The sequence below is a fragment of the Blautia caecimuris genome (genome assembly GCF_024622975.1).
In the GTDB taxonomy this organism is placed as follows: domain Bacteria; phylum Bacillota; class Clostridia; order Lachnospirales; family Lachnospiraceae; genus Blautia_A; species Blautia_A caecimuris.
On record NZ_JANJZT010000007.1, the window covers coordinates 1 to 57671 of the forward strand.

Below are 57671 nucleotides of genomic sequence, written 5' to 3' on the forward strand. Positions count from 1 at the left end.
TATGTTTCATCTTTGAGGAGTTTAATGCTTGTTGTAAGTACTGGATTTCCAGCTTCATCTACATAGTTTACAACAACATCTTTTGTGTATTCTTTTTCTCTTACTACCACATAAGCTACATTACCTGCCACTGGTACGTCACCTAATGTAGCAAGTTCCCAACCATATGGTACATCTTTCAGAATACTTGTGTTGAAATATGTTTCATCTTTGAGGAGTTTAATGCTTGTTGTAAGTACTGGATTTCCAGCTTCATCTACATAGTTTACAACAACATCTTTTGTGTATTCTTTTTCTCTTACTACTACAGTTACTGCACCATCTTTGATAGGCATGTCGCCCGCCTCTGCAACTTCCCATCCATATGGGATATTCAAATCCCCTGTGTTGATATATTCAGTACCTTTGTAAACTTTAATACTTTCGGAAAGTACTAAATTTCCGTCTTCATCTACATAATTTACAAAAACACTCTGATTGTAATCTTTCTCTCTTACAACGATGTTAACAGAGTTGCCACCTTCATTAAGGTTGATATCACCTGTGCTGGCAAGTTCATAGCCATATGGCACATCTTTCAGCGCGCTTGTATTGATGTGATTTGCACCAGCTTCAACTACTGCATTTCCTGTTCCTACATTGCTGCCGTCTTCCAGAATGTAGTTAACCATGATAGTCTTTTCTTTAAGTCTTACCAGAACATCAACAGAATCAGAATCTGGTACTAATGCAACATCACCTGTAGCAGCAAGTGCGTATTTTTCTGGCACATTCTTCAACAGACTTGCATTGAAATTACCGGCATTTTGCGGAACTTCTACTGTTTCAGTTCCAATAATATTTCCACTTTCATCAACATAATTAACATTAATAGATCTTGTCTCTGCTGCTTTCTCTCTTACATATACTGTAATAGTAGTTTCGCTAGCTGAACCACTGATATCTCCCGACTCACAAAGCTCATAGCCTCCCGGAACCTGAGTCAAATCACTTGCTTTGAAAGCAAAACAATCGTACTTATTTACTCCTGCACTTACTGTTTCTGTACCAACAACGTCGTCAGTTCCTTCAAGCGTGTATTGTATTGTAACATCTACAGAATATGTTGGTTCTTCCTGTTTTTCTGTATCTTCTGTTGTTTCCTCTTCTGCCACTTCTTCGCCAGTCTCTTCTGTTGTTTCTTCTTCTGCCACTTCTTCGCTGGTCTCTTCTGTTACTGCTTCTTCTCCTTCAACAGGTGTGAGAACCTCATCTTCTGCTGCGTTTTCAACAACAACATCAGTAGTAGTTGCATCCATAGATGCAGCTGTTACGCCTACTGTGCTTGTGAGAACTACAGAGGAGCTGAGGCCAACCATGAGAAGTTTTCTTACTACTTTGTTTTTCATAGCTTCTTTTTCCTCCATCTCTGATTTTAGGGATTTCTCCTAATCCTATGTATCGTTCTTATTATACCCCCCCCCCGTATTATTAAGTCAACCCAAATTCTCCTATTTTTACCTGTTCTTCAATATTTTAACACCCAATATCTTTACAGATTCCAACAGCTTTTTCCTGTAAACGGCAAACAAAAAAAGACACTGTCTTCAATTATTGACAGTGTCCATAAATTATCAGATTTTTCAGATCAATTCACCCATGATGGTTGTATAAATATCCTGGCATTTCTGAGGCCAGCTTTTGCATATGGCCCGCGCAGCCGCTTTATTTGGCGCTGCCATTGTCAGATCCATGATCGCTGTATCTTTTTCGATCAGCTGGCATCTGACTGCATAGGTTCCCTGAGGGGTTGTATAATAATCAGCCGGCGTAAGAATCCTTTCCGGCATTTCATATCCATAATCCTTCAAAAATTCTTCGATTTCATTTCTGATATCCTGAGAGAGATCATTTTCAAAGTAGGAGAGTGTCTTACTTCCCTCATCTGTCAGCTCGTAATGAGAACTGTTGGAAACGGTTCTCCGTCTCAGAAGTCCTGTCTCCACCAGCTCTGACAGCACCTGCTGAAGATGAAAATAATCCGTATAATCCCTGTCCAGCACAAATTCTGATATCTGAGAATTTGTCAGCTCCTTCCTGGAATGCTGGGCCATATAAAGTACCATCAGTTTATAAATTGTAAATGGTTCTGCCATTCTACCACCTCTTTCTCATTTACATCCGGAACATGTCTGTTCCTTCTGTTCTTTCACAATCAGAAACTTTCAAACTTTTTCCCTGGTAACTGTTCTGTTCTTTCATCTGATGGTGAAGCAGATTCAGAACCTCCCGTTTTCTCGATGCCCACAAAGGAGCGATCAGAAGATCTTTTGGCCCGTCTCCTGTAATCCTGTGGATGACGATTTCCGGATCAAGATTTTCCAGACATTCGATCAGTAAATCCAGATATTCTTCTCTCTCATAAACCTGAAATCTTCCTGCAAGATAATCATATGCCAGGTCTGTCCCTTTCAGAACATGAAGAAGCTGAAGTTTGATCCCCTGGATATCTTTTTTATTCAAATATCTCATTGTCTCAAGAATCTCTTCCCTGCTCTCTCCCGGAAGCCCCAGAATCGTATGAACGATCACCTCAATATTCCGTTTGCGGAGATTTTCCACAGCCTGATCGAAGCAGGAAAGCCGATATCCCCTTCTGATGTACTGAGCTGTTTTTTCATGGATCGTCTGAAGCCCCAGCTCGATCCATACCGGCTTGATCCGGTTCAGCTCTTCCAGAAGATCCAGTACCTCCTCTCCCAGACAGTCCGGTCTGGTTCCTACAGACAGAGCTACGATCCTGGGATGAGACATTGCCTCTTTAAAAATCTTCCTCAGGTATTCCACCGGCGCATAGGTGTTTGTATACGCCTGAAAATACGCAATATATTTTTGAATAGGCCGCTTGCCGGAAAGAAGCGCGATCTGACTTTCAATCTGCTCTGTAACAGACAGCGATACGTCTGCCGCAAAATCTCCGCTTCCTCCCTCGCTGCAGAAAATACAGCCTCTTGTCCCAAGAGTTCCGTCCCTGTTTGGACAGGACATCCCCCCGTTTAAGGTTACTTTATATACTTTTTCACCAAAACGCTCCCTGAGCATATAGTCCAGGGAGCAATAAGGTTTTCCGTTCCAGCTCTTACGCTGTTCCCGGCATTCTTTATTCAGTTCATTCATCAGAACATTACCTCTGTTTCTTCCGAAACACTCTCCTCAGGAATATACTTGTCAAAAATTCTCACAAAAAAGTGTGAATTCCCATATGCAATTACTGCCGGGCCAAACAGAATCACCAGCATAATCAGCGACATCTGTATCTGAAATGACGGAATAAATAAAATCAGGATCGGACAGGCACAGATCAGCAGCATCAAAATTGTATACGGCAAATGACGGATTGCCATTAAAATTGCATTCTTAAAAGTATTTTTTACAGAATTATAAAACTTTGCAAGAAGCGGATACACGTATAAAAGAATCATCACATACAAAAGGGTAAATGCCGCAAAAATCATTCCCAGAATCTTTCCTGCGGGCTGCCCCATCTTTCCTGCAATATTGGTATCTATATAAAGAAGAGCTGCGGCTGCAAGCATGATTATATTTATAACAGTCGCCTGCTTAAAGTTCTGCTTAAAAGACCGGAAAAAGCTTCTGAATATATATGCCTCTTCATTTCTTACCATCTTCATTGTCACATAATACAAAGCCGTCAGAGATGCTCCTGCCGTAACAATCGGTATACAACAGATAATACAGAGAAGATTCAGCATGCAGAGATCTGCAATTTTCCCCATAAATACAAAAAACTTGTTATCCATATTAAAAAAACGACCCATATCTTACTGCTCCTTTGTTCTTAAATGTGAATCATTGTCTAACAGTATAACGAAAAAAGACAGAAAAAGCAAGCTTCACGGAAGAATCAGACGGTCAACTGTCACAAATTCCCATCCCTGCTCTGTAAACTCGTCAACCAGAGCAAGCGCAGCCTCCACAGTTGTTTCGTACTCGTCGTGCATCAGAATAACAGAACCGTTTTTTATATTTTTACGGGCTCTTTGAAGCACATCCTGTACATTTTGGGTTTTCCAGTCCAGAGTGTCTATGGTCCAGAATACAGGAATCATCTCTACACAAAACTCTGTGTCCTTTTTCCAGGCGCCATAGGGAGGGCGCATGTATACAGGATACTCTCCTGTAATCTCATAAATTCTGTTGTTTGTTTTCAGTATTTCCTCCCTGGCTCTGGTCTCTGAAATTTTGTCAAGCTGTACGTGATTATAGGTATGATTTCCGATCAGATGTCCTTCTCTGTGCATTCTTTTTACAATATGCTCATTTCCCTCTATTGATTTTCCCAGAAGAAAAAAGGATGCTTTGATTCCCCGCTCCTTTAATCCGTCCAGAAGCTTTTCTGTATATTTCTCATCAGGTCCGTCATCAAAGGTCAGGGCAATCTGAGGTCTGTCCTGATCTTCCCTTACAAGTCTCTGCATTCCTTCTCCTGCAATTATTTTTGCGGCAGAAATACCTGCTTCCTGAATTATAGCATTATCGGTCCGGCTGAGAACTGTAAACGCCGCAAACAGAATTCCTGCGAAAATCATACAACTTTCAAACTTTCTTTTCCTTTTTTTCAATTGCTGCCGCTCCTGTTCTCTTGCTTCCATAAAAGATTCTATGCAGGACAAAGCAGCATCCATGACTGTACAGACAACGTTTGAAAGATAATTTTCCTGTAAATTGGGGAAAAGAAAAAGAAAAAACAAGAGCTGATTTCTGTCTTTATACAAAAATCAGCTCCTGCTGAATGCTCAGTCACAACTCTATGTTCTGCTTTTTCATAAGTCTTTTCAAAAAGGATTCCGGAATCTATCCTATTTATTAAGCATGATCTTTAACTGTGCTTCAATAGCCTCCGCGCATCTTTCAAACCCAAGCTTCCCGCTGTTCAGACAAAGATCATAGTTGGTGGCATCATTCCACACTCCGCCTGTAAACTTACGGTAATACTCCTGTTTTCTCTTGTCATCTTTTAAAAGGAATTTCTCAATTTCTTCCCTGGAACCGGAAATCTTTTCGGATGCCTGTTCCACGCGGAAATCCCAGGGCGCGTGTACAAACACACGCAGGGTATTGGGACGGTCCTTCAGCACATAGTTCACGCAGCGCCCTACGATCACATAGGATTCTTTTTCTGCAAGATCTTTCACAACCTTCGCCTGATAGCTAAAAATATTTTCATCAGAAATAAATTCCTTACTGTCCGGCTGAACCAGCTTTCCCCTGTAAAGTGAGGACTTATTAAACAGGGATGGCTTTATTTTGTTTCCGCCCTCAACCTTTCCAAAAAGTCCCAGATCGATCCCGCTTTCATCAGAAGCCATCCGGATGATCTCTTTGTCATAGAATGAAATTCCCAGCTTTTCTGCAAGCATCTTTCCTACGGTACGTCCGCCGCTTCCATACTGTCTTGCAATTGAAATTACTATATGCTCATCCATTCTTATTCCTCCTTGCAACATTCCCACAGCTTTCAAAGCTGTTTTATTCTCCCAGATAAGCCTTCTGTACTGCCTCGTTGTGAAGCAGGTCGTCCGCCTTTCCTTCCAGAGTAATACTTCCTGTTTCCAGTACATAAGCTCTGTCTGCAATGGAAAGAGCTTTTTTTGCATTCTGTTCTACCAGAAGAACTGTAGTTCCACTTTCGCTTACTTCTTTGATAATATCAAAGATCTCATTTACAAAAATCGGTGACAGTCCCATAGACGGCTCATCCATCAGAATGATCCTTGGTTTGCTCATAAGAGCCCGTCCCATGGCCAGCATCTGCTGCTCTCCTCCTGATAAGGTTCCGGAACGCTGTCCCTGACGCTCTTTCAGACGTGGAAATCTTTTGTACACCATTTCAAGGCTCTGCGCGATCTCGTTTTTATCTTTGCGGGTATACGCGCCCATAAGAAGATTCTCATAAACAGTCATATCCGCAAATACTCGTCTTCCCTCCGGAACATGAGCCATTCCCATTTGTACGATCTTATGCGCCGGAACTTTCAGAAGATCCGTTCCCTCAAACATAATGCTTCCTGCTTTGGCCGGAAGAATTCCTGTCAGTGTCTGAAGGGTTGTAGTCTTTCCTGCACCATTGGCGCCGATCAGAGCAATTACCTCCCCCTGATTTACCTCAAAAGAAATTCCCTTCAGAGCCTGGATCACCCCATAATAAACCTGAAGATCCTTTACTTCCAACATTGCCATGATTATGTTCCTCCTATTCTCCCAGATATGCCGTAATAACAGTCGGATCATTCAGTACCTCTGAGGTCTCACCCTCAGTAAGCACCTGTCCGAAATTCAGCACGGTCAGCTTTTCACAGATGCCGCCCACCAGCTTCATATCATGCTCGATGAGAAGGGTAGTCATATGGAAATGTTCCTGTACAAAACGAATGGTATCCATCAGCTCCTGAGTCTCATTGGGGTTCATTCCGGCTGCCGGTTCATCCAGAAGCAGAAGCTTTGGGTCCGTAGCAAGAGCGCGGGCAATCTCCAGCTTACGCTGTTTACCATAAGGAAGGTTTCCTGCAAGGATCTCAGCCTCTTTGTCCAGATCAAACACCTTCAGAATCTCCATTGCCTTTTCGTTCATTTCTTTTTCTACTTTGAAATACTTCGGCAGTCTCAGGATTCCTGTGAGAGTAGAATACTGATAATGGTTGTGAAGTCCAACTTTTACATTATCCAGAACTGACATCTCTTTAAACAGACGGATATTCTGGAATGTACGGGCAATTCCGGCCTTGTTAATCTCTATTGTACTTTTCCCTGTAATATCCTGTCCATCCAGTCTGATAATTCCCTCAGTTGGCTTGTATACACCTGTCAAAAGGTTAAAAACTGTTGTTTTTCCGGCTCCGTTTGGACCAATCAGTCCATAAAGCTGGCCTTTTTCTATATTGATATGAAAACCGTCGACTGCACGAAGACCGCCAAACTGAATTGACAAATGATTTACTTCCAGCATTGCCATAATCAAGCTGCCTCCTTTTTCGTTTTTCCGCCCCGGATTTTTTCTGCTATACGGCTTCTCCATGTTCTTGCTGCCGGAGCCCAGTTAAAGAGCATCATAACAATCAGAACAATGGCATAGATCAGCATACGGTAATTTGCAAAACCGCGGAGAAGCTCTGGAAGAGCGTAAAGGATAATCGCCGCGATCATGGAACCACGGAGATTTCCAATACCGCCCAGAACCACATATACCAGGATCAGAATTGACATATTGTAATCAAATACTGATACCTTGAGCATGGAAATATTATGGGCATAAAGCACGCCTGCCACACCTGCAAGGGCTGCAGAAACCGTAAACGCCAGAAGCTTATATTTTGTCACATTGATTCCCACTGACTCTGCCGCAATACGGTTGTCTCTTGTAGACATAACTGCACGGCCGCTTCTGGAATGAACCAGGTTCTGTACAATAAACAGAGTAAGCAGAACAAGGAGTACTCCGATCAGGAAAAAATATGGCTTGATCTCTTTATAAAGAGTGGCTGTTCCGGAAATACCCAGAGCGCCTTTCATAATCTTTTTGCCGCCTGCCGCAAGCTCAAGACCTGAGGAAGTTGTTGCTGCGTGAATACCGTTTTTATCTGCGCCAACATAGAGAATATTGATAAGATTCTTGATAATTTCTCCAAAAGCAAGGGTGACAATCGCAAGATAATCGCCTCGGAGTCTCAGTACCGGAATACCGATCAGAATACCGAACACGCCTGCCACTGCCGCGCCGATCAGTATCGCCAGAATAAATCTCGGAACCGGAGGAAGAGCGTCTGCTGCCAGATGCGAAAAGAGAGCGCTGGAATATGCGCCCACGCACATAAAGCCTGCATGGCCCAGACTCAGCTCGCCGGAAAATCCAACTACAAGGTTCAGAGAAATGGCTGCGATCGTATAAACGCACAGAGGAACCAGAAGACCTGTCAGAAGTCTGGAAAGATTTCCTGTGGAGGAAAGAATCTGGACTACCGCAAACAGAACGATCACAATTCCATAAGTTATAAAATTACTTCTTGTTGTCTTATTCATATTTTTTTTCATATCGGCCACCTTACACTTTCTCCTGAATGTTTTTACCAAACAGTCCGGTAGGTTTCACAAGGAGCACGACAATCAGTACTGCAAATACAATCGCGTCCGCAACCTGGGATGAAATGTAGGCTTTTCCGAAAATCTCAATGATTCCCAGAAGGATACCGCCCACCATGGCTCCCGGGATTGAACCGATACCGCCGAAAACTGCAGCCACAAAGGCTTTGATTCCAGGCATTGCACCTGTGTACGGAGTCAGTGTGGGATAAGCGGAACAGAGAAGAAGGCCTGCAATAGCAGCAAGTCCTGAACCAATGGCAAAGGTCAGGGAAATTGTTGCATTTACATTCACACCCATTAACTGAGCGGCATCTCTGTCCTCAGACACAGCCTGCATGGCGCGTCCGGGTTTGGTTTTACGTACAAACCAGGTCAGAGCCACCATAATAACAACGCTGACAACAATAGTTACAATGGTAATTCCCTTAATAACAAGCTGTCCGCCAAACAACGTTACTGACGGAACATCAATCACAGTGACAAAACTCTTGGCATCTGCTCCAAAGATCAGAAGTGCCAGATTCTGCAGAAGATAACTAACGCCAATGGCAGTGATCAGAACTGCCAGATTGGAGGACGCCTTTCTGAGAGGACGATATGCAACCTTTTCGATCACAACGCCCAATACCGTACACACCACAACAGAAAGTATCACTGCCGGAACCGGACCCATTCCTCCTCTGGTGACTGCGGTGAGAATCACAAAAGCGCCGACCATGATTACGTCACCATGGGCAAAGTTCAGCATCTTCGCAATTCCATACACCATTGTGTAGCCCAGCGCAATGATCGCATAGATACTTCCCAGGCTGATTCCATCTTTTAAATAAGATATAAAACTCATAGTGCACCTCATATAGAAATTTTATTGTTGCATAAAAAGAAACAGAGGACAGTCCTTATGCACAGGCACCATCCCCCGTCCCTTAAATTTTCAGTGTATATTTATTCACTGATCATTCCATTTCTTTGTATTCTCCGTTTTCGATTACAAAGGCCTTTGGCTCTTTGTCGCACTCGCCATCTTCTGTCCATGTAGCTTTTCCGGTAAGTCCGTCCAGTTCTACCTCAAGCATAGCCTCAGACATTGCCGCGCTGATATCCTCATTTGCCATATCGGGTGTGATCTCTGCTGCGTCTGCTGCTGCTTTCATTGCATAGATCACATCATAAGTATCTGCTGCGAACTGGTTAGGAGTCTCGCCGTTATTAGCATCGCCGTAAGCCTTTACAAACGCCTGGCTTGCCTCATCCTCTGCAGTTGCAGAGAAAGGAGTCAGAAGCATAACGCCCTCTGCAAGAGAAGTATCAAAGTTCTCAACGCCAAGGATTCCGTCCATGCCGTCAACGCCGAAGAATTTAATATCCATGCCTGCTTCAGATGCCTGCTGAAGAATCAGGGCATTGTCTGAATAGTAGTTTGGAAGGAAAAGAAGCTCTGCACCGCTGTCGGCAATCTTTTTCAGCTGTACGGAATAGTCTGTATTGTTATCTGTTGTGTACGCCTCGTCAGCTACAACCTCCAGACCGTTTTCTTCTGCCGCTTCCACAAAGGAATCATGTACGCCGGAGTTATAGTCTGCCATGGAGTCATAAAGAACAGCAACCTTTGTTGCAAGTCCATGCTCACCGATATACTGTGCGGATTTTGCTCCCTGAGCCGGATCTGTAAAGCACATACGGAATTCATTGCTTCCTGCTGTAATAGAATCAATAGCTGTTGCAGACGGTGTAAACAGGAAAGTGCTCTCTGCCGCCTCTGCTCCTACTGCAATACAGGAACCGGAGGTCACTGCCCCACAAAGCATCTGCATTCCCTTGTCAAGAAGATCGTTATAAGCATTTACCGCCTTCTCCGGATCGCCCATATCATCGCCTGCATCAAGTACCTCGACCTGGTATCCGTTAAATCCGCCGTCTTCGTTGATCTCGTCTACTGCAATTTTAGCTGCATTGTATACGTTTGTGCCATACTGTGCATAATCGCCTGTCATCGGTCCGATCACACCGATTTTAAAGGATTCGTCACCTTCTGCAAATACTGCTGTGGGCATTGCTGCTGTTGCTGCCACAGCTGCTGCCGCAGTTACACTTAATACCTTTTTCCAGTTTCTCATAACAATTCTCCTCCTTAAATTTGTAACGATTATCAGAATCCTGTTCCTATGTGAACAGATAAGGTTAAAAAAGCCCACTGGATCACCAGCCGGCTTTGGCTTCCCCTCTGACTTTCGCTCGCTAATACTTTAATGTTTTGATTATAGCATCTGATATATTTGATTTCAAGTATAAATTAATAAAATATTTATATTTAAAAAACCGGTATCCTATACAGAATACCGGTTCCGGAAGGAGATATCTCTCCTGTAATTCATTATTTACTTATGCGATCGCTTTTTTAGCAATCTCTGCAAGTGCTTTGAAGCCTTCTGCATCGTTTACTGCAAGCTCAGCAAGCATCTTTCTGTTGATGTCGATGTTTGCAACTTTCAGTCCGTGCATCATCTTGCTGTAGGAAAGTCCGTTCATTCTTGCAGCAGCGTTGATACGTGCGATCCAGAGCTGTCTGAACTGACGTTTTTTCTGCTTTCTTCCTGCGTAGGAGCTTGCAAGAGCTCTCATTACAGACTGTTTTGCAATTCTATACTGTTTGGAACGGGCTCCTCTGTAACCCTTTGCCAGCTTTAATGTACGATTATGTTTTTTCTTTGCGTTTAATCCGCCTTTAATTCTTGCCATTTCTTAATTTCCTCCTGTTCGTCTTCTCTTCTTACTTCTTATAAATAAGGCAGTGCTTTCTTGATATTCTTCAGGTTTGTGGAATCAACAACAGTGGCCTTTCTGAGATTTCTCTTTCTTTTCTGAGATTTCTTTGTTAAGATATGGCTCTTATAAGCTTTGTTTCTCATGATCTTTCCGGTACCAGTTTTTTTGAAGCGTTTTGCTGCTGCTCTACATGTTTTAATCTTAGGCATTTTTATTTCCTCCTTGATTCGTGGTTCTGTTTTATATTTCACATTACTGCTGTGTCCGTAACCGGACACGGAAACAGTAATTGCTTAACGTTTTTCGCTGAGAAACATTGTCATGCTTCTTCCCTCGATCTTGGGAGCTTTTTCCACTACAGCGATATCTTTCAGAAGCTCCGCAAAATCATCCAGCACGTGTCTGCTGCTTGCCATATGAGCCATTTCTCTTCCACGGAAACGCAGAGTGACTTTTACGCGGTCACCTTTTGTAAGGAATTTCCTTGCAGCGTTTACCTTTGTCTTTAAGTCATTCGTATCAATATTAGGAGAGAGACGTACCTCTTTAATGTCAATCGTTTTCTGTTTCTTTTTGGCTTCTTTTTCCTTACGGGAAAGTTCGTAACGGTATTTTCCGTAATCAATGATCTTACATACCGGCGGCTTTGCCTGCGGTGCGATCTTTACAAGGTCAAGTCCTGCCTCCTGCGCCTTAAACATGGCCTCTTTTGCAGACATGATACCAAGCTGGGCTCCGTCTGCTCCGATCAGACGTACTTCTTTGTCTCTGATTTGTTCGTTAATCATTAAATTGCTAATTGTTGTACACCTCCATACCTGTAAATGATATACCCTGACTTTTGCACGTTTCTGTGAAACAAAAAAAGCATGGACGAATCCACACTCTGCTCATATTCCCACTGCACGGCTCTCTGGTATCAACAGACAGCTTCTGCGCTGTGCATTTATCCGAAAGGAACATCCCTTCTTACAAATGCTGAGACATATAAACCCGAGACGCATCCTGTGCGCTAAGGTGAGAGTGAACTCTGCTTTGTTTTCTTCACGTACTGTAACAGGATATCATGACTTTCATGTAAAGTCAAGAACTTTTATGTGTTTTTTTAAACCATTTTCAATGACAGTCTCCTGTCCGGTACCTTTTCCTGTTCTGCCGGAATTCCGTATTTTATTTCCTGTGAAGATCCGTACAGAATTACTGCTTTTCCGGCAAACAGCAAAACGGAACGTTTTTGTCTGCTGGGACGGGTGGTATAAATTGTCCTGCTTTCCTGATAAATAAAAAAAGAACTCTTTCCGACAGAAACCCTGTCATCATCAGTTCTCCGTGTTTATTCCGTTACGACAACCTGCCGTTATCGGTACTGCAGTTTTTATTTTATACGGGAGCAATTGTATTAAAGAGTAATGACCTCAATCTTACATAGGATGGAGATGGTGGCGATAAACATTTTAAAAGGCTGTCTTAAAAATATTTATCCTTTCACTGATAACTTGCTTACAGAAATGTCGCTTACAGATCTTGTTCGCTGAAAAGCGGCATTTTACACTTATTTTTGCGAGCTCACCCCTTTGTGGGCGATTGCTCCCTGTATGTAGCTAATATAACATATTCTATAATGATACACAATAAAAATATTGCGTTATTTCAAAAAATTTAAAATTTTTTGACCACAACCACTGCCCTCTTTTTTACTGTATACTACATTTTTCTGTGATAATTTTGCTGTGATAATCTTTACCCTGTTAATCTGCAGAATAAAATCCGAAAATACGGAAATATTACATAAGGCAATGATTTATTTAAGGAGGACACAACCATGACAATACTCAACTGCAGTGCAGTAACCTGTATTTATAACAAAGATCAGCTGTGCTCCCGCGGAGAGATCGAAGTAATGGGGCATGATGCCCGGGTTTCTGATGAAACCAGCTGCGGAAGTTTCCGTGACCGGAACAGCGCCTCAGTAACAAACAGTGAAAAAGAATCCTGCGGCTGCGAAAAAATCCGTATTGACTGCAAAGCTCATGAGTGCACTTACAACGAGCACTGTAAATGTACGGCCTCTGCCATTGACATCAACGGTCAGAATGCCGGCACAAGCAAAGAAACAAAGTGCAAAACTTTTGCATGTAAATGCTGACACCTTTTGCCGGAAGCAAACATATACAGTCCGGTCTGTATATGCTGTTTCATATGTCAGTATAAAGCTGTTTAAAAAAGGACATTGCCCGCAGGCAATGTCCTTTTTGCATTGGTTTCAGTTTTATCTGTTTTTCAGGAAATCCGGAATCTGGATATCCTTTTTCTGAACTGTACTTGTAGGCATCTTTGTACCATAAGATGAATTCATGTTCGGAAGAGAAAAGCTCGGCATATTGATACCGCCAGCCTGCTTTGCCGCTCCTGTCTGTGCAGCCGGTTTTCTTACAGAAAACGGTGAAGATGCATTGCTTCTTCCGCCAAAGGAAGAACCTGCTTTCGGAGCTGCATCGGTAAGTCCTGTAGCGATAACTGTGATTCTTGCATAATCAGCAACAGAATCATCATACATCGCACCAAAGATGATATTTGCTTCCTCTCCTGTCAGCTCCTGTACATAGCTTGCCGCATCATTTGCATCCATAAGAGAAATATCACCTGAAATATTAATGATTACATGAGTTGCGCCTTTAATGGTCGTCTCAAGAAGCGGGGAGGATACTGCCTGCTGAACAGCTTCCATAGCCTTGTCGTCTCCTCTTGCCTCTCCAATACCGATATGAGCGATGCCCTTGTCTGTCATAACAGTCTGAACATCTGCAAAGTCAAGGTTGATCAGTGCCGGCAGATTGATCAAATCGGTGATTCCCTGAACCGCCTGCTGAAGAACTTCGTCAGCCTTGCGGAGTGCCTCCGGCATGGTTGTCCGGCGGTCAACGATCTCGAGAAGCTTGTCATTCGGAATAACGATCAGTGTATCCACTGCCTTTTTCAGATTCTCGATTCCTGCAAGAGCATTGTTCATACGTGTCTTTGCTTCAAAACGGAAAGGTTTTGTTACCACACCAACAGTAAGGATTCCCATTTCCTTTGCTGCTGCTGCGATTACCGGTGCCGCACCTGTTCCGGTGCCGCCGCCCATACCACAGGTAACAAATACCATATCAGCGCCTTCTATTAACTGTTTTACTTCTTCTATACTTTCCTCAGCGGCCTTCTGACCAACTTCCGGCTGTGCTCCAGCACCAAGACCTTTCGTTATCTTTTCACCAATCTGAAGTACTGTTGGAGCTTTACAGAGGGTTAAGGCCTGTTTGTCAGTGTTGACACCTACAAACTCAACTCCTCCGATGGTCTCTTCCACCATTCTGTTTACAGCATTATTTCCAGCTCCGCCCACACCAATGACTATAATCTTGGCAGAGGACTCAGCTTCATTTGACATAATCTCTAACAATGTACTTCCTCCTTTTATTTCCCCGATATTTATCGTAATCTACCTGCATATAGTATATCATATATTTTTTTCTAAAATTAATCAACTACTATTTTTGTTTTTTTATACTTTTTTCATGTATTTTCGTCATTTCCAGCTTAATATCCATCGCCGTAATAAGCGTCTTCCCCGCTTTCATCATAGGCTCCTGTTTCCTCTGAACCATCCGAATACTCACCGGATTCCTCGCTGTAACCGTCCTCATATCCCGAATCAGAATACTCTCCTTCTGACCCGTAAGAGCTGTCTTCAGAGCTTCCGTCCTCACTGTTTCCGTCAGCTTCTTCCGTATTTTCCGGCATTGGGCCTACATAATTTCCCTCTCTGTCGTACTCTCCGGTTCCGGTGAATCCGCCCTCTTCATTATATCCTCCTGTCCAGTCTCCCATTGCGTCAATGGTTTCCTGTGTAGGAGCAGGACCTACATAATTCCAGTTGGCATCATACTCGCCCTCTCCGGTGTAATCGCCTTCCTCATCATAGCCGCCAACCCATTTTTCAAGAGCATAGTCAAGAGCTGTCATAGGCTTCGCTCCCACATATTTTCCGCTTTCATCATACTCGCCGTCTCCGGTATATTCACCGTTTTCATCGTATCCGCCGGTCCAGTTTTCTGCTGTCACTTCCTCTATTTCCGCCTCAAAGGTAATGGTCTTTACAGAATCCGTTACATTTTCCGCATGCAGGATGCCTTTCTGACCTGCAAGCTGGGGAAGAATCGCGATCACCCTGGTCATTTTATCTTCAAGGTTCACATCTTTGCCCAGACTGACTGTAATATCTCCGTAAAGAAGACTGATCTCGTAGCTTTCGTCAAATTGAATATGATCCGGCAGACTGTCATTTTTGGCAAAAATAGTAGAAAGAGCAACCGCGGTATTCAGAACGGTTTCTTTTATGGGTAGCTTCTCTCCTTTTACTACCCGTTTCACAGCTATCCCGTCAAAAAAAGGAACTTTTTTATCCTGTGTTTTTTCGCTTTCAATAAACATGCCGTTCCGGTCAAAATAAATATAGCTGTCCAGATAGGGAATACAGCCCACAGCCTTCTTTTCCTTTACACTGACCACGATGGTGTTTCTGTTTGACCGTGTCACCTTAAAGCCTTCCACAAAGGGAATATCCCCTGTGTCGTCTGTGGTATAAAGGATGGGGGCAAGAACAGAGTTTTCTGCCATTGGTCCCCGAAGGACCATGGCCTTTATCTCTTTTTCCGTATAATGACCGCTTCCCATAATCTCCACATTTTCTACCTTAAAATAAAGAAAGAAAAAAAGCACACCTGCCAGAAGACAGGCTCCTATTCCCCCAAGTACTATTTTTTTCTGCTTATCCGATATGTTCAGTTTTTTTCTGTATTTTGATGTTCTCATAAAAATGCAGTTCCTGTATCCTCTTCTATCTGCGCGCCCAAAGACGCCAGATCCTCACATATATGCTCATATCCCCGGTAAATAAAGGAACATCCTTCGATGACAGTCTCCCCCTGCGCCGCAAGAGCTGCCACAAGCAACGCCGCTCCCCCTCGCAGTTCTCTGGCTCTCACTGTACATCCCCTGAGACAGGTTCCTCCCTGTATACTGGCCTCTCTGCCGGAAACAGCAACAGAGGCACCCATTTTATTCAGTTCCTTTGCAATCCTGAACCGGTTTTCAAAGATATTTTCCCGTATGCGGCTTTTCCCCGGAATGGTTGTCAGTACTGCCATGAGAGGAGACTGAAGATCTGTGGGAAAACCCGGATACGTATCCGTTTCCAGAAACGGTACCGGAAATGCCGTTCCGCTTCCGTCAGCTATTAGTTTACCACTCCTGCGGTTATATTGTCCACCCATTTTCCCATACACTTCAAGAAATGCATCCAGCTCTCCCTCAGGCGGATTGGAAATCGTGATCTTCCCTCTTGTTGCCGCTGCAGCACATAAATATGTTCCCGCCACAATACGGTCAGGAGGAATCTGCATATTTCCGGCTTTTAATTCTTTTACGCCTGTGATTCTGATACAGTGAGTTCCTTCTCCCTGAATTTCAGCTCCCATGCTGCGAAGATATCTGCACAGCCACACGATTTCCGGCTCTCTGGCACAGTTTCTGAGAACCGTATGCCCCTCTGCCAGGACAGCGGCCAGAATCCCCTGCTCTGTAGCGCCTACGCTGATTTTTCCAAAAACAATCTCTGCCCCTTTCAGACATCCGGCCTCAGCTTCCAGACTGTTTTCTTTTTCTTCCACCCAGGCTCCCAGACAGCGCAGCACATACAAATGCTGATCAACCGGACGTTTTCCTATTACGCAGCCTCCGGGATATCCCATGGAGCCTTTTTTGTTCCTTGCCAGAAGCGCACCCAGAAGAATTACCGATGATCGCATTTTTCCGGTACTGTCTCCGGAAACTTCTGTTCCGTCCGCTCTGCTGCAGTCAAGATAAAGGGTATTTTTTTCCCACCAGGTAAGAGCACCCAGGGATCTGAGAATGTCCTCCATACAATACACATCAGCTATGGCAGGACATCCCTTCAGCACGCTGACTCCTCTGTGAAGCAAAGAAGCTGCCATCATGGGCAGCGCAGAATTTTTGGAGCCCTGTATGGATATGGTACCCTGAAGCGGCTTTCCTCCTGTAATGCGAATTTTATCCAAACCGTCACTCCCCAAAAGCCCTCTTCCTTTTATCCTATGCTGTTTTTTCTTTTCTGTGACTGCTCACACTGAGCGCCAGCCCCATCTCTGCCAGAAGAAATACCACGGAGGTTCCTCCGTAGCTGATAAAAGGAAGGGTGATTCCCGTATTAGGGATCGTGTTGGTAACAACAGAAATATTAAGAATCACCTGAATTGCCATATGCCCCATAATACCGGCGCTGATCAGAGTTCCCTGAAGATCTCTGCTGTGCATGGCTGTCACGCAGAGCCGCCATAAAAGAAGGGCAAATATTATGATCAGAATCCCGGCTCCCACAAGCCCCAGCTCTTCACATATAATAGAAAAGATCATGTCATTCTGAGCTTCCGGAACAAAGCCCAGCTTCTGGAGACTGCTGCCCAGCCCCCGCCCGAACAGCCCGCCGCTTCCTATGGCGTACAGTCCCTGAATGGTCTGAAAGCCTTTTTCATATTTTTCCGGATTTCTCCAGATAGCCAGACGTTCCAGACGATAGCTTTCTGCAGCAAGAAACACTGTAATAAATGCAACTCCCGCACTTCCCATACCGACGAACTGCACATATCCCGGACTTGACACAAAAATAAGGATCACTCCGATTCCCAGAATAATGATAGCCGTACTGAGATTGTTGGAACCCACCAGTCCCACAATAGGAAGAAGTGTTGCCATAGTACGGCACATAAACCATATGCCGGATGTTTTTTTGCGGCTTCTGTCAATCTGCCATGCAAGAAAAAGAATTACTGCCACTTTTGCAAATTCTGAAGGCTGAAAAGACAGAGGTCCCAGGCTCAGCCATCTTTTGGATCCATTGATCTCCTGTCCCACCAGAAGAACAGCCGTAGACAGAACAACAGACATCAAATAAACAACCGGAGCAAGCGAAACCCAGAAATGATAATCCGTTTCCGATACCACATACATGGCTGCCAGTCCCAGGGCTGTTGCAAACAGCTGTTTTTTGAAATAATAAAAGGAATCATGAAATCTCACTCTCCCATTGTAAGAACTGGCGCTGTACAGAAACACCAGACCGAATACTGCAAGAAAAATCACAAGGATCAACAGAAGGGCATCGGGTCTTCCCTTTTTTCTCTGTGGCTGCTGTGACATAAGAGCCTCCCTGCTGCCGCGTTATTAATAAATATGAAGTTTTTCATAAAAAATGACCGGTTCGTACATTTGCGTACTTCCGGTCGTTTTTACCCTCATATCCATCAGAGATTTTTTACATATTCCTTAAAACAGTCTCCGCGCTGCTCATAATTGTCAAACTGTCCCCAGCTTGCGCAGGCAGGAGAAAGAAGAACCGCCTCACCCGGCTGAGCCTTTTCTGCGCAGATCTTTACTGCTTCCTGAAGATCTTCACAGAGAATGCAGGAACAAACACCCAGCCGCTCTGCAGCCTCTCTGATTTTTTCTTTTGTCTGTCCGATGAGAACCAGACTTCTTACCTTGCCGTCAAAGCTGTTCAGCCATTCATCATAGCTGGAGCCTTTGTCGTAACCGCCTCCGATCAGCCAGGTAGGACGGTTCATTGCCTGGATTCCCTTGATTGCCGCATCCGGATTAGTTCCTTTGGAATCATTGTAATAGACAACTCCGTTCTTTTCAGTCACATACTCGATCCTGTGCTCTACTGCTGTAAATTCACAGATACTTTTTCGGATACTTTCAACAGATACGCCTGCATAATAAGCCATAGCCGCTGCAGCCATTACATTTTCAAAGTTATGTTTGCCCAGCAGCTTCAGATCGTCTGTTTTTACAAGAGAAATCTCCTGATCCTCTGTTTTCAGAATGATCTGTCCGTCCTCCAGGAAAATTCCTTTTTCCAGTCTTCTTTCACTGGAAAAATATACGGTCTGCGGCACAATATTTTTTCCGAATTCTCTGAGAACCGGATCCTCATAGTTCAGAACACACACATCCTCCGGCTTCTGATTCTTTACGATCAGTTCCTTCACACGGATATATTCTTCCATAGTATGATGACGGTTCAGATGATCCTCTGTTATATTCAGAATCGCGCTGACACAAGGAGCGAACTTTTCAATGGTTTCAAGCTGAAAGCTGGAGATCTCAGCCACTGTCACAGAATCCTCGGTCATTTCCAGAGCTTTGGAAGTATAAGGAGTTCCGATATTTCCAACTACAAATACAGAATCCTCGGCATCCTCCATGATCTTTCCAAGAAGGGCTGTTGTTGTTGTTTTTCCGTTTGTTCCGGTAATTGCAAGAACTCGCCCTTTCCCTGTACGGAAAGCAAGTTCAACCTCTCCCCATACCGGAAGGCCCTGCTCATAAAAGCTTTTTACCAGAGGAAGGTCCGTCGGTACCCCGGGGCTTAACACTGCCAGATCAAGGCTTTTCTGCACCTCTTCCGGAAGCCCGCCTGCGTAGATATCCGTTTCTTTTATGCTGGCAGTCTTATGTAATACTGCTTCTTTGTCCAGATCCGGGTTTCCGTCATACAGAACCGGGCAGGCTCCAACCTGTCCCAGAAGCTCTGCTGCTCCGATTCCGCTTTTTCCGGAACCAAATACCAGAACCCGTTTTCCTTTTAAGTCCATCACTGTTTTCCTCCTTCAATTAAAGCGCCAGAAATGCGATCAGGCACATCACAGCAGTTACCACTGAGAACACTGCCACGATCCTTGTCTCTGACCAGCCGCAAAGCTCAAAATGATGATGGATAGGGGCCATTTTGAAGATTCGTTTTCCGTGAGTAGCTTTAAAGTATGTTACCTGGATCATAACAGAAAGAACCTCAACAAAATAGATCAGTCCCACCAGGAGAAGGAACAAAGGCATCTGAAGCACATAGGCTGTTCCGGCCACAAAGCCGCCCAGAGCCAGAGATCCTGTATCTCCCATAAAAATTCTGGCAGGGTATACATTAAAAAGAAGGAAGCCCATGAGGCCGCCTACAACTGCGCAGGTAACAGGCTCAATCCCGCTTTTTGTTCCGATGGACATCACAGTAAAGAAAACTGCAACGATCAGCGTCACGCTGGATGCAAGACCGTCAAGACCGTCTGTAAAGTTGACGCCGTTTACCGTACCGATCACAGCGATAAACAGAAGAGGAACTGCCAGCACACCAAGATTCAGATAGTGTTCCGGCCAGAACGGAATTTTCATGGTCAGAGAAATATCTGTATAGTTAAGGATATAAAAGGCAAAAATACCAGTAACTACCACCTGAAGCAGAAATTTCTGCCATGCAAGAAGACCGTCGGAACGCTTCAGCACAACCTTCAGGTAGTCGTCAAGAAATCCGATGATTCCAAATCCCAGTGTCAGAAACAGGATCGGAATGATAGCCGGATAATCCTTTACATAAAACAGAGACGTTACAACTGCCGCAATCAGAAATATAATGCCTCCCATGGTAGGAGTTCCTGCTTTTTTCAGATGGGACTGCACGCCCTCCACCCGTTCTGTCTGGCCCATTTTCAGTTTTCTGAGAAACGGGATAATCACAGGTCCCAGAATCAGGCTGATTGCAAAAGAAACCAGAACCGGTATTACAACTTGATAATTCATCCTCACACCTCTTATCATTCTTTTGTTTTTATATCATAATCAGTATAAGGCTTTTCCGGGAAATTATCAACCCTCAGTAATGGCACTGTTACTGTCAGTTAATAATGACGCGTTTTTTTACTGCTCCTCTTGTCCGGACAGGCTCCGCTCATCCTCCTCTGATTTTTCTGACTTTGTTTTTTCAATTCCCAGATACGGAAGCACATTGTCAAAAATGCTGCGCACTACAGGAGCCGCAATGGTTCCTCCGTAATAAATCCCCTGAGGATCATGGATAATACAAAGAGCCAGTACCTTCGGTTCCTCTGCCGGAGCAAATCCCAGAAAAGAAGAAATATAACGGTTTGCACTTCTGGGAAGAGTCTGGGAGGTGGCTGTTTTTCCACCAATGGAATAGCCTTCAATGGCGGCATTCTTTCCGGAGCCTTCAGACACTACCGTTTCCAGGATTTTTCTCACTGTTTCTGAAGTCTCAGAAGAAACGATCCCGGTTTCCACCGGGTATTCCAGTTCTTTTACCTGAGTTCCGTCTGCGCTCTGAACCGCCACTCCGAAATGGGGAGTGATCCTGTTTCCGCCATTGATAAGTGAGCTTACAGTAGTGGCAAGCTGTACCGGCGTGATCTGGAAAGACTGTCCAAAGGAAACTGTAGCCAGTTCTACATTTCCCATGTTTTCCATTTTGTGCATAATGGTTCCTGCCTCTCCCGGAAGATCGATCCCGGTCTGTTTCATAAGCCCAAACCGCCTGAAATATTTATAATAATTTTCCACGCCAAGGCGCAGCCCCACTTCAATAAATACAGGGTTGCAGGAATTCTGGGCTCCCTCCACAAAATTCTGAGATCCGTGTCCTCTTCTGTTTGCACAGTGGATCCTTCTGTCGTCCACCAGCTTATATCCCGGGCAGTAGAATCTGTCATTTAATGACACCACCCCTTCCTGAAGCCCCGCCGCCATGGTAATGATCTTAAAGGTAGAGCCCGGTTCATAGGTATCATTCAAACAGGGATTCCTCCACATCTGATTCAGAAGATCCTGAATCTTCTTCTGATCCATGGATGCTGTATCCTGTCCGATATTCAGAACAAAGGGTTCATTCAGATTAAATTCCGGAACATTGACACAGGCATAAATTTCTCCGTTTTGGGGATTCATCAGAAGAATGGACACCCTTTCGGCCTGCTTCTCTTCCATAACCTTCAGAGCAGCCTGCTGCACGAACTCCTGGATACTGATATCAAGACTCAGTCTCAGCGTATTTCCCTTAACAGGCTCTGCTCTCCGTTCTCCAAGACCGTCGATCTCCACACCTCTGGCATCTGTAGTGGTCAGGATCTTTCCCTGAATCCCTTTCAGAACCTCTTCGTATTCTACTTCCAGTCCAATGATCCCCTGATTATCTCCCCCTGTAAAGCCAAGGACTTTGGATGCCAGAGAGTCATAGGGATAGTATCTTTTATAATCCTCATCCACCTTTACCCCGTCCAGTCCTGCCTTTCGAATGGCATCTCCTGTTTCTTTTTCCACATTGGTGCGGATCCGTTCTATGGATGAATTTTTTTCCACCTTTTTTCTCACTGTTTCTTCTGACAGACCAAGCTCCGACACCAGAAGACGAATCACCTTTTCCGGGTCTTTGATCTGGCTGTGAATCACAGAAACCGTGCACACGGTTTTATTTGCTGCAAGAACCTTTCCTTTTGCATCCAGTATTTCGCCCCTGGCTGCTTTGATATCCCTTTCCCTTTCATGAAGCTCTTCCGCCTTTTCATAATAATAATCAGACCGGAAGCCCATCAGCCACACAAGCCTTCCCAGAAGCCCCAGCATCATTGCTCCGCAGCACAAAAAAACAACCCATACCTTTTTCTTATGAAAGGTTCTGTTTTTTTTCATAAAAATGCCCCACAGAGATCATCACAAAAATATATGATTTCTCTCTGCGGGGTATGTTTTTATCTTTCTTTTAATCCAGTCCGGCTTCTTCGTTTGTCAGACCGTCACTTTCCATATCATTTCCCACAATGGGATCTTCCTGATTTTCCGGCGGCGCCGGCGCTGCCGGGTTGGAAACTGCATCTCCCACTGCTTCTCCGCTTTCTGAAGCCGGAAGCGTTTCTCCGGAAAAGCTTTCCAGGTTTTCTGATTTGATATACTCTCCGTTTTCGTTCAGCTTTCTCTCTCCGTTTTCATTAAGAAGATAGCCCTGCTCGTCTACCCGGTTTCCTTCCATATCAATCAGATTTCCCTCTGCATCTACCATATTTCCTTCTTCATCCACATCGCTGCCGGAAACATCTTCCAGCACACCGTCAAAGCCTTCCCAGAGCTCTGTTTCAGGAACTACGCCTTCCTCCGCCTCATCCGGCTCAACATTCAGATACGGAAGAAGCTCAGAAAGAATTCCCTGGGCAATGTACTGGGGATATTTACTGTCAGCCTGCTCCTCTGCGTTTGGCTCGTCAACAACCACATATACGATCACCTGCGGTTCTTCTACCGGGGCAAAGGTAATAAAGGAAACCAGATACTTTTTGTTTCCACGGGGGAATTTTTCCGCTGTACCGGTCTTACCGCCTGAACTATATCCCTGTACCTTGGAATGGCGGCTGGTTCCCTCAATGACACTGTCTTCCATATAAGAACGGATAGCTGCGGAAATTTCAGAGGAAATAGTCTGTTTCAAAAGAACAGGTTCCACTGTTTTTACAGTGCTTCCATTGCTGTCCTGTATTTCTTTTACAAGATGAGGCTGATAATAGTAGCCTCCGTTAATAACAGAACTCATGGCATTGATCTCCTGGAGCATGGTACAGGTATATCCCTGTCCAAAAGCAGAGCAGGCAAGCTCTGTCTCTCCCATGGTATCCATGGTATGGATAATTCCCGATCCCTCATTCGGAAGATCGATTCCGGTTCTGCTTCCGAAATTAAAAAGACTCTGCGCTTTAATAAACTGTTCTGCTCCCATTTTTTCCGCAATCTGCATCATTCCGTCATTGCAGGAATTGGCGATCACATGCATCAGATCCTCTGTTCCATGAGCATCCGGATAAACCGCACATTTGATAAATGTATTATTATTGGATCCAAACGCCTGTCCGCCGTCACAGACAAAATTATCTCCCTCTGCTATGCTGCCTTTTTCCAGAGCGCCTGCCATAACAATAGGCTTTACAACAGATCCGGGCTCAAAGGCATCTGTCACACAGAAATTATTCCACATGGCATTCAGTGCAGTTACGGTTTCCTCATCATTCATGGCCTTGATCTCTTCCTCAGAATAAAGGCTGGAAAGATCTCTGGGATCATTGAGATCATAGCGGTCCCCGGCATCCATGGCAAGAATTTCTCCTGTATTGGGATCCTGGACTACAACGCCTATGTTCTTGGCTCCCATTTTTTTCTTAAAGCCGTTTACATATTTTTCTACAATCTGCTGTATGCCTACATCCAGAGTGGTAACAATATTTTTTCCGTCCACAGGCTCAATGATCGTCTGCTCCACATCGGACTGACTGTTAAAATATCCGTACTGTCTGCCGTCAGCGCCCATCAGGGTACTGTTGTAGTAGCTCTCAATTCCCACATCCGCCACATCCCTGGCAAGAGTAAAGCCAATGGTATCACAGGCCAGACTCTTAAATGGATAACTTCTCAGATAATCCTCCTCAAACCATACACCTTTGACGTTTCCGCGCTCTTTTTTTTCTGTATCAGACAGAGGGCTGTCCTCCTCCACAGTGGTATATGCTTCAAATTCCTTTTTCTTATCCATGGAAAGCTGTTTCAGAAGAATCTGATACTGGCTTTGACTTGTACGGCTGTCTGAAAGAAGAGAACGGACTTTTTCTTCGTCAATTCCCAGTATTTCCTTCAGAGCGCGAATAGTAGGCTCCACATAATCTGGATCTGAATTTACCGTCTTACAGTCAAGGATTACATTGTAAACCTTGTTGCTGGTAGCCAGAATATTTCCATTTCTGTCATAGATATTTCCCCTTTTTGCAGGAAGCACATCATTCTCAAACTTCTGCTGCGCCTGGGTCAGAACCTGTTTTTTGTATTTGTCTCCGCTGGTTGCATTAATATAGGTAATTCTTCCCAACAAACAAACTAAAGCCAGCAGCACTGCTCCAAACAGTCCTGCCAGCTTTCCTTTCATCTGATGATTTATTTTTTTCCGGGGTTTCCTTCTTCTGGTCCTCCTGTCGTTTCCCAAATTCTCACCTCTTATTTGTCAGGTACATCCTGATACTGTCTCACATAACTGTTATTTGACATGCTGTATGTCTTTTTCTGTTCCTCTCCGGGATAGTTCATTCCCAGCCGTCCAATGGCTATTTTTTTGATCCTGTTCAGATCCACGCTGGAATTCACCTGACTTTCATAGGCATTGTTTTCTTCCCTCAGTTCACTGAGTTCCGATTCCAGCACTGCCACATTTTTGATACGGCCTGTAATATCCGCTCTGAGCTGCAGATAATTCACACAGCAGAACAGAACTGCCACAGAGATCACTACCAGAAAAAAAACAAATCCCCGCCCCATGCTCATGGCTTTCTGACGGTTTCTCATTGTTTCTCTGCTGACTGCATGTGCACGGCGCGCCGTTTTTGCCGAAGAAGCTTTTGTAGTCTTCCTCTGCCGTCTGTCCTGTGTTCCCCGTACAGCCGGTATGTTTCTTTCAGGTACTTCCTGCAGACGTCTTACTGTATTTCCATCCACATACATTCCCCGGGCGTTTCTGACATTTTCTCTGCTTCTTCTGGCTGTCACCGCTCTGTTTGTCCTGTCCATTTTCTATCACTAACTTTCCTTAACATTCACTAAATCTTCCTGCTGCTCCACTCTGCGTTCAAATATACGCAGCTTGGCGCTCTTTGACCGGGAATTATCCTCCAGTTCCGCTGCTCCGGGCAAGATCGGTTTCCTGGTGATCACTTTTCCCATGGACTTCCTGCCGCACACACATACCGGAAAATCCGGAGGGCAGGTACAGGGATTTTCATTTTTGCGGAAAATAGTCTTGACGATCCTGTCTTCAAGAGAATGGAATGTAATAATACAGATCCTTCCTCCATCTCCCAGCATCCCGATCATTCCGTCCAAAGACTCCCTGAGTACATCCAGTTCTCTGTTCAGCTCGATACGGACAGCCTGAAAGGTTCTCTTTGCAGGATGTCCTCCCGCTGCCTGAATCTTCATGGGAATCGCACGGCGGATAATTTCCGTCAGTTCTCCCGTAGTCTGTATTGGCTTTTCCTGTCTGGCAGCCACAATATGTTTTGCAATATTCTTCGCAAATTTATCTTCACCGTAATCACGAATGATCCGGTACAACTCTTTTTCTTCGTAACCATTGATAATATCAGCTGCTGTACGGGTCTGTCTCTGATCCATACGCATGTCAAGAGGCGCGTCTACCCTGTAAGTGAATCCGCGCTCCTCATTGTCAAGCTGGTAGGAAGATACTCCCAGATCCAGCAATATTCCGTCTACCTGATGAATACCAAGGTTTCTAAGCTCGTTTACCATGTAACAATAATTGCTGCGAATGATCGTCACTCTGTCTTCATAGGCAGCCAGCCTTTCACTCGCAGCAATTATTGCATCCTGGTCCTGATCTATTCCAATAAATCTCCCCTTGGCAGAAAGTCTGCTGCACACCTCTACGGCATGCCCTGCACCTCCCAGAGTTCCATCCACGTAGATTCCGTCAGGCTTTACATTCAAACCTTCAATGGTTTCTTCCAGTAATACAGATTTGTGTCTGAATTCCATATACGTCTCCTGTGTTGGATTTACTTCCGGCGTAATACTTAAATGATGATACCCATGTCCTGCATACCCTCTGCAATACTGTCCATATCATCATAATTACAGTTCTCGCTCCACTTTTCTCTGCTCCAGACTTCAATCCTGTTCAGATTTCCCGTTAAAACCACGTCCTTTTCCAGACCAGCAAACTCCCGAAGCGTCTGAGGCACGAGAATTCTCCCCTGCTTGTCCAGCTCACACATTGTGGCTCCTGCAACAAAGAATCGTGAGAAGGTTCTTGCATTCTTATTTGTAAGTGGTAAGGCTCTGAGTTTTTCTTCAAAGGCTTTCCATTCATCCATAGGATAAATTGAAAGACAACCATCCAGTCCCTTGGTCAGAACGAACTCTTCTCCCAAAAGCTCTCTGAACTTCGCCGGGATGATCAGACGCCCCTTCGCGTCTATTGTATGGTTGTATTCTCCCATGAACATGTAACTCACCTACTCTCGCAAAGTACGATTCTCCCCTTCGTACTTTCCAGCAGAAACGGATGGGTCTGCCATATTCCCTCCATTCACTACCACTATTCACCACTTTCTACCACTTATGAACCCATTCTACCCCATTTACTTTGAAATTACAAGTGGGAATATCAGGTTTTTTATTTTTTCCCTTTAAAAAAATCCGGTCTTTTCCGGCTTTTTCCATCATAAAAAGGATTCTCCGGCAAACCTGCCACAGAATCCTTTTTCGTTGTTATATGCTTTGAAATTTCTCAATCAGCCTGTCAAGCTTCCGGCTTTCCCTCAGACATTTTGGAAGGTCTTCCCTGTTCTGGATCATCCCGTTCAGCTTTCTGCGGCAGTTCTGTATCTTCCGTTTCAGTTTTTTCTGATTCAACTTCTTCAGTTCTGCTGCCTGATCCGGCAGAGACTCTCTGATCCGTTTTTTCCTCCACTTCTGCATCTTCAGGAACCTCTTTTTCTTCAGTCTCTTTAATTTCGTCTGTGATATCTGTTCCCATAAATTCATGAGATACGTCCTCGTAAGTCTGAATATCATCATAATTCAGAACAGCTCTTTTTTCCTCTCTCCTGCGGGCTCTGTGCCTTCCCCGTTTTTTTGTCAGACTTCTGCGAACAGAAGCCATAATTCCAAACATAACAGCCAGAACAAGCAGAACACACGAGAACACCGGAATCTCTGTTCCCGGAACAGTCACGGGCTCCGGCAGAAGAAATTCTATCCCTGCCCGTCCAAGACTGTATCCTGCCAGATATCTTAAAAAAATCTCTCCCGGATATTTTCTGTGTTTTGTGTACAGCAGAAGGATCAGAAAAAGCGCCAGGCACCAGATACTCTCGTACAGAAACAGAGGATGTACCTGTATCCAGGAAATACCGTCTGCTTCTGTCAGATGACCGGCCATCAGCCGGGAAATCTGAGCCTTATTTACTGCATCTGCAGGAATCTGCATAGCCAGAAGGCTGTCCGTATATTCTCCGAAGCCTTCCCGGTTAAAAAAGTTTCCCCACACTGCTATTATCTGCGCTGTCAGAAATCCCATACTGGCAGTATCTGCCACCTGTGCAAAGGAGATTTTCCGGATTTTACAGTAAATTGCTCCAATCAGGATTCCGCCTAAAACACCGCCGTATATAGACATTCCGCCATTCCTGATATCCGCAATCTCTATTATTGATTTTCCCGCAAACATCTCCCGGTTCAGAGCCACGTACATTAGCCGCGCCCCCAACACACCGCCTGCAAAAGCCGGAATCATTGCTTCCAGGCTAAGGTTTGGATCCTCTTTTTGTTTTTTTGCCACAAAAATCATTACGGCAAGTCCAAGAAGCATGCCTGCTGCTGTCAGAAGCCCGAAAAAAGTAAGCTCAAATCCGAAAACAGAAACCGATCTTCCCACAAAGCTAAAATCAATATCCAGATTTGGGAATCGTACTGATGTATTCATACACGCACCTGCTTATACATTGAAACGGAACAGGATCACATCTCCGTCCTGAACCACATATTCCTTTCCTTCCATACGAACCAGGCCTTTTTCTCTGGCTCCTGCATAAGAGCCGCAGTCCAGAAGATCCTGATAATTTACAACCTCTGCCTTGATAAATCCACGCTCAAAATCTGTGTGGATCTTTCCTGCTGCCTGAGGCGCTTTTGTTCCGATCTTAATGGTCCATGCTCTTGTTTCATCCTCTCCTGAGGTCAGGAAGCTCATCAGACCCAGAAGGCGATAGCTTGCGCGAACCAGCTTTTCAAGACCGGACTCTGTCAGCCCGAGATCCTCCAGGAACATTTTTCTCTCATCATCATCCAGCTCGGAAATTTCTTCCTCAATTCCTGCACAGATCACAAAAACTTCACTGTTCTGCTGAACCGCATAATCCTTCACTGCCTTTACATGAGGATTGGACGCTCCGTCGTCTGCCAGCTCGTCCTCAGCCACATTTGCCGCATAGATCACCGGCTTCCAGGTCAGAAGATTATAAGTTCCCATCCAGGCTTCCTCATCTTCTGTTTCCAGTTCCATAGTGATTGCCAGTTTTCCGTCTTCCAGATGAGCCTTTATTTTCTGAAGAAAGTCAAGCTCTTTGGCTGCTTCCTTATCCATTCTAGCTGTTTTTGTAACCTTTGCGATTCTTCTTTCCAGAATTTCAAGGTCAGAGAATACAAGCTCCAGATTAATAGTCTCAATATCACGGATCGGATCAATACTTCCATCTACATGGATCACATTCGGATCCTCAAAACAGCGCACCACATGGACAATAGCGTCTACTTCACGGATGTTTGCCAGAAACTGATTTCCCAGACCCTCGCCCTTGGACGCTCCTTTTACAAGTCCTGCAATATCCACAAATTCGATCACTGCCGGGGTTACTTTTTTGGAATGGTAAAAATCTCCCAGAAGCTTCAGTCTCTCATCCGGAACTGTAACCACGCCTACATTGGGATCAATGGTGCAGAAGGGATAGTTGGCTGACTCCGCTCCTGCTTTTGTTAAAGAATTAAAAAGTGTACTTTTGCCTACGTTAGGAAGGCCGACGATTCCAAGCTTCATGTTTTATATTTCCTCCTACAAATCTTTTGACTGTTTTTCAGCATAATAACCGCTTTCTTTTCAGGAAGCCTTAATACATTGCCTTATATTTTACCATACCATAATATCTTTGTGAATATTCAGTTTAAAATTCCGCCACATTTCTTATCTCTCTTATATTTGGTTATATCAAAATACACCCAAGCAGCAATTTTCAACTACCTGGGTGCAATTCACTTTTTATTAAATTTTCATCTTGAGTTGGCGCATCATATGATATAAAGTATGCACTTCTACATTAAAGTGTTTCGCAACATCCGGTATCTTCACACGTCCACATTTATTCTTAACATTTAATGGTCCTGCGGACTGTTCAAAGGTAATCAATTTATATCCTTTCGCAGCAGCTGCTGCAATCAACCATGGATCGGCAACCTCATTTCTAGCCCAATCATTCAAACCCTTTTCATTGTAAAAACCACATTCTTGAATATATTGAATTACTTCTGCATATTTAGGGATTATTTCTGAATCAACATGATTACAAACCTGAAATTCATGTTTTCTTTCAGATACCCACTGTTTTAACTCATCCTGCCCCTTATCAATTTCAGCTTTTACCATATCAAGCAGAACTATATTACCTGCTTTTATCTTTTCTTCAAAAATTCCCCAAAATGAAGGAATCAAATCATAAGCATAAAAGAACCTTGACGCTGTCATCAATGTATTTGCATCAATCAAAAATTTTTCTGATGAATTTACCATAAAACACATCCAAGTCCACTTGCAACTTCAGAAAATGTTTTGCTAGTAGTATTCGTTAATCGGTAAGCTTCCGTAAAAGAAGTTCTACCACTATTTACACTTTCACATAATGCACGTACAAAAACACTATCTAATTTGCTACGAGCAACTCTGTAATAATCACCACCAGAACTTCCCTCTTTTTTTGCTTGAATGTACGCTTCAATAGCATCTGCTATCACCCGATCATATACGCTCTTATCAATCGTCTTATTATCTAAAGCTCTACGAGCAATGACACTGCCACTACAACGGAACATTCTGGCAAGTACCTTAATCCTTTCATGTATATCGTCATTTGTATTACTATTCCATTTTTGAAGAAACACATTTTCCGGTACCATTAACTCTCCCGCTACCGCATTGCAAATAAACTCAATCGGCTTTGTTTCATTTATAGAATATCTTCTGTCATTATATAAATCGTTTTCTCCAATCCAAAGATGTACCGTCTCATGAAACAAGGAAAATAATTTTCCACCTGCAGAATCTGCACCATTTATAAAAATCAACGGTGCCCATTCATTTACCATTGCAAACGCTCTAAATTCATTTACATCTAATACTCGATGGGTATTTTTACCAACAATACCATTCATCATCACAACAATTCCACAATCTTCCAAAAGCTTTCTTACCTTATTGAATGCTTCAGAAGAATCAGCACATGTCCCATACCATTCAACAGTAAGTCCTAAATCGTTACGAATTGTATCTGCGATTATCTTTATGTCTGTGAAATCTTTTAAGCTTCCAACAACATTAATTACATCATAATTCCATTCTTTTCGATAATCAATCATCCATTCCTGAACTGCTTCCATCTCACGAATAGTGTCAATTAAATTCCGACTTGGATTTGTTAGTTCTATACTATCAAGCGTTCTATATTCTAATAAACTAATCTGTTCAACTGGCGGTGTCTGCAAAAAGAAATATCCTAGCGGAATGTGAGATTTTTTACTGAAATCTTCTATCTGATTAAAAGTCGGACGTTTTGTGCCATCAAGCCATTGCTTGATATTTTCCATAAGCTTTGTACCCAACTTTTCTTCGCTAGTTTGACTAAGTGCCCAGCTAATGATCGCCGGCTGTACATTCGCATTTACTGTTGGCATAATACCTCCTCCTTCCACCTATACTTAATTATAGTATATCAAGAGTTTGTCAGAAACACTACTTTTTTATAAACTTTTAAAATTTTATATTGTTACATTCAATCCCCTGTCATCAGCATAAGAAGGGTTCCTTCTTCAAATTCGACCACAGCCTCCTCTTCGGCAATCTCATTGCTGACCGTAAGGCCGCTGTCAGATGCTGTCAGATAATGACGGTTCAGAGGATATTTAAAGCCTTTAAGAGTAAGTCCGGGTACGTCTCCTCCAATGGAAAAAAAGGACACATATTTTCCAAACTGTTCCGACCGTTTCAGCACAGTTCCGCTTTCAATAAGTTTCATATAATTCCAGGGATCCGCAAGGATGATCTCACAGCCCCTCTCCCTTCCCAGAACAAGAAGCCCGAAATTTGCAAGAAGATGATCCACTCTGTTTCCTGTGGCGGCCAGGATGATCATTTGCTTCACGCCTCTGTCCATAGCCAGGCAGGCTGCCGACTGAGTATCCGAATCATCCTTTTCCGGGCGAAGCCTGATGATCTCCGTATTGCTAAGTGTTTCCAGAAATTTTCTTCCGCTTTCCGAAAGGCTGTCAAAATCTCCTACTGCAATATGCGGAACAAGCCCTGTTTTTTCAAAGAATTCCAATCCTCTGTCTGCTGCGATCAGGAAAGTATTTTCATCTGTATTTTTTTTCAAAAAATCGAGGGCAAAATCTGTATTGATATTGCCCCCGCTTACAATGACTGCGTTTTTCATGATATGTCTCATTCAATCTCTTCTTTAATATGCTGCATTCTTTTTGTAATATGTTTTACATTGGAAGCAAGATCCCCATTAAATACATAGGAACCTGCCACAAGGAGATTGGCACCGGCCTTCATAACTGTTTCCATTGTTTCATCATTGATTCCGCCGTCAACCTGAATATCAACATCCGCATGCTCTCTGTCAATCAGTTCACGAAGCTCTTCAATCTTTTCTGTGCACTCGTTCAGATATTTCTGTCCGCCAAAGCCCGGCTGTACTGTCATGACAAGAACCATATCCACATCATCAAGCAGATGGCTGATATCATTTACCGGAGTTGCCGGCTTGATGGAAACGCCAACCTTTACTCCTGCATCACGGATCAGCTCAATGGCACGTTCCAGATCTTCACATGCCTCGGCATGTACAGTAATAGAATCTGCTCCACAGTCTACAAAGTCCTGAATGTAACGTTCCGGAGCAGATACCATCAGATGTACGTCAAAAAACATCTTTGACTCTTTTCGGATAGAACGGATCACCGGCATTCCAAAAGAGATACTTGGAACAAAATCTCCATCCATAACATCAATGTGAAGCCATTTTACGCCTTCCTCTTCCAGAGTCTGTATCTGCTGACCCAGACGGTTAAAATCTGCTGATAAAATTGAGGGACACAAATGATAGTCCATGTAATCAATATCTCCTTTTCTCTTTTAATTCTTCATATAATCCTAAATAGTCCTCATATCTGAGACGGCTGATCTCTCCTGCCTCAAGGGCTTCCTTTACACGGCAGCCCGGCTCATGGATATGTCTGCATCCCAGAAAGCGACACTGATCATCGTATTTTCGGAACTCAGGAAAATAATCCTTCAGTTCCTGTTCTTCCATATCTGTAAGATACAGGGACGAGAATCCCGGCGTATCCATAAGATAGGTGTTTTCTCCTGCAGGAATCACCTGGGAATGACGGGTAGTATGTTTGCCCCTCTTCAGCTTCCTGCTGATTTCTCCTGTCTCCATCTGAACTTCCTTCTGAAGAAGATTTGTCAGAGAAGATTTTCCTACTCCCGAGGGGCCTGCCACAACTGTGGTCTTTCCTTTCAGGATTTTATATATTTCCTCAAGCCCTTCTTCCTTAAGAGCACTGGATAAAAGAACCTGATATCCGCAGCCGGTATAGGTATCATAAAGCTTTCGGATCTCTGTTTCCTCTGCCAGGTCTTTTTTATTGAAGCAGATCACTGCCGGAACACCGGCCTGCTCCATCATAATCAGGAATCTGTCAAGAAGCATAAAATTCGGTTTTGGATCATCCATGGCAAAAATCACAAATGCCTGATCCACATTTGCCACTGCGGGACGGATCAGAGAATTTTTGCGGGGGAGGATCTTTACCAGATTCCCCTCTGCTTTTTCCTGATCCAGCACAGTAATTTCCACATTGTCACCTACCAAAGGCTTCTGATTGTCCTTGCGGAAAATCCCCCTTGCCCTGCATTCATAAACATTGCCGTCTTTCGCATGTACATAATAAAAACCGGCAATTCCTTTTATGATCTTACCTTCCATGCATTACTCTGCTTTCTCAAAAGTAAGAGGATAAGTTCCAAGCTGCTGATATTCGCCATTGATCATTTCGGATACAGAAAGAGTTCCCTCGCTTACCCCCGGGCTTCCTGTAATATCCAGTTTGTAAGGGAAGGTAAGAGTCTCTCCGTCTACAACTGTAGTTGCCTCAGATTCTCCGTTTACTTCCTGGATCAGCTCCAGACGCAGCGCGCCTCCCTTGTAGTCCTGAGGCGTATTCAGACTCTGTGTACATTTCCATACTTCTCCGTTTGCCGCTGCCTGCTGCTGAGCAGATGTGTCTGCGCTTGTCTGTGCTCCAGAACTGTCTGCCGCCGGTTCTGCTTCAGGCGGCTGATCTCCGGAGCTTACCACAAGACTGGCCGGCTCATCCGGATCCGCAGTTTCTTCTGCTTCCGGTGACTGAGAAATAACCTGACCTGCCGGTACATCCGCACTCTGCTGCTTCGTGATATTGATCTCCAGCCACTTACCAAACTCTGTTACGGCCTCTTCCTCTGTCTTTCCTACAACACTGGGAACCAGAGCGCCCTCTCCCCAGTCAAGTCCTCTGCTGACAGTAAGAGTTACGGTATCTCCTGATTTTGCAACAGAACCTGCTTCCGGAGAAACTGCGATCACATATCCTGGTTCCACATCCGGCCATTCCATTCCATCTGTATCATCTGTATCCGCACTGTATTCTTTCTGAACATTTACCGTAAGTCCCATATCCTCCAGAGATTTCTGATAAGCATATGCAGTTACTGTCTCATCATACTCCGGAATAGTCAGCTCTTCCTGCCCCTTACTGATATAATACTTCAGAGTTGTATATGCCTCAACCTTTGTTCCTGCCGGAATATCCTGGGAAGAGATTCTTCCTTTTTCCTGATCAGACGCTTCCTCGCCAACCATCTGCTTGCCAAGGTTGACAGCCTCCACAAGAGCCTTTGCCTCTTCCTCGGTCTTTCCTACCAGATCCGGGACCTCAACCATGCCTTCATCTTTATTATCAGCCTGCTGCACCTGTCCCGGCTCTTCTGTCTTGTCAAAAACGCCCGTATTTTTCACAATAAGAAATACGCCGCCTGCAAGAACCGCCGCTCCTGCAAGAAGTGCGACAATTGTTACTGCTCTGCTTGTAGTTCTGCGTTTTTTCTTTTTCTTCTTTCTTCTTTCTGCAGCGCGTCTGCGCTCATACTCTCTGTCATCATCACCGTCGTCATAGTCGGTCTCGTATTCTTCTTCCTCAAGCATCTCTACTTCAGGTTTTCTCTGAGCCGCTCTGTTTTTCTGAGTGTGTTTGATCTCGCCCAGCTCCTCGTCTGAGATCACAACGGTCTTGGCATCTGTGTCCACTACGTCGTTCAGCTTTACAAAATTTCCCTGAGGATCGATGAGAGAATGCTTCAGATCTGCGATCACATCCTCCATTTTTTCGTAACGACGTCCTACGCTTTTCTGTGTGCATTTAAAAATAATCTGCTCCAGACTGTAAGGAAGATTTTCTGTGTAAACGCTTGGAGGAACCATTTCCTCCTGCAGATGCTTGATAGCAATGGCTACTGTAGTATCTCCGTCAAAGGGAACGCGTCCGGTAACCATCTCGTACAAAGTGATGCCAAGTGAATAGATATCAGATTTCTCATCACTGTAGCCGCCGCGCACCTGCTCCGGTGAACTGTAATGAACAGATCCCATAACATTGGAACTGATCGTATTGGAGGAAGCTGCTCTGGCAATGCCAAAATCTGTTACCTTCACCTTTCCGTCTGTGGAAATGATAATATTCTGAGGCTTCACATCACGGTGAACAATTCCATGATTGTGGGCTGCCTCCAGTCCCATGGAAACCTGGATTGCAATACTGGTCGCCTCTTTAATAGAAAGCTTTCCTTTTTTTGCAATATATTCCTTCAGGGTGATTCCCTCTATCAGTTCCATGACAATGTAATAAACGCCTTCATCATCGCCTACGTCAAATACATTAACAATATTCGGATGTGTCAGTCCGGCTGCTGCCTGAGCCTCGCTTCTGAATTTCCGGATAAAGGTTTTGTCCTCCCGGAACTCCGGCTTCAGCACCTTAACCGCAACAAAACGGTTCAGCTTATGATCCTTTGCTTTATACACATCGGCCATGCCGCCTGTGCCTATTTTCCCTAAAACCTCATAACGCTCCGCTATGATCATTCCTGCTTTTAACATTTGTCCACCTCATTTGTGAATGGTTCTACTAAAACCACTGCAATGTTGTCCTTACCGCCGTTCTGGTTTGCTTCTCTTAAGAGTTTTTCTCCTTTTTCCGGCAGCTGGTCTGTCCCATTCTGTATGATTTCTTCAATCTTAGCGTCCTCTACCATGTTGCTCAGTCCGTCGGAACACATCAGGATCGTGCTTCCCGGCTCCAGCTGAAGATCAAAAAAATCAATATCAACAGTTCTTTCCGCTCCCAGCGCTCTTGTAATGATATTTTTGTCCGGGTGATTTCTTGCCTCTTCCGGCTTGATCTCTCCCATTCTCACCATTTCCTGCACCAGAGAGTGATCTTTGGTAACCTGGTGAATCTGCCCCTGGATCAGATACAGGCGGCTGTCCCCCACATTTGCCACATATGCATAATGTCCCACAATTGTTGCCACCACAATTGTAGTCCCCATTCCTCTGAGGTCTTCCTCTTCCTGCGCGCGGGTCAGAATTTCCGCGTTGGCAGTTTCAATGGCATGACGGATCACCTTGACCGGGTTAAAATCCGCGTCTTTCCGAATCTCGTCCACTAATATCTGAACTGCGTGGGAAGATGCAAAATCTCCCGCGTTATGACCGCCCATTCCATCAGCAACGACAAACAGATTGGGAAGATTCCCTACCGGGTCTTTGGACACGAACACATAATCCTGGTTCATTTTCCGCTTCTGCCCCACATCTGTAGCTGAATATACCCTCATGTCACTTCTCGCTTTCTGTTTTTTCCATATACCTTTTTCTTAGTTGCCCACAGGCACCGTCTATGTCGCTGCCCATTTCCCTTCTAATAGTACCATTAATTCCACATTTTTCAAGATTTATTTTGAAATTCTCCACTGCCTGGCGTGTAGAACGTACAAAAGAACGCTCTCTGACAGGATTCACAGGAATCAGGTTCACATGGCAGTTCAGTCCCTTCAGACGGCCTGCCAGCTCCCTAGCATTTTCCTCGCTGTCGTTTACCCCTGCTACCAGGCTGTATTCAAATGTAATTCTCCGTCCTGTTTTATCAAAATAATTCCTGCATGCCTCCAGAAGCTCATCCATACTGTATTTTTTGGCAATCGGCATCAGCTCCTGCCTCTTTTCATCATTTGGAGCATGGAGAGATACCGCAAGAGTCATCTGAAACTTCTCCTCTGCCAGCTCATACATTTTCGGTACAAGTCCGCAGGTGGACACAGTCAGATTCCTCTGACTGAGATGAAGTCCGCCTTCCTCTGTAAGAATATGGATAAATCTCAGAAGATTATCATAATTATCCAGAGGTTCTCCGGATCCCATGACTACAACATTGGAAACTCTTTCCCCTATGGATGCCTGTATCCGGTAGATCTGATCCAGCATTTCAGAAGGCAGAAGATTTCTGGCAAGCCCTCCGATGGTGGATGCGCAGAATCTGCAGCCCATTCTGCAGCCTGCCTGTGAGGAAATGCACACAGAGTTTCCATATTTATATTTCATAAGCACACTTTCGATCATATTTCCGTCGCTGAGCCGGAACAGATACTTCCGTGTACCGTCAGTTTCTGAAATCTGTACGTCCACTGTTTCCAGAGCCGTGATAGGATAAGCTTCCAGTTTCTGTTTCAGACTTTTGGGAAGGTTTGTCATTTCTTCCCAGGAAGCTGCCAGATGCTCATGAAGCCAGCTGTAAATCTGTTTTGCCCGGAAAGGCTTTTCCCCCAGCTCTGTCATCAGCTCCTTCAGTTCTGTCAGTGTCATTGATTTAATATCTGTCATTGATCTATTTCCTTCTGAATCTTGCAATAAAAAATCCGTCTGTTCCATGAACGCCCGGAAGCAGCTGCAGATATCCCAGAGCAGTTGTCTCAGATTTCAGTTCGTCTGGAATATACTCGTCAATGCTTTCCAGCTTAAAAGGATGATTGTTCATGAACCACATCATATTTTCTTCATTTTCCTCTTTTGCAATGGTACAGGTACTGAAAATAAGCACGCCTCTGGGCTTGACATATTCAGCAGCTTTGTCCAGGATATTCCGCTGGAGGATTACCAGCTCTTCCTGTTTCTGCGCAGTAGAACGATATTTGATCTCTGGCTTCTTGCCAATGACTCCATAGCCGGAGCACGGCACATCTGCCAGTACAATATCTGCCTGACATTCCGAATCCACATCGAATACAGTCGCATCCTTTACCTTTGCCTGAACGTTGATTGCTCCGGCGCGATGTATGTTTTCTTCGATGAGATCCACCTTATACTGGCTCACATCCCGGGCATCCACGGTTCCAAAGCCTTCCATCTTATCACCCATATGAAGACTTTTTCCTCCCGGTGCCGCACAGAGGTCGATCACATAATCTCCCTTTGAAGGATTGGCAATTTCCGCAACAAGCATGGAGCTTACATCCTGAACCATGATCTTTCCCTGGATAAAAGCATCCAGAGCAAGAATATGATTAAAATCCGAGATTTTTTTTGCATAGGGAAGATACGGAGCATCCTCCACAGTCACTCCCTGCGCCCGAAGGCTTTCACAGGTTTCCTCCACAGAATTCAGATATGTACGGCAGCGTACAGTCAGTGATTTTTCTTCCAGAAAATCCGCCAGCATTTTTTCTGTAGTTTCCTCACCATACACATTCAGCCACCGGAGCACCAGCGGCTCCGGCATGGAATATTTTACAGAAAGATACTTTACCAGATTCTTTTCTCTGGAAGGATACTCAAGCTCGTCCATCTGTCTTGCCACGGTACGGAGAACTCCGTTTACAAAAGGCTTCAGATTATAAAAGCCTTTTTTCTGTGCAAGCTTTACTGCCTCGTTGCACACAGCGCTGTCCGGCACCCTGTCCATAAATTTCAGCTGATATACAGCGCTTCTCAGGATCTCTCGGATAGGCGGTTTCATTTTATCTACTGTTATCTTTGAAAAAGAATTAATAATATAGTCAATATAAATCCTGTATTCCAGAGTTCCCTCGCACACTCTTGTTACGAAGGCGCGCTCCTGCTTGGGAAGGAACTGGTATTTTGACAACGCATTACGGATGGCAATATGGCTGTGTTCCCCCTCCTCGTCGATCTGAAGAAGGATCTCCAGGATCATTTCTCTTGTATTGATGCCGTTAGTCATCGTTTCTACGTCCTCCTGCAAGAATAATCAGCCTCAAAAGCTGAAGAATTGATGATACCAGCGCCGCTACATAAGTAAGAGCCGCTGCTGTCAAAACCTTTCTCGCTCCTGAATTTTCCTCTCTTCCCAGAATCCCCGTAGTTTCCAGCATACGCAGAGCCCGTGAAGAGGCATTGATCTCCACCGGAAGAGTCACAAGCTGAAACAGAACTGCCAGAGAAAACAGAATGATTCCCGCTGTGATCAGAGGGCGGATACTCATAATAAGCCCCAGGAAAAACAGCGGCCAGGACAATGTACTTCCAAAGTTTGCAAGAGGAACAATGGCGCTTCGGATCTCCAGAGGCGCATAATGAATGGCATGCTGAATAGCGTGTCCGCACTCATGAGCCGCCACTCCCACTGCAGCCAGAGAGGACTGGCCAAAGATATCCTGAGAAAGATTTACTGTTTTTGTTCTGGGATCATAATGGTCTGTAAGACTTCCCGACACAGCGCGCACCTGTACGTCTGTAATGCCTGCCGCCTGAAGGATTCTTCTTGCAGCCTGCTCTCCGGTAAGCCCGGAAGCGCTTCTGACACCTCTGTACTTTGCAAAAGTACTTTTCAGCTTTGCAGAGGCTGCCACAGAAAGAAGCATTCCTATTATCAGAAGTATATATGTTCTGTCATAATAAAAACCATATCCGTACATGTCTTATCACTCCTTATGATCTCTCAGCACTGTTCCCGGCTCCACCTGATATCCTCTGAGGAAAGACGCTGCGTCCATACGTTTCTTTCCCTCCAGCTGGACCTCTGTCAGTACCAGAATGTCTTTTCCGCAGGCAACATGAATCCCTTCTCTGTCCGAATCTGCCGCGATCACAGTTCCCGGTGCTGCTGAAGGTTTTCCGTCTCCGTTCAGCACAGATACTACAGAAGCCTCCCAGATTTTAAAGGTTTTCCCATTCAGAAAGGTATAAGCGCTCGGCCATGGGTTCATGCCCCTGACAAGACGTTCAAGCTCCTGAGCGCTTTTACGAAAGTCCATAAGTCCCATCTGCTTGGTGATCATAGAAGCATATGGCGTAGGACTTTCCTCCGGCTGTTTTTCCATCACTGCTGTTCTGTCAAAAACAGAAGGAAGGGTTTTTACCAGAAGGTCTGCTCCCAGATCTGCCAGCTTGTCAAAAAGACTGCCTCCTGTTTCCTTTTCATCCAGAGTGACAGCTGTCTGAGATATCATATCTCCGGTATCCAGTCCTGTTCCCATCTGCATAATGGTTACGCCTGATTCCTTTTCCCCGTCAATAACCGCCTGCTGGATAGGCGCGGCGCCTCTGTACTTTGGAAGAAGAGAGGCATGGATATTAATGCATCCAAATTCCGGAAGCTCCAGAATCGCCTTGGGAATGATCTGACCAAAAGCTGCCACAACAATAATATCCGGGTTCAGTTCTTTTAAAACTTCCATAAATTCCGGATCTCTGACTTTTTTCGGCTGATATACCGGAATCCCGTGTTTCAGCGCTTCCTCCTTTACCGGGGTGGGAAGAAGAGTTTTTCCTCTGCCCTTTGGCTTATCCGGCTGCGTTACAACTGCCGTAACCTCGTATCCGTTTTTTACAAGAGCGGCAAGAGGCGGCACTGCAAAATCCGGAGTTCCCATATAAACAATTTTCATATTTTACACCTCGTCATCATCATAAACCGTTCTGTGAAGTTCTCCCTCCACAAGCTCTGTGTACATTTTTCCATCCAGGTGGTCGATCTCGTGACAGAACGCTCTTGCAAGAAGCTCGGTTCCCTCATAGACCACCTCTTCCATATTTTCATCAAGAGCCTTTACTTTTACATAATTGGGACGTGTAACCTGTCCCGCCATTCCCGGAACACTGAGACAGCCTTCGTCTCCGGTCTGCTCTCCGGAGGTTTCCAGAATCTCCGGATTAATAAGAACCATCGGACCGTCTCCTACGTCAATAGTAACCACGCGCTTCAGAATACCTACCTGAGGAGCAGCAAGTCCCACGCCCATTTCCTCATACATGGTATCCAGCATGTCAAAAATCAGTGTGCGGAGCTTGGGCGTCATTTCTGTTACAGGTCTGCTTACCTTTGTTAATACCGGATCCCCTTCAGTTCTTATTTTTCTAAGTGCCATAATTCATTCTCCCTTCTATGGTGATTCTCTTGTGTACTTTTGCAGATCATCATTCCTGCACGGAGTATCTTCCGGCAGTTTTCTGTATCGTCGTATCTCTGCCGCAAGACTTCTCTTTGTGCATCAGATGTAATCATACTGTATATGTAATTTCCGAAAACCGGAATTGATCTCTATGTATTTTTCAAATTTATTTTTTATGTCCAGAAGAACACTTTCCTGGCTGTGCTTCAGATACAGGACCTTTCTGTACACATCGTTTACCTTTCCTACGGAAGCCCAGGCAGGTCCGATAATATGAAGCTCTTTCCCCGGACTGACTCTCTCCGCAAACTTTCTCAGAAAGTCCATTCCTTTTTCCAGAAGCTCTTCATCCTCTCCTGATCCGAGAACAGACAGCATGTGCGCAGCAGGAGGATAGTCCAGAAGAGTGCGGTAGCTCATTTCCTCTTCATAAAATTTTTCATAGTCCTGCTCTGCTGCAGCCTGGATGCTGTAATGATCCGGATGATAGGTCTGTATCACAGCCTCTCCCGGCTTTTTTCCCCTTCCGGATCTTCCCACCGCCTGAGTGAGAAGCTGAAAGGTTCTTTCTGCGCACTGATAATCAGAAGCATTCAGAGAAAGGTCTGCCGCTATGGCACCTACCAGTGTCACATCCGGAAAATCATGTCCCTTGACGATCATCTGAGTTCCCACCAGAATGTCCGCCTCATGGGCTGCAAAGGAAGAAAGAATCTGTTCATAGCTTCCTTTTGTTCTGGTGGTATCGTAATCCATGCGCAGAATACCGGCTTTTGGAAAACATTTATGAAGAACAGCCTCTATCTGCTGAGTTCCCGCCTTAAATCCTCCGATATACGGCGAACCGCAGGAGGGACATACCTCTGCTTTTGGCCTCTGATAGCCGCAGTAATGACAGATCATTTTTCCATTGTTATGTTCAGCCAGAGCGACGTCGCAGTGAGGACATTTCAGCACCTCCCCGCAGGAACGGCAGGATACAAATCCCGCATAACCGCGCCTGTTTAAAAACAGCATGGTCTGTTCTCCTGCATTGAGCCTCTGCTCAATGGCAGCTTTTAGCTTTCTGCTTAAAATCGACCGGTTCCCTGCTTTTAATTCTTCCCTTAAATCTACAATTGATACTTCAGGAAGAGGACGTTTTTCATACCGGTCTGTCATTTTTACCAGCGCATACTCCCCGGAAACAGCCTTTGTATATGCTTCAAGAGAAGGAGTCGCTGAGCCAAGCACAACCCTGGCTCCTTCCATCAAAGCTCTCCGGACTGCCGTTTCTCTGGCATGATATCTCGGGCTGCTTTCACTTTTGTAGGTCTGCTCATGCTCCTCATCAATGATGATAAGTCCAAGATTTGAAAACGGGGTAAAAAGAGCCGAGCGGGGACCTACCATAATCTGTATTTCCCCGCGTCTGGCTCTTTTAAACTGATCATACCTCTCTCCGGGCGAAAGCCTGGAATTCAGTACAGAGACTTTTTCTCCAAACCATCCGTAAAATCTTCTTACTGTCTGATAAGTAAGAGCAATCTCCGGAATCAGAACGATCACCTGCTGTCCTTTTTCCGCCACCGTCTGTATCAGCTTCATATACACCTGAGTTTTTCCGCTTCCTGTAATTCCATGGATCAGAACCGGACGGGGAGCAGGTCTGTCCCACTCCCTTTTTATTTCTTCGAAGGCTCTCTGCTGTACCGGTGTCAGAACGGACAGCTCTTCTCTCGGAATCACATCCCCGTCCACAGACATACGGTATACTTCATCCTGCTCTATACGGACAATTCCTTTTTCTGCCAGAGGCTTCAGAACAGAAGCATTGATCCTGAGCCTTGCCGCAGCTTCTGTATAATCCAGGCTTCCCTCTTCCAGCAAAGCCCTGACCAGTCTTGCTCTGGCCTTACACCTGCCGGATTCAAGGGTTTGGGCAAGCTTTTCCGCCTCTTTCCTTTCCACATTCAGACAGATCATCCGCTTTTCCTTTGCCCGGATCTTTTCTCTTACAGGAAGCACGGTTTTCAGAGCCTGAGCCATTGTGGAGCCATAACGCTCCCTCATCCAGGCAGCCAGGGAAACCAGCCTGGCTTCTGTTGTTTCCTGACTGCTGAGAAGCTTCCCAACCGGCTTCAGCTTTTCCGGTGATATTTTCGGTTCCCGGGAAAGTCCGATCACATATCCCTTTCGCTGACAGTTTCCAAAGGGAACTGCGGCAACCATACCGACACGTATCTCTGATTCCAGTTCCTCAGGAACTATATACTGAAAGCTTCTGTCCAGCTTTTCATGGGATATGTCTATGATAATATCTGCATAAATCATGCAATCTCTCTTTCTTGCTGCCAGACAGTTATTTTCTGTCTTCTTCCAGGATCTCCGCGATCAGAACGCGCTCATCCATGGGATATTTTTTCCCTTTGATCTCCTGGTAATCTTCATGGCCTTTTCCGGCCAGTACAATAATGTCTCCCGGTTCTCCATGGTGGATGGCATAGGCAATTGCTTCCTTACGGTCGCAGATCTCCACATATTTTCCACTGGTTTTTGCAATTCCGGTCTTAATATCGTCTATGATCTCCTGAGGATCCTCAAATCTGGGGTTATCTGAAGTAATGACTGTCAGATCCGCAAGACGTCCGGATACCTCTCCCATCTCATAGCGGCGCGATTTCGCCCGGTTTCCTCCGCAGCCAAACAGACACACAAGTCTGTGTGGATGATATTCTCTTAGGGTTGTCAGAAGACTTTCCAGAGCCATGGCATTATGAGCGTAGTCGATCATCAGCGTAAAATCGTCCGATACCTTTACCATTTCAATCCTGCCCTTTACCTTTGCCGCCTTCAGAGCGCGGATGATGTTTTCTTCGGAAACCTTAAAATGACGGCAGATGGCAATAGCCGTAAGGGAATTGTAAATACTGAATTTTCCCGGAATATCAATCTCTACAGGGAAATCCATAAGTCCCTTTACGTGATAGGAAATGCCCAGGCTGCCTTTTCCGCCTGTCATATGCGCATCCTCTGCCCTTAAGTCTGCCTCTGGCGAAAATCCATAGGTTTCAAGCGCGCAGGTATGATCCTGAATGATCTTCCGGAAATGCTCGTCATCTCTGTTCACAATTCCAACCCTGCACTGTTTCAGAAGCATGGATTTACAGGAAAGATAATGCTCAAAGTCCCTGTGCTCATTTGGTCCGATATGGTCAGGCTCTATATTGGTAAAAATACCATAATCAAACACAAAGCCCTGGGTTCTGTGAAGCATAAGTCCCTGAGAAGAAACCTCCATTACCACACAGTCACAGCCTGCGTCCACCATTTTGCGGAAGTATTCCTGAACCACATAGGATTCCGGGGTGGTATTTGCTGCAGGAATGACTTCTTCTCCTATGATCGCCTCAATGGTTCCGATCAGTCCCACCTTATATCCTGCGTTTTCCAGAATGGACTTTACCATATAAGTAGTGGTGGTCTTTCCCTTTGTCCCTGTGATTCCAATGGTTTTCAGCTGCTCTGCCGGATAACCGAAATAAGCAGCAGAAATAAAGGCCATTGCATACCGGGTATCTTTTACAAGAATCACCGTCACATTCTCAGGTGCCTGCACGTTTTCTTCCACCACAAGAACCTTCGCGCCCTTTTCAATAACATCGGAAACAAATTTATGTCCATCCACAACTGCACCGCGGATACAGATAAAAAGAGAGTTTTCCTGTACTTTACGGGAATCATAGACAACTGTGCTTACTTCCTGCTCAACAGTTCCCTGACAGCAGGTGTATTCTAAACGTTCCAATAATGCTGATAGTTTCATTTTTCTTCCTCCAAGAAGCATCCGGCAGCATTCTGCCGTTGAATATACTCTTTTATAGAATAGCACACACAGGGGGGCTTTTCAATGTTTCCTTTTCTTATCTTTTATACACAGACTCAGGGATGCCCATCCAAATGCGCCCAGGAGAAGCACACACCATAATGTCAATCTTGTTTCATCGCCTGTCTCCGGCCTTGTGGAGGCAGGATAACTTTTTTCTGAGGGTGGTTCAGGGTTCTGCACTTCCTCTTTCTGCTCAGGCTGAACAGCCTTATGAACCTGCACTTCCGCACTGGAGGTCATTGTTTTTTCCCCGGTTTCTTTTGTTACTACCTCCACTTCATTGATCAGTTTACTGCTTTTTATATCTTCCGGTATCACAATCTCCGCCTGAAGGCTCACTGACTGTCCGGGCGGAAGCTGACTGACCAGCGCCTTTGTTCTTGTACTGTCAAGAATCACTCCCTCCTTTTCCAGAAAATGTACAGGAGTGTTCTCTGTCCGGAACTTTTCTGTGGTCAGCACAGAATGAAGAACCCTCTCCCCGGTATTCCTGATACATATCTGAAAAAGTACCCTGTCACCAGGCACCGCTGCTGTACGGTCTGCCGTTTTTGTCACCTGGAAATCTGCCTTTAACGCCTGAATTTCTGTTTTTACCGTAATCGTACGACTGATTTCATCCGGCACTGTCTGCGGAGCTTCCTCTGATGCAAAGTCCCCCAGATCATGATCTTCCTTTTCTGTATTCTGAGGATACGCCCTGGCTGTCAGTTCAAAGCCCACCTCTTCTGTCCTGTCTTCCGGAACAGGAATACAGATATAAAATATTTGCTTCTCTCCCGGCAACAGCATCCCGGTATTTTCCCAGGGAGTTTCCTCACCCTGCTGATCTTCCAGAACTGCTGTCAGTGTGCTGTCCGGCTGTTCACAGAAAAAGCTGAGATTTTCCAGAGGAAGCGTCCCTGTATTTTCTGTTGCTATTTCACAGACAAGCGTCTCTCCTGCCCTGGCTGTTTCCGGATTTACTTCTGCGGTTAAAACAAAGTCTGCTGTTTCCTCTTCCGGTATTTCCGTGTCTTCCCCTGTTCCCGGCTCTGTATTCGGATTTTCTTCCGTTTCTTCATCCGGATCTTGCTCAGGCTTCTCTTCCGGGTTCTCTCCCTCTTCCGGCGCTGTGCCTTCCCCGTTTTCTTCTCCGTCAGGCGCTTCCGGTACCTGGTCCTCCGGTTCTGTTTCGGACTGCGCATCATTATCAAAGCCATCCCCGGACGGATCCTCTTCTTCCGTTTCCTGACCGGGCAGGTTCTCTTCTGCCTGTCCATTTCCATCCTGAATATCATTTCCGGCTTCGTCCCCGAAAAGTTCCTCTTCTCCGGATTCCTGTTCACTCTGCATACGAAATTCCCCGGAACGCTTTCCCCATTTCACTGACTTTTCCACAGAAGTTTCCTGTGCGCTATCCGGCAGCTGTGCCAGAGTTTCCTGTGTTCCTGATGTCATTACAAATCCAGCCAGTAAAATTCCCAGACTGATCTGTTTTATTTTGTGCCATATTCTTTTTTTCATAATATTCCCTCTTTCTGTTCTGCAGCAAAAATCAACACTGGCTTCCTGTTTCCTTTTACCTGTTAAAAGTTTCCCCTGTCAATGGCACCTCCCCTTTCTGAGTTACATTCTCTGTTTTTCGTATTTTCATCTATGGAACTTTGCACCGAACGGTACTTCTGAACTGTAACAGCTGCTGAATATCCCCGAAACAGCTGTCTGTGATTAAGGATCCACAGAACTGTGGACTATGACAGATTTACTGTACCATGCTTTCTTAAAATATACAATGTGGACTTCTAATTATAAATTTAATTTAATATTTCTTTATATTTTTTCGTTTTCTTTTAGAAACAGTACACACTTTGCACACATTTCTCCGATATAATAGGTTTTGGATAGATGAATAACCACTCTCTATCTCCCCCCTCAAAAAGTTAAGGAAACGGGCCGTCTGCATCTGCAGGCGGCTTTTCCTTTTGCAATCCTCTCTTGCATTTCAGGCCATGTTCTTTTATAATAAAACATATTAATGAAAAAGAAATGAGGTATCCCTATGAGCGAAAAAACTGTAGTAGTTGCACTGGGACACAAAGCGCTGGGAACCACTCTGCCTGAGCAGAAAACCGCTACCAGAGCAGCGGCAAAAGCCATCGCAGACCTGGTAGAGGATGGCGCAAATGTTGTGATCTCCCACAGCAACGGCCCCCAGGTAGGCATGATACACACTGCAATGAACGAATTCGGAAAAGCACATCCGGATTACACCTTCGCGCCTATGTCCGTCTGCTCTGCCATGAGTCAGGGCTACATCGGATATGACCTGCAGAATGCAATCCGCGCAGAACTGCTTTCCCGCGGCATTTATAAACCGGCTGCCACTGTACTGACCCAGGTTGTCATTGATCCTTATGACGATGCTTTTGCAGAGCCGGAAAAAATCATCGGCCGTGTCCTGAATGCTCAGGAGGCGGAAGCTGAGGAAGAAAAAGGAAACTTTGTTACAGAAACTGCCGATGGTCAGTACCGCAGAATCCTTGCCGCACCGAAGCCCCAGAAAATCATCGAACTGGAAACAATCCGTACTCTCGCTGAGGCAGGTCAGATCGTGATCGCTGCCGGAGGCGGCGGTATTCCTGTTCTGGAACAGGGAGTTGACCTTCACGGCGCCAGCGCGATCATCGAAAAAGATTTCGCCAGCGGACTTCTTGCTGAGGAATTAAACGCAGATACTCTTCTGATTCTTACCGGCGTGGAAAAAGTAAGCCTCAACAGAGGTACCGATCACGAAGAGCTTCTGGGAGAAATTTCTGCAGAAGATGCCCGTAAATACATGGAAGCAGATCAGTTCGAAAAAGGCTCCATGCTTCCCAAGATTGAAGCAGGCATCTCCTTTATCGAAAAAGGAGCCCACAGACGCGCCATTATTACAGATATGGCTCATGCACAGGATGGCTATAAAGAAAAAACAGGTACAATTATTAAATAATACATACCGCTGCAAGGCAGAGCCCGTTTCGGAGTTCTGCCTTTTCTTTATCTGCCAAAAAAGATTGATTTTATGTCGGCTTTTACTCTATAATATTCCATATACAAAAACAGAAACGGAGTACCCAAATGGATCTGAAAAGCAGAACACTGTCAAATTTTGCAGAACTTGTAAAAACAGGAGAATGTAAAAAATTCAAAGGAAGATTAAAGGTCGGCGTTGACCTTGGAACTGCAAACACAGTTCTGGCTGTGGTTGATACCACCAACCGTCCCATTGCCGGAATTTCCGCTCCCTCCCACGCCATTCAGGATGGAGTGATCGTTAATTATTTTGAATCTGTACAGCTTGTGACAAAGCTGAAGGAAACTCTGGAAGAACGTCTTGGTACGGAGCTGCTCTATGCAGCGGCAGCCATCCCTCCGGGCGTGTCTGAGGGAAGCGTCAAAAGTATCGGTTATGTGCTGGAGGGCGCCGGATTTGAGGTCACGAATATTGTGGATGAGCCTACTGCGGCTTCCGCTGTTCTGAAGATCACCGACGGAGCCGTTGTGGACGTAGGCGGCGGCACAACCGGAATCAGTATTTTAAAAGACGGAAAGGTTATTTACACAGATGACGAGGCAACCGGCGGCAGTCACATGACAATGACTGTGGCAGGCCATTACCGGATCCCTTATGAAGAAGCTGAGGTTCTGAAAACCCAGCCGGAAAAAGAAGCGGAAATTTTTCCTGTTATCAAGGCTACTGTAGAAAAAATGGCGCTTATTACAGAAAAATTCCTGAAGGGCTACCAGGTTCCGGCTGTGTATGTGGTAGGCGGTTCCTCTATGTTCACAGAATTTACCTCGGTGTTTGAAAAGCGGCTGCACCTGCCTGTTTACCGGCCTGTACACCCGCTTCTAGTCACTCCTCTGGGAATTGCATACTGCTGCCAGCTTCCGGAGCTTTCGTCGAAAAAAGAAGTGAAATAAAAAATGTATTCAATTTTGTGAAATCCTTTAAACACTAGGAAAACTCCCGGCAGCCACACTTTTTATCCCTGCATATTTTTATAAATCTTATCGAAAATCTTTCTTAATAACAACAAAATCCCTTCCAGGAAGTATCTGCTCCTGAAAGGGATCTTTTTTATTTAAAAATATTTACATGGATTTTCTTTCTGCGATCTCCGCCATTTTTGCTTCGTTCAGTCGTGTATCTCCATGCACACGGCTGTAGGAAAGATAACCGTTCATACGGTCGATCTTTGTAAGGTTTTTGGAACCGCATACCGGGCACACATCCATTTCCAGTTCTTCATGGCCGCAGTCGTCACAGTAAGCCAGGGAAAGGTTGACACCCTCATAATAGCCAAGCTCCATAGCTCTGCGGATCAGTGTACGGATCGCCTCCTTATTATAGCCGATAGGATAGCGCACATACTGGATTTTTCCGCCGTTGCACAGTTCCCAGAATCTGCCTTCCAGATCCTGTTTCTCAATAGGAGTCACATCCTCTGTTACATGGCAGTGGAAGCTGTTGCTTACGTATGGTCTGTCAGAGACGCCTTCAATAATGCCGTACATCTTACGGAACTGCTCTACCTGAAGTCCGCAGAGGCTTTCTGCCGGAGTTCCGTAAATAGCGTACAGATATCCGTCCTCTTCTTTAAACTGATTTACTTTGTTGTTAATATATTTCAGAACCTCCAACGCAAACTGTCCGTCCTCACGGATGGATTTGCCGTTATAAAGCTCCTGAAGCTCATTCAGCGCAGTAATTCCAAAAGAGGCTGTCATCGGCTTTAAGATCTTGCCGATTTTTTCGTGAGGCTTCAGATGTCCGCCGTAGAATCCGCCTTCACAGTAAGCAAGAGGATTAGTGGAAGCGCGCATCTGCCCCAGATATTCATAAGTACGGATATGCAGGTTCCGGATCATTTCCAGATAAAAATCAAGAACCTCATAAAAATCTCTGCTCTCCGCTCTGGCTTTTGCCAGGATCATAGGAAGGTGAAGGCTTACCGCACCTACATTAAAGCGTCCTACAAATACCGGAACATCCTTTTCGTCTGCCGGATACATTCCGCCTCTTTCGTACCAGGGGCTTAAAAAGGCACGACATCCCATAGGGCTGATCACCTTTCCGTACTGCTTATACATACTGGAAATATAACCCTTTCCTGACATGGAAAGCCAGTCCGGATACATTGTCTTTGCAGAACAGTCCACACCTGCCTCAAATACATCCTCACAGCACTGTCCCGGTCCATGAATATTTTCATCATAAAGAAATACGATTTTCGGGAAAAGAACCGGTTTTTTATGTCCGTCCCTGCCCTGTCCGCCCTTGTGGACCTCCAAAAGAGAAATATTGCACATTTTTTCAAACTGGCCTGTTCCAAGTCCAAGAGTTACCGTTACAAAAGGATAATCTCCTCTGGATGAACCTACTGTATTCAGCTTATATTCAATACCCTGCCATCCCTGGTCGAAGTCTCTGCGCACTTTATCCAGCGCGTACTCAATGGCTTTTTCTTCTCTTCCGGTCCAGCTTTTGTCTGAGTACTGCAGAAATTCCTGGACATATTTATCATAGCTCTTCTTTGCATATGGAGCCAGGATCTTATCTACTTCCGGCACAGTAAAGCCGCCGTACTGCTGGGCAGCCGTGCTGAGAACAATGTCTCCCATAACGTCAAACGCTGTATCCAGAGTTTTCGGTTCATTGTACCATACGTTTCCCATTTCAAATCCGCCGCTCAACACAGAAGCAACATCAAAAAGACAGCAGTTCATGGTATCCAGTCTGGCAGACTGGTCGTGAATATAAATATAACCGTCCTTGCATGCCTGAAGCTCGTTGCGGTTCATAAAAAATTTACGGTAAAGTTCCTTATTCAGTTCGTTAAAAATCAGACTTCTCTTTGTTGCAACAAGGGCGCTGTCCGTATTGGCGTTGCTCTTATCTCCAATGTAACGGATCGCCTGACTCTTTGTATATACATCATCCATCATGTGAATAAAATCCAGCTTGTAATTACGGTAATCGCGGTAACTTTTTGCCACAGCCGGATTTACTCTTTCCAGAGCGCCTTCTACAATATTGTGCATTTCCTGGATCTGAATCTCATTTTTCCCCAGTGAATCCGCATGTTCCTGCGCAAAACGGCAGATAAAATCTTTTTCCTCCTGAGAGAATGTATAAAGAATTCTGGCTGCTGACTTATTTACTGCTGCCACAATCTTCTGCGGATTAAATTCTTCTTTTGTCCCGTCTTTTTTAATTACATAAATCATACCATTTTTCTCCTATTTAGATTCGCAGGAAACCGCACATTTATTACCAGTACCCTCCCCGTCGAATCCATTCCCCATATCTGGTGTTGCAAGAGAGAGTATAGCACAATATAATGTAAAAGAAAAGGGGGTATTTTATTTTTTTATTTCCCCCTTTTCTTTCTGTTGATATCAGCTCAATTCCGGGCATCCCGGTCAGAATGCATTCCGAATCATCTTTAATGACAGACGCTTCTATTCTGCTCTGCTCAGATAAACGCTGTCATAGGAATTTTCATACTCATCCAGATAAAGAAGATCCCCTTCATTCAGGGTAAATTCCACCTCTTCCCCTGTTTTCAGAAGATGAATTTCTTTTCCGCCTACACCTTCCCGTACCAGTTTCACTTTTTCTTTATTTGTATAAACAATATATTTTCCGGGCTCAATTTCTGTCCCCACAAATGCCTGTCCATGACCTGCGCTTAGCGCATACTCTATCTTTCCGGTTCCTGAATTTATCCACGAGGAAAGATAGGAATCATCCGAAAGCTCTGTTATGTATTCTGTATCTGTGTCAACAGGCAGAACTTCCTCATCCGTGACCGTTTCATACACATAATGCTCCAAGATATCATTTTGAAGAATGTTCTTCCGCCATGTATCCCACAGACCCTGGATTACCGGCAAAAATATGATCAGAAACGACAGGATCAGAAAAATCCCCTGATGTTTTTTCTTTTTTTTCGGTTCTGAGGACAGAGTATTCCTTTTTTCAGAAGCATATACTGTTCCGGTCTTTGCAGTTTTTTTATGCTTCTGCGCTCTGTAAGCCGTCTGGTTCCCGGCAGTGTTTCCGGTTGTCTTACGCTGCGGCTGAGGCTGCTGCGCCTTTTTTACCGTTTCTGACGGAGCCAGTCTTTTCCGAAGCTCCTCTCTGGCTTTTTCTGACGCATGTCTGTCATGAGTTTTTCTGTCTTCATTTACATGGTACAGTACCGCGTCGTTTTTGTACGGCATTCCACAGCTTTTACATCTTCCTCCCACCACAGGGCCATCACATAACTGACACCGCATATCCCGCCTCCTCTTCTCTGTCTCCGTAACAGATTTTTATTCTTTTTTCCGTTTATCCTACAAAATATCTGAGTTCATTGTACCGAAATTTCTCCGATCCCGCAAGGTAAAAAATAACTTCTGCCGGTTCCGACCCACAAAACGATGATGTTCAAGGAACCTTCCGGATCACCTTCGGCAATGGCATTTTCACAGCTGAGGTCAATAACTATAAATTGCATTGCACCTGTTTTCCTGCTATAATATGGCTTATTAATAAGAGCGCAGCTCGAACGAGGAGGAATTATTATGGAACAATTTAAAATTCCCGCCGGATATCATTCTGATCTTAATCTTCACGATACCCAGGTGGCAATCAAAACCGTCAAAGATTTTTTTCAGCAGACACTTGCACAGAAGCTGAATCTCCTGCGCGTATCCGCTCCGGTATTTGTAGCGCCGTCTTCCGGTCTGAATGATAATCTGAACGGTGTGGAGCGCCCGGTCAGCTTTGATATTAAAGGAATGAACGAAAATGCGGAGATTGTCCACTCCCTTGCCAAATGGAAACGCTATGCGCTTAAAAAGTACGGCTTTTCCCACGGAGAGGGACTTTATACTGATATGATCGCTATCCGGAGAGATGAAGATATTGACAATATCCATTCCATTTATGTGGATCAGTGGGACTGGGAAAAGGTGATCACAAAAGAAGAGCGTACCATGGAAACCCTTATCAATACTGTTCGTTCCATTTACAGTGTTCTGCGCAAAACAGAAAAATACATGGCAGTACAGTACGACTACATTGAAGAAATCCTTCCCAAAGAAATCGCCTTTGTATCCACACAGGAGCTTGTAGATATGTATCCCGACTGCACTCCCAAGGAACGCGAATATAAAATCGTAAAGGAAAAGGGCGCTGTATTTCTTATGCAGGTAGGAAAAACTCTTACAGACGGCCAGCGTCACGACGGGCGGGCTCCGGACTATGATGACTGGGAACTGAACGGAGATATCCTTGTGTACTATCCGGTTCTGGATATTGCCCTTGAGCTTTCCTCCATGGGTATCCGTGTAGACGAAGAAACTCTTGATCTCCAGCTTACAGAAGCAGGATGCAATGACCGCCGTGATCTGCCTTTCCAGAAGGCTGTTCTCAACAAAGAACTTCCCTACTCTATCGGAGGCGGAATCGGTCAGTCCCGCATCTGCATGTTTTTCTTAAGAAAGGCTCACATCGGCGAGGTACATGCTTCTCTGTGGCCTGAGGAAGTTCTTGCGGAAGCAAGGGAAAACGGAGTAAATCTGCTGTAAAAAATATATCTTCATGTTTTTTTCATAGTAGTTTTCACCAAAATTTAATATTTCATTTATTGACAGCAGAGTACCTTCATACTATCATATCAGTAGAATCGGCAACAAAAAAGAGCGGCAGTTTTTTCATGACCTGCCCTCACACTGAAATGAAAGACAGAGGTACACAACGTGAATATTTTATTTTTTCTGACACCCAAAAGTGAAGTAGCTTATATATTTGAAGATGAGACACTGCGCCAGACTGTGGAAAAAATGGAACACCGGAAATTTTCCTGTATTCCCCTTCTCAGTATGGACGGTCGTTACATAGGAACCATTTCCGAGGGAGATCTTCTGTGGGGGCTGAAACGGCTGAATACCATGGATGTAAAGGAAATGGAGGATATTTCCATTATGACTATTCCCAGAAGAGCCACCTACAAACCGGTTCATGCAGATGCAGATATGGAGGATCTTCTGGACCGGGCCATTAACCAGAATTACGTTCCGGTTATTGACGATCAGGGATTTTTTATCGGGATCATTACCCGTAAGGAAATCATCAAATACTGTTATAAAGAGCTGAAAGCAGCCTACGCCGACCGCCAGACCGACAGCCCGGCACAAGAAAACAACTAAAAGAACCCCCGGCATTTATGCATATCACATCAGCATAATGCCGGGGGCTTTCATTTATTCCTGATATCTTTGTTTATAATACCTTTGACAGAAAATCCTTCAGTCTCTGGTTTTCCGGATGAGCAAAGAACTCCTGAGGTGTGTTCTCCTCCTGGATCTTTCCTTCATCAATAAACATCACACGGGTTGCCACCTCTCTGGCAAATCCCATTTCATGAGTAACCACAACCATGGTCATTCCGGTCTCTGCAAGCTCTTTCATGATCTCCAGGACTTCACCTACCATTTCAGGGTCAAGAGCGGAAGTAGGCTCGTCAAACAGCATGACATCCGGATTCATTGCCAGAGCTCTTGCAATGGCAATTCTCTGCTTCTGACCGCCTGATAACTGGCTTGGATAAGCATCTGCCTTGTCCGGAAGTCCTACACGTTCCAGAAGCTCGTCTGCACGTCTGGAAGCTTCCTCCTTAGTCATCAGTCCAAGCTTTTCCGGAGCCAGCATGATATTTTTTTTGATGGTCAGGTGAGGAAACAGATTAAACTGCTGGAACACCATACCGATCTTCTGGCGCATTTTGTCAACGTTTACTGATTTATCCGTAATATCTGTACCCTCAAAAAGAATCTGTCCGCCTGTTGGTATCTCCAGAAGATTCAGAGAACGGAGGAAGGTAGACTTTCCGCATCCGGAAGGTCCGATAATAGCCACTACCTCGCCTTTGCAGATCTGTGTGGAAATTCCGTTCAGAACCTGCATTCCGTCAAAAGATTTTTTCAGCTCTTTTACATCAATCAATACTTCACCTTTAGCGTTCACTGCTTCTCAGCCTCCTTTCCAGTTTTCCTACCAGATAAGACAGGAACATAACAAGAATCAGATAGATTGCCGCAACTGCCAGAAGAGGCAGAAGCGCTTCGTATGTCTGGCTTCGGATAATATCACCGCCGCGGGTCAGATCGGTAATACCGATATAACCGCTGATGGAGGTTTCTTTCATAAGAACAATAAACTCATTTGCCAGCGCAGGAAGTACATTCTTAAACGCCTGAGGAAGAATGATCAGCAGCATTGTCTGGCGGTAATTAAATCCAAGACTTCTACCTGCTTCAAACTGTCCCTGGTCAATAGACATGATACCGGAACGGACAATTTCTGCAACATAAGCTGCAGAGTTCAGACCAAAGGCTATGATCGCTGTGATCATTTTTCCCGGATCATGAACTGCAAACACAACATAATACATGATCAGAAGCTGTACCATTGCCGGCGTTCCCCTGATCACAGTCAGATACACCTTACAGATGGCATTCAGAATCTTCATTTTTCCGGTCCTGTCATGGGTGGAACGGATCATTGCAATAATAAAGCCAAGTACAATACCGATCAGCACGGCAAATGCAGTAATGATCAGAGTGGTCTTTAAACCATTAAAAATAAATTCATAACGCTTGTCTTCTATGAAATTCAATCGAAACTTATCAATAAATTCCGCCAAAATATTCACCACTTTCTCTTTTATCAGACATCTTTAGCTGCTCATAAGAAATTCCGGGTTCCCATGTCGATGCTGTCGATACCGGGTGCCCGGAACTTCTGTGTCTCTGTTGTCTGTCATACCTATGACAGGCGCAGGATCTGTTCCATTATTTACGAACAATAATAACCTGTTTTGCAGTTGTATAAGTATCAGTAAAGTTTGCGTTCTCTTTACGATCTTCTGTAACAGTCATACCGGCTACACCGATATCAGCCTTTCCGGAAGCTACTGCATTCATGATCGCATTGAATTCCATATCCTCCACTTTCAGCTCATAGCCGAGTTTGTCGCAGACTGCCTGTGCCATTTCCACATCAATACCTACAATCTTGTCGCCCTCATAATATTCATATGGAGGGAAAGTTGCATTTGTTGCCATTGTCAGAGTTCCGTTGGAACGGTCTGCATCTTCCGGTGACTCATACGGGCAGGTACCTTTCACATCGTCAGATCCGATATAGTTTTCGTTGATCTGGTCAAGAATGCCTTCTTCTTTCAGCTCTTTCAGGGCTCCGTTAATTGCTTCAGTCAGCTCATCATTGCCTTTTTTTACTGCAATGGCATATTCCTCTGTAGCAAAATCCTCTTCCAGGATTTCCAGATCATCGTTGTTTTTTACAAACTCCTCTGCCGGAAGGCTGTCGATGATAATACAGTCGATCTTGCCCTGTTTCAGAGCCATTACTGTATCATTTGCTTTGTTGAAACGCTCGATTTTTGTTCCGGCATCATCGCCTTCATACTCGTCTGTCACATAAGTATCTCCAGTGGTTCCAAGCTGAACTCCGATCTTTTTTCCTGCAAGATCATCAATGCTCTCAACTCCGCTGTCATTGGCAGATACGGTTACTGCACCCATCATAGATGCGGTCATTGCTGCGCAAAGTGCAAGTGCTGCAAATTTTTTCATGTTTTTCATTTTTGTTTCCTCCTTAAAATAGTATATTTATACATTCTCTTTGCATAAAATTTCTTCAAATCATGATTTTTATTGTACCATGTTTTTTGCAAAATGCAATAGTTTACTTGCATAATAAAAAATAATTTTCTATAATAAAAATACTTTCATATGCACAAAAAATCACTTTTATACGCACAATCGGTATTTTTATAAGGAGGATATCTATGGGAATGAATCAGACGCCCGCTTCCGAGCGGATACATATCAGTTTTTTCGGAAAACGAAATGCAGGAAAGTCCAGTATCATAAATGCAATAACCGGTCAGGATCTTGCGATTGTCTCAGATGTAAAAGGCACGACCACGGATCCCGTTTACAAAACCATGGAACTTCTTCCCCTTGGACCTGTAATGATCATTGATACCCCGGGCATTGACGATGAAGGAGAACTTGGAGCTCTCCGTGTAAAAAAAAGCTTTCAGGTTTTAAATAAAACAGATATTGCTGTTCTGGTAACAGACATTCATATAGGTAAAACCCGGTGCGAGGAAGAACTGATCCTCCGTTTTCAGGAAAAAAATATCCCCTGGATCCTGGTTTATAATAAGACAGATCTTGCTTCTGAAACGGAAGCTTTTTCCACTGCTGATTCTATCAAAAGTAATTCTGACACTTTTGCTGCTTCCGGCGAAAGCGCTTCTCCGGCTTCCTCGGAATCCGGAAAAACAAATGAAATCTATGTAAGCGCAAAAACCGGCAGGGGCATCCATGAGCTGAAAGAAATGCTTGCTTCCCTGAAACCTGAAGAAACGCATAAATATCCACTGATCGCGGATCTGATTGCCCCGGAAGATCTTGTTCTCCTTGTGGTTCCCATTGACAAGGCAGCGCCAAAGGGACGCCTGATCCTTCCCCAGCAGCAGACTATCCGCGCGGTTCTGGAAA

The 57671-nt window shown here is 44.7% G+C and carries 53 protein-coding genes and 1 pseudogene (1 of these 54 running past the window's edge); 6 read left to right on the forward strand and 48 right to left on the reverse strand.

The window, feature by feature from the left end; translation table 11 throughout:
• The 14 genes from NSA57_RS06145 to infC all read right to left on the reverse strand — a co-directional run.
• The coding region (locus NSA57_RS06145) for a MucBP domain-containing protein (RefSeq protein ID WP_257464328.1) at nt 1–1388 on the reverse strand (1388 nt) is incomplete at its 3' end.
• A 234-nt stretch (nt 1389–1622) separates the two neighbouring features.
• A complete protein-coding gene (locus tag NSA57_RS06150) occupies nt 1623–2135 on the reverse strand; it encodes a DUF4364 family protein (protein ID WP_147598705.1) in 513 nt (170 codons plus the stop codon).
• 19 nt (nt 2136–2154) lie between these two features.
• Nucleotides 2155–3156, reverse strand: a complete 1002-nt coding sequence (locus NSA57_RS06155) for a tRNA modification radical SAM protein MnmL/YtqA (RefSeq protein WP_147598706.1) — start codon at nt 3154–3156, stop codon at nt 2155–2157.
• Entirely contained in the window at nt 3156–3818 is a 663-nt protein-coding gene (locus NSA57_RS06160; protein ID WP_257464329.1) for a YesL family protein, read from the reverse strand. Before NSA57_RS06160 ends, NSA57_RS06155 begins: the two co-directional genes overlap by 1 nt.
• Nucleotides 3819–3893: 75 nt before the next feature.
• The gene (locus NSA57_RS06165; protein WP_257464330.1) at nt 3894–4622 is read right to left on the reverse strand and encodes a polysaccharide deacetylase family protein; all 729 of its coding nucleotides are present in this window, start codon (nt 4620–4622) and stop codon (nt 3894–3896) included.
• Nucleotides 4623–4859: 237 nt separating this feature from the next.
• Complete coding sequence (locus NSA57_RS06170) at nt 4860–5486, reverse strand: cytidylate kinase-like family protein (RefSeq protein WP_022068222.1); 627 nt, start codon at nt 5484–5486, stop codon at nt 4860–4862.
• Between the two features lie 43 nt (nt 5487–5529).
• Nucleotides 5530–6240: an ABC transporter ATP-binding protein gene (locus tag NSA57_RS06175; protein ID WP_147598709.1), complete on the reverse strand. Its 711-nt coding sequence runs from the start codon at nt 6238–6240 to the stop codon at nt 5530–5532.
• Between the two features lie 13 nt (nt 6241–6253).
• Nucleotides 6254–7012 carry an ABC transporter ATP-binding protein gene (locus tag NSA57_RS06180; protein ID WP_173753163.1) on the reverse strand — a complete coding sequence of 253 codons (759 nt, stop codon included), beginning with the start codon at nt 7010–7012 and terminating at the stop codon, nt 6254–6256.
• A gap of 2 nt (nt 7013–7014) precedes the next feature.
• Nucleotides 7015–8088: a branched-chain amino acid ABC transporter permease gene (locus NSA57_RS06185; RefSeq protein ID WP_147598711.1), complete on the reverse strand. Its 1074-nt coding sequence runs from the start codon at nt 8086–8088 to the stop codon at nt 7015–7017.
• Nucleotides 8089–8098: 10 nt separating this feature from the next.
• Nucleotides 8099–8983, reverse strand: a complete 885-nt coding sequence (locus NSA57_RS06190) for a branched-chain amino acid ABC transporter permease (protein WP_147598712.1) — start codon at nt 8981–8983, stop codon at nt 8099–8101.
• Nucleotides 8984–9095: 112 nt separating this feature from the next.
• On the reverse strand, nt 9096–10256 hold the full coding sequence (locus NSA57_RS06195) for an ABC transporter substrate-binding protein (RefSeq protein ID WP_257464331.1): 1161 nt from the start codon (nt 10254–10256) through the stop codon (nt 9096–9098).
• Nucleotides 10257–10521: 265 nt separating this feature from the next.
• A complete protein-coding gene (rplT, locus tag NSA57_RS06200) occupies nt 10522–10878 on the reverse strand; it encodes a 50S ribosomal protein L20 (RefSeq protein ID WP_022068216.1) in 357 nt (118 codons plus the stop codon).
• Between the two features lie 38 nt (nt 10879–10916).
• The gene (gene rpmI / locus NSA57_RS06205; protein WP_015541985.1) at nt 10917–11114 is read right to left on the reverse strand and encodes a 50S ribosomal protein L35; all 198 of its coding nucleotides are present in this window, start codon (nt 11112–11114) and stop codon (nt 10917–10919) included.
• An 84-nt stretch (nt 11115–11198) separates the two neighbouring features.
• Nucleotides 11199–11693 carry a translation initiation factor IF-3 gene (gene infC, locus NSA57_RS06210; protein WP_138270379.1) on the reverse strand — a complete coding sequence of 165 codons (495 nt, stop codon included), beginning with the start codon at nt 11691–11693 and terminating at the stop codon, nt 11199–11201.
• Nucleotides 11694–12727: 1034 nt separating this feature from the next.
• Between infC and NSA57_RS06215 the strand changes: the two genes are divergently transcribed.
• Nucleotides 12728–13051, forward strand: a complete 324-nt coding sequence (locus NSA57_RS06215; protein WP_138270378.1) for a DUF1540 domain-containing protein — start codon at nt 12728–12730, stop codon at nt 13049–13051.
• Nucleotides 13052–13174: 123 nt separating this feature from the next.
• Here the strand turns inward: NSA57_RS06215 and ftsZ are convergent, their stop codons facing one another.
• From ftsZ to NSA57_RS06355, 29 genes and pseudogenes are all read right to left on the reverse strand, one after another.
• Nucleotides 13175–14335: a cell division protein FtsZ gene (gene ftsZ / locus NSA57_RS06220; protein WP_138270393.1), complete on the reverse strand. Its 1161-nt coding sequence runs from the start codon at nt 14333–14335 to the stop codon at nt 13175–13177.
• Nucleotides 14336–14484: 149 nt separating this feature from the next.
• A complete protein-coding gene (locus NSA57_RS06225) occupies nt 14485–15759 on the reverse strand; it encodes a cell division protein FtsQ/DivIB (RefSeq protein WP_257464332.1) in 1275 nt (424 codons plus the stop codon).
• Nucleotides 15756–17024 carry a UDP-N-acetylglucosamine 1-carboxyvinyltransferase gene (murA, locus tag NSA57_RS06230; RefSeq protein ID WP_257464333.1) on the reverse strand — a complete coding sequence of 423 codons (1269 nt, stop codon included), beginning with the start codon at nt 17022–17024 and terminating at the stop codon, nt 15756–15758. The genes NSA57_RS06225 and murA overlap by 4 nt, the downstream gene beginning before the upstream one ends.
• Before the next feature lie 34 nt (nt 17025–17058).
• Nucleotides 17059–18162, reverse strand: coding sequence for an FtsW/RodA/SpoVE family cell cycle protein (locus NSA57_RS06235; protein WP_022068210.1), 1104 nt, complete (start codon nt 18160–18162; stop codon nt 17059–17061).
• 104 nt (nt 18163–18266) lie between these two features.
• A complete protein-coding gene (gene murD / locus NSA57_RS06240; protein WP_138270392.1) occupies nt 18267–19622 on the reverse strand; it encodes a UDP-N-acetylmuramoyl-L-alanine--D-glutamate ligase in 1356 nt (451 codons plus the stop codon).
• A 19-nt stretch (nt 19623–19641) separates the two neighbouring features.
• Nucleotides 19642–20598, reverse strand: coding sequence for a phospho-N-acetylmuramoyl-pentapeptide-transferase (gene mraY, locus NSA57_RS06245; RefSeq protein WP_022068208.1), 957 nt, complete (start codon nt 20596–20598; stop codon nt 19642–19644).
• Between the two features lie 117 nt (nt 20599–20715).
• The gene (locus tag NSA57_RS06250; protein WP_257464334.1) at nt 20716–22497 is read right to left on the reverse strand and encodes a peptidoglycan D,D-transpeptidase FtsI family protein; all 1782 of its coding nucleotides are present in this window, start codon (nt 22495–22497) and stop codon (nt 20716–20718) included.
• 70 nt (nt 22498–22567) lie between these two features.
• Nucleotides 22568–24823: a penicillin-binding transpeptidase domain-containing protein gene (locus NSA57_RS06255; RefSeq protein WP_306814056.1), complete on the reverse strand. Its 2256-nt coding sequence runs from the start codon at nt 24821–24823 to the stop codon at nt 22568–22570.
• An 11-nt stretch (nt 24824–24834) separates the two neighbouring features.
• Nucleotides 24835–25401 carry a hypothetical protein gene (locus tag NSA57_RS06260; protein ID WP_257464335.1) on the reverse strand — a complete coding sequence of 189 codons (567 nt, stop codon included), beginning with the start codon at nt 25399–25401 and terminating at the stop codon, nt 24835–24837.
• 9 nt (nt 25402–25410) lie between these two features.
• Nucleotides 25411–26385: a 16S rRNA (cytosine(1402)-N(4))-methyltransferase RsmH gene (gene rsmH / locus NSA57_RS06265; protein ID WP_147598720.1), complete on the reverse strand. Its 975-nt coding sequence runs from the start codon at nt 26383–26385 to the stop codon at nt 25411–25413.
• Nucleotides 26386–26423: 38 nt separating this feature from the next.
• Complete coding sequence (gene mraZ / locus NSA57_RS06270) at nt 26424–26855, reverse strand: division/cell wall cluster transcriptional repressor MraZ (RefSeq protein ID WP_147598721.1); 432 nt, start codon at nt 26853–26855, stop codon at nt 26424–26426.
• A 265-nt stretch (nt 26856–27120) separates the two neighbouring features.
• Complete coding sequence (locus NSA57_RS19935) at nt 27121–27429, reverse strand: Spo0E family sporulation regulatory protein-aspartic acid phosphatase (RefSeq protein WP_390573369.1); 309 nt, start codon at nt 27427–27429, stop codon at nt 27121–27123.
• An 85-nt stretch (nt 27430–27514) separates the two neighbouring features.
• Nucleotides 27515–28336, reverse strand: a pseudogene (lgt, locus tag NSA57_RS06275) (prolipoprotein diacylglyceryl transferase); the annotation flags it as partial.
• A 12-nt stretch (nt 28337–28348) separates the two neighbouring features.
• Nucleotides 28349–29446, reverse strand: a complete 1098-nt coding sequence (gene ychF, locus NSA57_RS06280) for a redox-regulated ATPase YchF (protein ID WP_022068428.1) — start codon at nt 29444–29446, stop codon at nt 28349–28351.
• Nucleotides 29447–29668: 222 nt separating this feature from the next.
• Complete coding sequence (locus tag NSA57_RS06285) at nt 29669–30193, reverse strand: DUF4411 family protein (protein WP_257464337.1); 525 nt, start codon at nt 30191–30193, stop codon at nt 29669–29671.
• Entirely contained in the window at nt 30187–31350 is a 1164-nt protein-coding gene (locus NSA57_RS06290; protein ID WP_257464338.1) for an ImmA/IrrE family metallo-endopeptidase, read from the reverse strand. Before NSA57_RS06290 ends, NSA57_RS06285 begins: the two co-directional genes overlap by 7 nt.
• A gap of 98 nt (nt 31351–31448) precedes the next feature.
• Nucleotides 31449–32120: a thiamine diphosphokinase gene (locus NSA57_RS06295; protein WP_257464339.1), complete on the reverse strand. Its 672-nt coding sequence runs from the start codon at nt 32118–32120 to the stop codon at nt 31449–31451.
• Nucleotides 32117–32791: a ribulose-phosphate 3-epimerase gene (gene rpe, locus NSA57_RS06300; RefSeq protein WP_257464340.1), complete on the reverse strand. Its 675-nt coding sequence runs from the start codon at nt 32789–32791 to the stop codon at nt 32117–32119. The genes NSA57_RS06295 and rpe overlap by 4 nt, the downstream gene beginning before the upstream one ends.
• A gap of 4 nt (nt 32792–32795) precedes the next feature.
• The gene (rsgA, locus tag NSA57_RS06305) at nt 32796–33674 is read right to left on the reverse strand and encodes a ribosome small subunit-dependent GTPase A (protein WP_257464341.1); all 879 of its coding nucleotides are present in this window, start codon (nt 33672–33674) and stop codon (nt 32796–32798) included.
• A gap of 3 nt (nt 33675–33677) precedes the next feature.
• The gene (gene pknB / locus NSA57_RS06310) at nt 33678–35882 is read right to left on the reverse strand and encodes a Stk1 family PASTA domain-containing Ser/Thr kinase (RefSeq protein WP_257464342.1); all 2205 of its coding nucleotides are present in this window, start codon (nt 35880–35882) and stop codon (nt 33678–33680) included.
• Nucleotides 35876–36622: a Stp1/IreP family PP2C-type Ser/Thr phosphatase gene (locus NSA57_RS06315; RefSeq protein ID WP_257464343.1), complete on the reverse strand. Its 747-nt coding sequence runs from the start codon at nt 36620–36622 to the stop codon at nt 35876–35878. The genes pknB and NSA57_RS06315 overlap by 7 nt, the downstream gene beginning before the upstream one ends.
• Nucleotide 36623: 1 nt before the next feature.
• Nucleotides 36624–37664 (reverse strand): dual-specificity RNA methyltransferase RlmN, encoded by a 1041-nt coding sequence (gene rlmN / locus NSA57_RS06320; protein WP_257464344.1) that lies wholly within the window; start codon nt 37662–37664, stop codon nt 36624–36626.
• 4 nt (nt 37665–37668) lie between these two features.
• The gene (gene rsmB / locus NSA57_RS06325) at nt 37669–39021 is read right to left on the reverse strand and encodes a 16S rRNA (cytosine(967)-C(5))-methyltransferase RsmB (RefSeq protein WP_147598729.1); all 1353 of its coding nucleotides are present in this window, start codon (nt 39019–39021) and stop codon (nt 37669–37671) included.
• Nucleotides 39014–39715, reverse strand: a complete 702-nt coding sequence (locus NSA57_RS06330) for a zinc metallopeptidase (RefSeq protein ID WP_147598730.1) — start codon at nt 39713–39715, stop codon at nt 39014–39016. Before NSA57_RS06330 ends, rsmB begins: the two co-directional genes overlap by 8 nt.
• A 6-nt stretch (nt 39716–39721) precedes the next feature.
• Nucleotides 39722–40687 carry a methionyl-tRNA formyltransferase gene (fmt, locus tag NSA57_RS06335; RefSeq protein WP_147598731.1) on the reverse strand — a complete coding sequence of 322 codons (966 nt, stop codon included), beginning with the start codon at nt 40685–40687 and terminating at the stop codon, nt 39722–39724.
• Between the two features lie 3 nt (nt 40688–40690).
• Nucleotides 40691–41167, reverse strand: coding sequence for a peptide deformylase (def, locus tag NSA57_RS06340; protein WP_147598732.1), 477 nt, complete (start codon nt 41165–41167; stop codon nt 40691–40693).
• A 123-nt stretch (nt 41168–41290) separates the two neighbouring features.
• On the reverse strand, nt 41291–43504 hold the full coding sequence (priA, locus tag NSA57_RS06345; RefSeq protein WP_257464345.1) for a replication restart helicase PriA: 2214 nt from the start codon (nt 43502–43504) through the stop codon (nt 41291–41293).
• A 28-nt stretch (nt 43505–43532) separates the two neighbouring features.
• Nucleotides 43533–44996 (reverse strand): UDP-N-acetylmuramoyl-L-alanyl-D-glutamate--2,6-diaminopimelate ligase, encoded by a 1464-nt coding sequence (locus NSA57_RS06350; RefSeq protein WP_147598734.1) that lies wholly within the window; start codon nt 44994–44996, stop codon nt 43533–43535.
• A gap of 81 nt (nt 44997–45077) precedes the next feature.
• A complete protein-coding gene (locus NSA57_RS06355; RefSeq protein ID WP_257464346.1) occupies nt 45078–46565 on the reverse strand; it encodes a hypothetical protein in 1488 nt (495 codons plus the stop codon).
• Nucleotides 46566–47100: 535 nt separating this feature from the next.
• Between NSA57_RS06355 and arcC the strand changes: the two genes are divergently transcribed.
• Both arcC and eutJ read left to right on the forward strand, forming a co-directional pair.
• Nucleotides 47101–48033 (forward strand): carbamate kinase, encoded by a 933-nt coding sequence (gene arcC, locus NSA57_RS06360; RefSeq protein WP_257464347.1) that lies wholly within the window; start codon nt 47101–47103, stop codon nt 48031–48033.
• 128 nt (nt 48034–48161) lie between these two features.
• Nucleotides 48162–49007 carry an ethanolamine utilization protein EutJ gene (eutJ, locus tag NSA57_RS06365; protein WP_022067708.1) on the forward strand — a complete coding sequence of 282 codons (846 nt, stop codon included), beginning with the start codon at nt 48162–48164 and terminating at the stop codon, nt 49005–49007.
• A 171-nt stretch (nt 49008–49178) separates the two neighbouring features.
• Here eutJ and nrdD read toward each other — a convergent pair whose 3' ends face one another.
• Nucleotides 49179–51314, reverse strand: coding sequence for an anaerobic ribonucleoside-triphosphate reductase (nrdD, locus tag NSA57_RS06370; RefSeq protein ID WP_022066851.1), 2136 nt, complete (start codon nt 51312–51314; stop codon nt 49179–49181).
• Between the two features lie 234 nt (nt 51315–51548).
• On the reverse strand, nt 51549–52370 hold the full coding sequence (locus tag NSA57_RS06375; protein WP_257464349.1) for a hypothetical protein: 822 nt from the start codon (nt 52368–52370) through the stop codon (nt 51549–51551).
• Between the two features lie 288 nt (nt 52371–52658).
• On the opposite strand from NSA57_RS06375, the gene asnA reads away from it, so the two are divergent.
• Both asnA and NSA57_RS06385 read left to right on the forward strand, forming a co-directional pair.
• Nucleotides 52659–53666, forward strand: coding sequence for an aspartate--ammonia ligase (asnA, locus tag NSA57_RS06380; RefSeq protein ID WP_022067973.1), 1008 nt, complete (start codon nt 52659–52661; stop codon nt 53664–53666).
• A gap of 171 nt (nt 53667–53837) precedes the next feature.
• The gene (locus NSA57_RS06385) at nt 53838–54287 is read left to right on the forward strand and encodes a CBS domain-containing protein (RefSeq protein ID WP_022067974.1); all 450 of its coding nucleotides are present in this window, start codon (nt 53838–53840) and stop codon (nt 54285–54287) included.
• A 73-nt stretch (nt 54288–54360) separates the two neighbouring features.
• Here the strand turns inward: NSA57_RS06385 and NSA57_RS06390 are convergent, their stop codons facing one another.
• The 3 genes from NSA57_RS06390 to NSA57_RS06400 form a co-directional block, all read right to left on the reverse strand.
• A complete protein-coding gene (locus tag NSA57_RS06390; protein ID WP_138270389.1) occupies nt 54361–55044 on the reverse strand; it encodes an amino acid ABC transporter ATP-binding protein in 684 nt (227 codons plus the stop codon).
• A gap of 49 nt (nt 55045–55093) precedes the next feature.
• Complete coding sequence (locus NSA57_RS06395; protein WP_178709792.1) at nt 55094–55786, reverse strand: amino acid ABC transporter permease; 693 nt, start codon at nt 55784–55786, stop codon at nt 55094–55096.
• A 145-nt stretch (nt 55787–55931) separates the two neighbouring features.
• The gene (locus tag NSA57_RS06400; RefSeq protein WP_147598739.1) at nt 55932–56744 is read right to left on the reverse strand and encodes a transporter substrate-binding domain-containing protein; all 813 of its coding nucleotides are present in this window, start codon (nt 56742–56744) and stop codon (nt 55932–55934) included.
• Nucleotides 56745–56950: 206 nt separating this feature from the next.
• Between NSA57_RS06400 and hydF the strand changes: the two genes are divergently transcribed.
• Nucleotides 56951–57671, forward strand: partial view of a [FeFe] hydrogenase H-cluster maturation GTPase HydF gene (hydF, locus tag NSA57_RS06405; protein ID WP_173752576.1) — the 5' portion only. It continues 572 nt past the right edge of the window; the window shows 721 of its 1293 coding nt (coding positions 1–721); its start codon is at nt 56951–56953; its stop codon lies beyond the right edge, outside the window.

What these genes read in the sequence shown, in the direction of transcription:
- rsmB (WP_147598729.1), bottom strand. Translation starts at nt 39,021, where the DNA reads ATGACTAACGGCATCAATACAAGAGAAATGATCCTGGAGATCCTTCTT.
- NSA57_RS06250 (WP_257464334.1), bottom strand. Translation starts at nt 22,497, where the DNA reads ATGAAAAAAAACAGAACCTTTCATAAGAAAAAGGTATGGGTTGTTTTT.
- eutJ (WP_022067708.1), top strand. Translation starts at nt 48,162, where the DNA reads ATGGATCTGAAAAGCAGAACACTGTCAAATTTTGCAGAACTTGTAAAA.
- arcC (WP_257464347.1), top strand. Translation starts at nt 47,101, where the DNA reads ATGAGCGAAAAAACTGTAGTAGTTGCACTGGGACACAAAGCGCTGGGA.
- NSA57_RS06295 (WP_257464339.1), bottom strand. Translation starts at nt 32,120, where the DNA reads ATGAGACATATCATGAAAAACGCAGTCATTGTAAGCGGGGGCAATATC.
- NSA57_RS06375 (WP_257464349.1), bottom strand. Translation starts at nt 52,370, where the DNA reads ATGCGGTGTCAGTTATGTGATGGCCCTGTGGTGGGAGGAAGATGTAAA.
- fmt (WP_147598731.1), bottom strand. Translation starts at nt 40,687, where the DNA reads ATGAAAATTGTTTATATGGGAACTCCGGATTTTGCAGTGCCGCCTCTT.
- rsmH (WP_147598720.1), bottom strand. Translation starts at nt 26,385, where the DNA reads ATGGAATTCAGACACAAATCTGTATTACTGGAAGAAACCATTGAAGGT.
- NSA57_RS06185 (WP_147598711.1), bottom strand. Translation starts at nt 8,088, where the DNA reads ATGAAAAAAAATATGAATAAGACAACAAGAAGTAATTTTATAACTTAT.
- NSA57_RS06215 (WP_138270378.1), top strand. Translation starts at nt 12,728, where the DNA reads ATGACAATACTCAACTGCAGTGCAGTAACCTGTATTTATAACAAAGAT.
- rplT (WP_022068216.1), bottom strand. Translation starts at nt 10,878, where the DNA reads ATGGCAAGAATTAAAGGCGGATTAAACGCAAAGAAAAAACATAATCGT.
- rlmN (WP_257464344.1), bottom strand. Translation starts at nt 37,664, where the DNA reads ATGACAGATATTAAATCAATGACACTGACAGAACTGAAGGAGCTGATG.
- infC (WP_138270379.1), bottom strand. Translation starts at nt 11,693, where the DNA reads ATGATTAACGAACAAATCAGAGACAAAGAAGTACGTCTGATCGGAGCA.
- NSA57_RS06330 (WP_147598730.1), bottom strand. Translation starts at nt 39,715, where the DNA reads ATGTACGGATATGGTTTTTATTATGACAGAACATATATACTTCTGATA.
- NSA57_RS06290 (WP_257464338.1), bottom strand. Translation starts at nt 31,350, where the DNA reads ATGCCAACAGTAAATGCGAATGTACAGCCGGCGATCATTAGCTGGGCA.
- NSA57_RS06160 (WP_257464329.1), bottom strand. Translation starts at nt 3,818, where the DNA reads ATGGGTCGTTTTTTTAATATGGATAACAAGTTTTTTGTATTTATGGGG.
- NSA57_RS06195 (WP_257464331.1), bottom strand. Translation starts at nt 10,256, where the DNA reads ATGAGAAACTGGAAAAAGGTATTAAGTGTAACTGCGGCAGCAGCTGTG.
- priA (WP_257464345.1), bottom strand. Translation starts at nt 43,504, where the DNA reads ATGATTTATGCAGATATTATCATAGACATATCCCATGAAAAGCTGGAC.
- ftsZ (WP_138270393.1), bottom strand. Translation starts at nt 14,335, where the DNA reads ATGTCAAATGAAGCTGAGTCCTCTGCCAAGATTATAGTCATTGGTGTG.
- NSA57_RS06400 (WP_147598739.1), bottom strand. Translation starts at nt 56,744, where the DNA reads ATGAAAAACATGAAAAAATTTGCAGCACTTGCACTTTGCGCAGCAATG.
- def (WP_147598732.1), bottom strand. Translation starts at nt 41,167, where the DNA reads ATGGCACTTAGAAAAATAAGAACTGAAGGGGATCCGGTATTAACAAAG.
- NSA57_RS06170 (WP_022068222.1), bottom strand. Translation starts at nt 5,486, where the DNA reads ATGGATGAGCATATAGTAATTTCAATTGCAAGACAGTATGGAAGCGGC.
- NSA57_RS06355 (WP_257464346.1), bottom strand. Translation starts at nt 46,565, where the DNA reads ATGAAAAAAAGAATATGGCACAAAATAAAACAGATCAGTCTGGGAATT.
- NSA57_RS06285 (WP_257464337.1), bottom strand. Translation starts at nt 30,193, where the DNA reads ATGGTAAATTCATCAGAAAAATTTTTGATTGATGCAAATACATTGATG.
- nrdD (WP_022066851.1), bottom strand. Translation starts at nt 51,314, where the DNA reads ATGATTTATGTAATTAAAAAAGACGGGACAAAAGAAGAATTTAATCCG.
- ychF (WP_022068428.1), bottom strand. Translation starts at nt 29,446, where the DNA reads ATGAAGCTTGGAATCGTCGGCCTTCCTAACGTAGGCAAAAGTACACTT.
- NSA57_RS06390 (WP_138270389.1), bottom strand. Translation starts at nt 55,044, where the DNA reads ATGCAGGTTCTGAACGGAATTTCCACACAGATCTGCAAAGGCGAGGTA.
- NSA57_RS06155 (WP_147598706.1), bottom strand. Translation starts at nt 3,156, where the DNA reads ATGAATGAACTGAATAAAGAATGCCGGGAACAGCGTAAGAGCTGGAAC.
- NSA57_RS06190 (WP_147598712.1), bottom strand. Translation starts at nt 8,983, where the DNA reads ATGAGTTTTATATCTTATTTAAAAGATGGAATCAGCCTGGGAAGTATC.
- rpe (WP_257464340.1), bottom strand. Translation starts at nt 32,791, where the DNA reads ATGGACTATCATTTGTGTCCCTCAATTTTATCAGCAGATTTTAACCGT.
- pknB (WP_257464342.1), bottom strand. Translation starts at nt 35,882, where the DNA reads ATGTTAAAAGCAGGAATGATCATAGCGGAGCGTTATGAGGTTTTAGGG.
- NSA57_RS06225 (WP_257464332.1), bottom strand. Translation starts at nt 15,759, where the DNA reads ATGAGAACATCAAAATACAGAAAAAAACTGAACATATCGGATAAGCAG.
- NSA57_RS06235 (WP_022068210.1), bottom strand. Translation starts at nt 18,162, where the DNA reads ATGTCACAGCAGCCACAGAGAAAAAAGGGAAGACCCGATGCCCTTCTG.
- NSA57_RS06315 (WP_257464343.1), bottom strand. Translation starts at nt 36,622, where the DNA reads ATGAGGGTATATTCAGCTACAGATGTGGGGCAGAAGCGGAAAATGAAC.
- mraZ (WP_147598721.1), bottom strand. Translation starts at nt 26,855, where the DNA reads ATGTTCATGGGAGAATACAACCATACAATAGACGCGAAGGGGCGTCTG.
- mraY (WP_022068208.1), bottom strand. Translation starts at nt 20,598, where the DNA reads ATGAATTATCAAGTTGTAATACCGGTTCTGGTTTCTTTTGCAATCAGC.
- NSA57_RS06175 (WP_147598709.1), bottom strand. Translation starts at nt 6,240, where the DNA reads ATGGCAATGTTGGAAGTAAAGGATCTTCAGGTTTATTATGGGGTGATC.
- rpmI (WP_015541985.1), bottom strand. Translation starts at nt 11,114, where the DNA reads ATGCCTAAGATTAAAACATGTAGAGCAGCAGCAAAACGCTTCAAAAAA.
- NSA57_RS06180 (WP_173753163.1), bottom strand. Translation starts at nt 7,012, where the DNA reads ATGGCAATGCTGGAAGTAAATCATTTGTCAATTCAGTTTGGCGGTCTT.
- rsgA (WP_257464341.1), bottom strand. Translation starts at nt 33,674, where the DNA reads ATGGAAGGTAAGATCATAAAAGGAATTGCCGGTTTTTATTATGTACAT.
- NSA57_RS19935 (WP_390573369.1), bottom strand. Translation starts at nt 27,429, where the DNA reads ATGATGATATTCAGACTTACGAGGACGTATCTCATGAATTTATGGGAA.
- murD (WP_138270392.1), bottom strand. Translation starts at nt 19,622, where the DNA reads ATGGACTTAAAAGGAAAACGGGTTCTGGTATTTGGTTCCGGAAAAAGC.
- asnA (WP_022067973.1), top strand. Translation starts at nt 52,659, where the DNA reads ATGGAACAATTTAAAATTCCCGCCGGATATCATTCTGATCTTAATCTT.
- NSA57_RS06350 (WP_147598734.1), bottom strand. Translation starts at nt 44,996, where the DNA reads ATGAAACTATCAGCATTATTGGAACGTTTAGAATACACCTGCTGTCAG.
- NSA57_RS06260 (WP_257464335.1), bottom strand. Translation starts at nt 25,401, where the DNA reads ATGGACAGGACAAACAGAGCGGTGACAGCCAGAAGAAGCAGAGAAAAT.
- NSA57_RS06150 (WP_147598705.1), bottom strand. Translation starts at nt 2,135, where the DNA reads ATGGCAGAACCATTTACAATTTATAAACTGATGGTACTTTATATGGCC.